The following is a 55,294-nucleotide window of genomic DNA, read 5'->3' as shown; positions in this document are numbered from 1 at the left end:
CATGAACCCAGACTCATTCCAACCGGGGATCCCATGGCTATCAAACTCATTGCAATCGATATGGACGGCACGCTGCTGCTGCCAGATCACACCATCTCTCCTGCCGTTAAAGACGCGATTGCCGCAGCCCGTGCGAAAGGCGTGAGCGTGGTGCTGTGCACCGGTCGCCCGTACGCAGGCGTTCACAGCTACCTGAAAGAGCTGCACATGAATGAACCGGGTGATTACTGCATTACCTACAATGGCGCGCTGGTGCAGAAAGCGGCCGATGGCAGCACGGTGGCGCAAACGGCGCTGAGCTATGACGATTACCGCTATCTGGAACAACTCTCCCGCGACGTGGGCTCGCACTTCCACGCCCTCGACCGCAACACGCTTTACACCGCCAACCGCGATATCAGCTACTACACGGTGCATGAATCCTTTGTTGCCACCATTCCGCTGGTATTCTGCGAAGCGGAGAAGATGGACCCGGCTACCCAGTTCCTGAAAGTGATGATGATTGATGAGCCTGCCATTCTGGATCAGGCCATTGCCCGCATCCCGGCAGAGGTGAAAGAGAAATACACCGTGCTGAAAAGTGCGCCGTACTTCCTCGAAATCCTCGATAAACGCGTCAATAAAGGTACCGGCGTGAAGTCGCTGGCCGACACGCTGGGGATCAAACCGGAAGAGATCATGACTCTGGGCGATCAGGAAAACGACATTGCGATGCTGGAATATGCTGGCTTAGGCGTGGCGATGGAGAATGCGATCCCGTCGGTGAAAGAGGTGGCGAATTTCGTGACCAAATCCAACCTCGAAGACGGCGTGGCGTACGCTATTGAGAAGTTTGTCCTGAATTAGAGCCCGGTAAAACCCACACTTCCTGACCCGCACCCTGTGCGGGTTTTTTTATCCCCGCAGGAACCTTTCTTTAACATTCCTTTCACTGATTGTTCTTTTTGTGATCCAGATTGTAGTACAACACAATGTGATTGTACTACATTACGACCACGGCAATGACGAATGGCATCACGTTTGTACTGCAAAATTGAGGCGAAATTCAGCGGTCGCGGTAAAGTAGTGATGGACATACAGAGCACAAGGACTCTCCATGACTCTTAATAAAACCGATCGCATCGTCATTACGTTGGGCACTCAGATTGTGGGTGGCAAGTACGTTCCCGGTTCGCCGCTCCCTGCAGAGGCGGAACTGTGTGAGGAGTTTGAAACCTCGCGCAACATCATCCGGGAAGTGTTCCGCTCGCTGATGGCGAAGCGGCTGATTGAAATGAAGCGTTATCGCGGCGCCTTTATCGCCCCGCGAAACCAGTGGAACTACCTCGATACCGACGTTCTGCAGTGGGTACTGGAAAACGACTACGACCCACGGCTGATCGGCGCGATGAGCGAGGTGCGAAATCTGGTAGAGCCAGCCATCGCCCGCTGGGCGGCGGAACGCGCAACCTCAGGCGACCTGGCGCAGATTGAGTCGGCCCTGAACGACATGATCGCCAACAACCAGGACCGGGATGCCTTTAACGAGGCGGATATCCGTTACCACGAGGCGGTGCTGCAGTCGGTGCATAACCCGGTGCTACAGCAGTTGAGCGTGGCGATCAGCTCGCTACAGCGAGCAGTATTTGAACGAACCTGGATGGGTGATGAGGCCAACATGCCGAAGACGCTCCAGGAACATAAAGCGCTGTTCGATGCGATACGGCATCAGGACAGCGATGCGGCAGAGCAGGCGGCGCTGACCATGATCGCCAGCTCAACACGAAGGTTGAAGGAAATCACATGACATCTCGCTACATCGCAATTGACTGGGGATCAACCAATCTGCGCGCCTGGCTGTATCAGGGCGAGCAGTGCCTGGAGAGCAGGCAATCAGAAGCAGGCGTCACGCGTCTGAACGGTAAATCCCCCGAGGCGGTGTTAGCAGAGGTGACACAAAACTGGCGAGACGGCGCCACGCCGGTGGTGATGGCGGGAATGGTCGGCAGCAACGTGGGCTGGAAGGTAGCCCCTTATCTGCCGGTTCCTGCTCATTTCTCTGCCATTGGCGAGCAGTTAACGTCCGTTGGCGACAATGTCTGGATTATTCCCGGCTTGTGCGTTTCTCGCGACGATAACCACAACGTGATGCGCGGTGAAGAGACCCAACTGCTCGGCGCCCGCACGATCTCTCCCTCTTCTGTCTACGTGATGCCTGGTACGCACTGCAAATGGGTGCAGGCCGATGCTCAGCAGATCCACGATTTTCGCACCGTGATGACCGGCGAACTGCACCATCTGCTGCTTAAGCATTCGCTGGTGGGTGCCGGTTTACCTGAGCAGGCCACCTCCCCAGAGGTGTTTGCCGCCGGGCTTGAGCGCGGGATCGCTTCCCCCGCCGTTTTGCCGCAGCTTTTTGAGGTTCGCGCCTCGCACGTGCTGGGAACGCTTCCCCGCGAGCAGGTCAGCGAATTTTTATCGGGCCTGCTGATTGGCGCAGAAGTCGCCACCCTGAGCGAACAGTTCGCCGGGCAGCAGTCCATCACCCTCGTCGCGGGTTCATCGCTGACTTCACGTTACCGCCAGGCGTTCCACGCCATCGGGCGCGACGTGGCGGCGGTAGAAGGCGACACGGCATTTCAGGCTGGAATAAGGAGCATCGCTCATGCAGTGGCAAACTAATCTTCCCCTTATCGCAATCCTGCGCGGCATCACCCCTGACGAGGCCTTAGCCCACGTTGGCGCGGTAATTGACGCCGGATTCGACGCGGTGGAAATCCCGCTCAACTCCCCGGAGTGGGAAAAAAGCATTCCGGCGGTGGTGGATGCCTTTGGCGACAGAGCGCTGATCGGCGCGGGAACAGTGCTGAAACCGGAGCAGGTGGATCAGCTGGCGAAGATGGGCTGCAAGCTTATCGTCACGCCCAATATCAACCCCGAGGTGATCCGCCGTGCGGTGGGCTACGGTATGACCGTCTGCCCGGGATGCGCCACGGCAACAGAAGCCTTTACTGCCCTCGATGCGGGCGCACAGTCGCTCAAAATTTTCCCGTCTTCGGCCTTCGGCCCGGATTACATCAAAGCGCTGAAGGCGGTCTTACCCGCCAGCGTGCCGGTCTTTGCGGTGGGCGGCGTCACACCAGAAAACCTTGCCCAGTGGATGAAAGCCGGTTGTGTCGGGGCGGGTCTTGGCAGCGATCTCTATCGCGCCGGGCAGTCCGTAGAACGTACCGCCCAGCAGGCGGCAGCATTTGTGAAAGCGTATCGAGAGGCAGTGAAATGAAAATTACCAAACTCACCACGTACCGTTTACCGCCGCGTTGGATGTTCCTGAAAATCGAAACCGACGAAGGGGTGGTTGGCTGGGGCGAACCGGTCATTGAAGGCCGCGCGCGCACCGTCGAAGCGGCGGTGCATGAGCTGGGCGAATACCTGATTGGCCAGGATCCGGCCCGCATTAACGACCTGTGGCAGGTGATGTACCGCGCGGGCTTCTACCGCGGCGGCCCGATCATGATGAGCGCCATCGCCGGTATCGACCAGGCGCTGTGGGATATCAAAGGCAAAGTGCTGAATGCCCCGGTCTGGCAGCTGATGGGTGGCCTGGTACGCGACAAAATTAAGGCCTACAGCTGGGTCGGCGGCGACCGTCCGGCAGAAGTGATCGACGGTATCAACAAGCTGCGCGGCATCGGGTTCGACACCTTTAAGCTCAACGGCTGCGAAGAGATGGGGATTATCGACAACTCGCGTGCGGTCGATCGCGCCGTGAATACCGTGGCGCAGATCCGCGAGGCCTTCGGCAACGAGATTGAGTTTGGTCTGGACTTCCACGGCCGCGTCAGCGCGCCGATGGCGAAAGTGCTGATCAAAGAGCTGGAGCAGTATCGTCCGCTGTTTATCGAGGAGCCGGTGCTGGCCGAGCAGGCGGAGTACTACCCGAAACTGGCGGAGCAGACCCATATTCCGATCGCAGCGGGCGAACGTATGTTCTCGCGCTTCGAGTTTAAGCGTGTGCTGGAGGCAGGCGGTATTGCGATCCTGCAGCCGGATCTCTCCCACGCGGGCGGCATCACCGAATGCTACAAAATCGCCGGGATGGCAGAAGCCTACGACGTGGCGCTGGCGCCGCACTGCCCACTGGGGCCGATTGCGCTGGCCGCCTGTCTGCATGTGGACTTCGTCTCACGCAATGCCGTGTTCCAGGAACAGAGCATGGGTATTCACTACAACAAGGGCGCGGAGCTGCTCGACTTTGTGAAGAACAAAGAGGACTTCAACATGGAAGGCGGTTTCTTCAAACCGTTAACGAAGCCGGGCCTTGGCGTGGAGATCGACGAAGCCAAAGTCATTGAGCTGAGTAAAAATGCGCCGGACTGGCGTAACCCGTTATGGCGTCATGAAGACGGCAGTGTAGCGGAGTGGTGATCACCACCCCGTAGGCCCGGTAAGCGTAGCGCCACCGGGCAAAATTCTCACAGATAAAAATATAACCCTCTGTAAATTACAGGGCATGGTGAGCGGCTTCGCTATGCCCAAAATCTGGAGACAGATTGCGATGGATATTCCAGTTACTGCTACAAAAACCGGGCGTCGCCGTTACCTGACGCTGATGATGATCTTTATTACCGTGGTCATCTGTTATGTCGACCGTGCCAACCTGGCCGTGGCTTCGGCCCATATCCAGGAAGAGTTTGGCATCACCAAAGCGGAGATGGGTTACGTCTTCTCGGCCTTTGCCTGGCTCTATACGCTGTGCCAGATCCCGGGCGGCTGGTTCCTCGACCGCGTCGGCTCGCGCCTGACCTACTTTATCGCCATTTTCGGCTGGTCCGTGGCGACGCTGTTCCAGGGTTTTGCCACCGGCTTAATGTCGCTGATTGGCCTGCGCGCTATCACCGGGATTTTCGAAGCCCCGGCATTCCCGACCAACAACCGTATGGTGACCAGTTGGTTCCCGGAGCAGGAGCGTGCCTCTGCGGTTGGGTTCTATACCTCCGGGCAGTTTGTCGGTCTGGCATTCCTGACTCCGCTGCTGATCTGGATCCAGGAGCTGCTGAGCTGGCACTGGGTGTTTATTGTCACCGGCGGGATCGGCATTATCTGGTCGTTTATCTGGATTAAGGTCTACCAGCCACCGCGCCTGACCAAAAGCATCACCAAAGCCGAGCTGGATTACATCCGTGACGGCGGTGGGCTGGTGGATGGCGATGCACCGGTGAAAAAAGAGGCCCGTCAGCCGCTGACCAAAGCTGACTGGAAGCTGGTGTTCCACCGTAAGCTGGTGGGCGTTTACCTGGGGCAGTTTGCGGTGACCTCGACGCTGTGGTTCTTCCTCACCTGGTTCCCGAACTACCTGACCCAGGAGAAAGGCATTACCGCGCTGAAGGCGGGCTTTATGACCACGGTGCCGTTCCTCGCAGCCTTCTTTGGCGTGCTGCTCTCCGGCTGGCTGGCGGATAAGCTGGTGAAAAAAGGCTACTCCCTGGGTATTGCGCGTAAAACGCCGATCATCTGCGGTCTGCTGATCTCCACCTGCATCATGGGCGCGAACTACACCAATGATCCGGTGTGGATTATGACCCTGATGGCGGTTGCCTTCTTTGGTAACGGCTTCGCCTCTATCACCTGGTCGCTGGTGTCGTCCCTGGCGCCGATGCGTCTGATCGGCCTGACCGGCGGGGTGTTTAACTTCGTTGGCGGTCTGGGCGGGATCACCGTACCGCTGGTGATCGGCTACCTGGCGCAAGACTACGGTTTCGGCCCGGCGCTGGTCTATATCTCAGCGGTGGCGCTGATCGGCGCGCTCTCCTACATCCTGCTGGTAGGCGACGTGAAACGGGTAGGCTAATCCCCGGCAATGCTATACCCTGATGCGACATCCGCGCATCAGGGTATCCTCATGAAACAAATCACTTTCGCTCCCCGCAACCATCAGCTCACCAACACCCGCACCTGGACCGCAGACAGCCAGTGGCTGGTCTTTGACGTTCGTCCTTCCGGGGCGTCCTTTACCGGCGAAACCATCGAGCGGGTTAATGTCGACACGGGTGAGGTGGAGGTGATTTATCGCGCCACAAACGGCGCGCATGTGGGGGTGGTGACCGTCCATCCTGCGGAAAATAAGTACCTCTTTATCCACGGCCCGCAACATCCTGATGCCCACTGGCAGTACGATTTTCACCACCGCCAGGGGGTGATTGCCGAACAGGGGCAGGTAAATAATCTCGATGCGATGGATATCACCGCGCCTTTCACGCCCGGCGCGCTGCGCGGCGGCAGCCATGTCCATGTGTATAGCCCGGACGGGCAGTACGTCAGCTTTACCTATAACGACCACGTGCTGCACGAGTACGATCCTAAGCTCGATTTACGTAACGTGGGCGTGGCTGCGCCCTTCGGCCCGGTCATCCCGCAGGGCGAGCACCCGCGCAACTATGCTGGCTCGTTCTGGAGCGTGCTGGTCAGCCGTACTACCCCAACGCCAAAACCTGGCAGCGACGAGATCAACCGCGCCTATGAAGAGGGTTGGGTCGGCAACAACCGGCTGGCCTTTATCGGCGACACCCTTGCCGCTGGCGGTGAAAAAGTACCGGAGCTGTTTATCGTTGATTTGCCGAAAGATGAGCAGGGCTGGAAACAGGCTGGCGATTTACCGCTTCAGGGCACGGCGGATCGTATGCCCGCGCCGCCTGCCGGGGTGGTGCAGCGCCGCTTAACCTTTACCCATAACCATCGCTATCCCGGGCTGGTGAACGTGCCGCGCCACTGGGTACGCAGCAACCCGCAGGCGACGCAAATCGCGTTCCTGATGCGTGACGATAAAGGCGTGGTGCAGCTGTGGCTGATCGCCCCGGAAGGGGGAGAGCCCCGCCAGCTCACCCATAACGACAGCGATATCCAGTCGGCATTTAACTGGCATCCGGCGGGCCATTCACTGGGGTTTGTGCTGGAAAATCGTATTGCCTGCTGTGATGCCGCTTCGGGTGCGGTGACGTTTTTGACGTCCGATCACGGCAATCCGCCGTCCGGGGATGCGGTAGTTTACTCGCCTGACGGGCGCTATCTGGCCTGGATGGAGGAGGTCAACGGCTTCCGTCAGCTATGGGTAACAGAAACCGGGTGCTAATCAGCGCGAGGGCATCTCGGCGGGCGGGATGACGGCGTTGGTCGCCAGCGTCTTCTCCTCGCTTTGCTCCACGCGGGAGCGAACGGATTTATCCGTGCGGAAGAGATCCCACGGCAGCAGTAGGGTATCGATAACAGCAGTAAACGGCATATCCAGCACCACCAGCGATTTAGTGCCCCAGTTGGTGTCGTCATCCGCCAGCATGTTCGCGCTGGCGCGCGTCCCGGGATACGTTCCTTCTTTACCGCCGGTGTGAGACATCACGCTCGAACACCCGCAAAGCAAAACTATCGCGCTGAACATTGTCAGCTTTATCAGAACATTTTTCATTATCAGTCAGTCATCATCAATGGCCCAGTACAGACCCGCAACCGGGTTTATAACGGTCCACTCTTAAAATGAATAGTTGAAAAGTACCGCTCTGTGGTACCTATCGCATTTTAACCTTCCGTGCTGTAGTCCCAGTCTATTCCAGTACCCGCAAAGTGCAAAAAATTCTCACCGGGTTGCTCTTGAAAAGAACGGAAGCAGACCCATTTTAAGAGAGTATCAATGAACAAACGTGCCTGAGGGGCGTTTGGGATACCCCAGCCTGTCCACCGTGGAAGGCGACAATTCTTGCTGATTTCAGGAGTATTAACTGTATGCGTAACTTTGATCTTTCTCCGCTTTATCGTTCAGCCATTGGCTTCGATCGTCTGTTCAATCATTTAGAAAACAACCAAAGCCAGAGCAATGGCTACCCTCCATACAATGTTGAACTGGTTGACGAAAACCACTATCGCATCGCGATTGCCGTGGCCGGTTTTGCTGAAAGCGAACTGGAGATCACCGCGCAGGACAACCTGCTGGTGGTGAAAGGCGCGCATGCGGGCGAGCAGAAAGAACGTACCTACCTCTATCAGGGCATCGCGGAACGTAACTTTGAACGTAAGTTCCAGTTAGCTGAGAACATCCACGTTCACGGCGCGAACCTGGTTAATGGCCTGCTGTATATCGATCTGGAACGTGTAATTCCGGAAGCGAATAAACCGCGCCGTATCGAAATTAATTAATTATTCGGGTCGCTGCGGCGGCCCATACCGGAATGCTTGCCGATATCGGGAGCATATGCGAATCGATAAAGATTTGCAGGAACAACTGCGCACAAAATTAAACTGTGCCGAACTCGCTTCTCAGAAGGAGATTTAGTATGCGTAACTACGATTTATCCCCGCTGCTGCGTCAGTGGATCGGTTTTGACAAACTGGCTACCGCGCTGCAAAGCACCACCGAAAGCCAGACCTTCCCGCCGTATAACATCGAAAAGAGCGACGATAACCACTATCGCATTACGCTCGCGGTGGCGGGATTCAGCCAGGATAACCTCGATATCCAGCTGGAAGGCACGCGCTTGACGGTGAAAGGCACGCCGGAAAAACCGGAGACCGAAACCAAATGGCTGCATCAGGGGCTGGTGACTCAGCCGTTCAGCCTGAGCTTTACCCTCGCTGAACATATGGAAGTGACGGGTGCTACCTTCACTAACGGGCTGCTGCATATCGATATCACCCGCAACGTGCCGGAGGCCATTGCCCCGCAGCGGATCGCCATCAGCGAACGCCCGGCCTTGAACAGTTAATGGTGTTGCGTGCCCGGCGGCGCTGCGCTTGCACGGGCCTACGGGTTTGATGCCCTCGCAAACACTAAAAACGGTCACCTTCGGGTGACCGTTTTGCTTTTACCTCCGTTTTTTTGTGCGCCATCGCCCATACAACCCGCCTGTGCTCTGCGAAAATCCCTTGTAATAATAATGTTATTCACAGGGATGCCGTTATGAGTGATATAGCGTTAACGGTCAGTATTCTGGCATTGGTTGCGGTGGTCGGGCTGTGGATAGGCAATGTCAAAATCCGCGGCGTTGGGTTCGGCATTGGCGGCGTGCTGTTTGGCGGGATATTTGTCGGCCACTTTGCCGATCAGCTGGGCATCACGCTTAGCGCGCAAATGCTGCATTTCATTCAGGAATTTGGCCTGATCCTCTTCGTCTACACCATCGGCATTCAGGTCGGGCCCGGCTTTTTCGCCTCGCTGCGCGTCTCGGGCCTGCGCCTCAACCTTTTTGCGATGGGGATTGTGGTGATGGGCGGGCTGGTCACCGCCCTGCTGCATAAACTCTTCGCCATCCCGCTGCCGGTGGTGCTGGGCATATTCTCCGGGGCGGTCACCAACACCCCGGCACTGGGGGCCGGACAGCAAATTCTGCGCGATCTGGGGATTGAACCCGGCATCGTGGATCAGATGGGCATGAGCTACGCCATGGCCTACCCGTTCGGCATCTGCGGCATTCTGCTCACCATGTGGCTGATGCGCGTTCTGTTTCGCATCATCGTCGAGCAGGAAGCCCGGGAGCACGAATCCACCCTTACCCAGGGGCAGGCGCTGATTAAAACCATCAACATCCGCGTCGATAACCCCAATCTCAACAACCTGGCGATCCAGGATGTGCCGATCCTCAACAGCGCCAACATTATCTGTTCCCGTCTGAAGCGCGAGCAGACCCTGATGGTGCCGCTGCCCGGAACGGTGCTCCAGACCGGCGACCTGCTGCATCTGGTCGGCCAACCGGTGGATCTGCACAACGCCCAACTGGTGATTGGTCAGGAGGTCGACACCTCGCTCTCCACCCGCGGCACCGATATGCGCGTCGAGCGGGTGGTGGTCACTAACGAACGGGTATTGGGCAAGAAAATCCGCGATTTGCAGGCAAAAGAGCGTTACGACGTGGTGATCTCGCGCCTGAACCGCGCCGGGGTTGAGCTGGTGGCCAGCCCGGAGGGCAGCCTGCAGTTTGGTGATATCCTCAACCTCGTCGGGCGTCCGGCCTCCATTGATGCCGTGGCCAATATCGTGGGCAACGCGCAGCAAAAACTGCAGCAGGTGCAGATGCTGCCGGTGTTTATCGGCATCGGTCTCGGGGTGCTGCTCGGTTCCATCCCGCTGTACGTGCCGGGATTCCCGGTGGCGCTCAAGCTGGGGCTGGCAGGCGGGCCGCTGATTATGGCCCTGATCCTCGGGCGTATCGGCTGCGTGGGTAAGCTCTACTGGTTTATGCCTCCGAGCGCCAACCTTGCCCTGCGCGAGCTGGGGATTGTCCTGTTTCTGGCGGTGGTGGGGCTAAAATCGGGTGGGGATTTCGTCGGGACGCTGACCCGAGGCGACGGGGTTAGCTGGATTGGCTATGGCATTCTTATTACCGCCGTCCCGCTGATTACGATGGGCATTCTGGCGCGGCTGTTGGCGAAGATGAACTACCTGACCCTGTGTGGCATGCTGGCCGGCTCGATGACCGATCCCCCGGCGCTGGCCTTTGCCAACAACCTGCATGCCACCAGCGGGGCGGCGGCGCTCTCCTACGCCACGGTCTACCCGCTGGTGATGTTTATGCGCATTATCACACCGCAGCTGTTGGCGGTGCTGTTCTGGGGGATGGGTTAACTCTCTAACCCTAATCGGGCGAACTGCTCTGCCGGGGCGTCGCTCTCCTGCAGGAGACGCACCAGCAGGGCGATCATCCGCGCTTCGATGGCTTGATCGTCAATCGGGCACTGCTGGTGTGGATCGGTATGTAAATCGAACAGCAGATTGCCGACGCGATTCACCCCCGGGTATTTTTCCTGCGCCGGAATACGCAGCGTTTTAACCCCTTTGGTAAAGCGGAAGGGCGGCGCCAGGGCAATCGACTCCAGCTCCTCCGGGGTAAAGCGGGTGTTCATCTTGATCGGCATCAGGGTGTAGTTGGCGATGTCATTTTCCCGCCCGGGCAGCGCGGCGCGCATGTAGACATAGCGCCCGTCCGTGACGTTGACATGGCCGCTGAAAACCCCGAACAGGGCCGCATCACGCACCGGGGTGTCATCCTCCAGGATGCGGGCTAATGGACGACCCTGAACATCGGGCGGGATCGGCTGGTTGAAGAACTCCAGCAGCGTGGGCGCCCAGTCAATCATCTGCACCAGCGCATCGCGCTGCACCCCCTGATGTCCGCTGCGCGGATCCCAGATAAACAGCGGGTTATTCGCCACCTCGTTGTAATAGGGCATCTGGTTTTTCGCCCACCAGCCATGCTCCCCGAGCAGAAAGCCGTGATCGGTCCCGACAATCAACATCGTATCGCGCCACAAATCGTGGCGGTCCATCAGGTCGAGAATACGGCCCAGGTTGCGATCGCACATGGAGACCAGGGCACGATAGCGGCAGCGAATATGCTCTACCGCCTCCGGGCTCTCCTCCACCTTGCCGCGCGGCCAGTCGTAATGCGGCCCGTCCCAGGGATCCTGATATAACGCGAGATACTCCTCGGTGGTGTAAAACGGCTCGTGCGGGTCGAAGGTCTCCACCTGCAACAGCCAGCTGTCCTGCTGATGGTTGTTGTCGATGAACTCGCATCCGGCGTTAAAGACCCGGGTTTGCGGGAAATCCGCTTCCTGCTGAATGTATTCGCGGTTAACCCAGTCATGTCGCCATAGCCCCGAGACTCCACCGCCGGTTTGCTTCTGCGGCACCCGCAGCACCTCCGGGATCGCCGGGTCGGCGACGCTGCCTTTCCAGTGATCCCCCTCCTGGCCACGGATGATTTCCCATGAACTGTAGCGGTTATGGTAGTTGCCGCCGCCGTCCTCCCAGTAATGCAGATGGTCGCTGATCAGGTGGGTATAGACGCCCGCTTTTTTCAGTAGCTCCGGCATGGAGTCGTCAAATGGCTCCAGCGGCCCCCACTCCCGGTGCAAGAAATTATACCGGCCGGTGTGCAGCTCCCGGCGGGCGGGCATGCAGGGCATACTGCCGACATAGCTGTTGTTGAAGGTGGCGCAGCGGGCCGCCAGGCGCTGGAAGTTGGGTGCCTGAGTGATCATATCCCCGTAAGGCGGCAGATAGTGTTTATTCAGGCTGTCGAAGAGCAGAATGATCGCTTTCATCGTCGCTCCTTAACGGGCCTGAATCAGGTGCGGGAAATGCTCTTCAATCACCGCGTAGATCTGCTTCCCGATGGTCTCGCCGTCCATAATATTTTCGATGGGGATCAGATACTGCCCGTGGCGCGGATCGAGGCTCACCACGTCGATGAGCTTTTTCGAAATGGCGTAAATATCGGCCCAGTCGGTAAACCCACCAACCTCGCCTGCGGCGGTATGCTCCATGTCGAAATTAATGTCATATTTCGCTAACGCTTTTTTCACCACCGTCTGCAACATCACGCTACTGCCGACACCGTAGCCGCAAACAAACAGAATATTAATTTTGTCTTTCATGACGATATCCTTTTCACAATGAGATGATTTAGCCCGCGTAAGGCCCGAGATGGAACGTTGAAGCAATAAACTTAAGCACTTCACAAATGGCAGGCCATAAGGTCGCCCAGTCGAAAATACCGGTCCAGCCCACCCCTTCGGCTGCCAGCCCGGTTAAGGGAATAGCCCATACGGTGCCGAAGGTCTGAATAATCCCCAGCAGGAAGGTGCAAATAATTACGGCGCGATAACCGCCCAGCCGGTTGGCTAATACCCCAATCGGGCCGCCCGAGAAAAATAACGGCACAAAACCCGGGAGTACCATAATAGGGCTGTTAGTAATAAGCAGAATACCCATCGAGAATATGGTGCCAAAGGTACAGAAGATAAATCCGAGGGTGGCGGCATTCGGGGAGAAGGGCAGTAATGCCGCGACATCGACAGCGGGAATCGCATCCGGAATTAAACGATCCTGCCAGCCTTTAAACGAGGCGTTAATTTCTCCGACCATCATGCGCACCCCCTGCAACAGGATCACCATATACATGGAGAACTGCAGGCCGAGGTTAATAATATAGATATACCAGGGCTTCCCTTTTGCCATCGCCTGAACGTTATCAATACCAGTGGTCAGCAAGAACCCGCCGACGAACAGCGTCATCACAATGGCGATGGAGGTGACGTTATGGTTAAAAATCGCCAGCCAGCCGGGCAGCTTCATGTTCTCGGCATCCTGCTTCTCGGCGTCGCCAAACAGGTGGGCGAATTTCGAGAAAAACCAGATCCCCAGCATCTGGTTATGGGCGATGGTAAAGCCCGCATTATTGGTGATTTTAGCGACCGGTTTGGCAATCAGGGTGGTGGCAAAGGCCCAGAACAAACCGGTTAATACCCCGGCGATAATAATCGACTGTACCCAGCCAAAGCCCAGCCAGAAGACGATCAGCCATAGCACCGCCTGGGAGTGAGACACCCCCGTATTACCGGTCAGGAAAATGCCTTTCACCTTTGTGTAGCGGCCAAACAGGACCAGCAGCAGGTTGGTAAAAAAGGCCAGTACAAACACATAACCGACAAAACCGAAATTATCCCCGAGCGCAATCTGGGTTGCCGCTTTCATGGCATACGAATCCATTAAATAACCATGGATACCGTAAGATTTGCTCACCGCATCGGCGACGGGCTTAAAGGTGGCTGAAAACTGAAACCCGCCAAAGAGCACCATCATTAATCCCACCATGGCGCTAACCATACCGGTAATAATTTTAATCGGCGATTTCTTATCGAGGGCATAACCCAGTCCCACCAGTAATCCAATTAAAATAGCGGGTTCGGTTAGAAAAGATTGTATTACTGAAATAAAGTCAGAAAACATAATGCAGTCAACCTCCGTGATATTCGCTTCCGGATGAATAAAATCCAGCTGAGTGTTGCTTCTTATTTAATAACGGAACGACTAATACTTTATTTGGTAAGGTATTTTGAAAGCGGAATCACTTTAATAATCAAATCTGGTCATTAGAAGATTGATTGTGATTTTTTGTGATTCTATTTGCAAAAATAGACAGCGTATAATTTGGGATTATTTAACCGGGAAATAAATTGAGAGTTTATATATATGTTTATTGCACAGGGTAGAGAGGTACTCTCCGGATACGTTACTATTGCCGCAGTTTTGTACACCGGACAGTCAGACAGGAGACGTCATGAAAATTTCCCGCCTCGGCGAAGCGCCGGACTATCGCTTCTCGCTGGCCAACGAGCGTACCTTTCTGGCATGGATCCGCACCGCGCTGGGTTTTCTGGCGGCCGGTGTTGGTCTCGACCAGCTGGCGCCCGATTTTGCCACGCCGGTGATCCGCCAACTGCTGGCGCTGCTGCTGTGCCTTTTTTCTGGTGGGCTGGCGATCTACGGCTACCTGCGCTGGTTGCGTAATGAAAAGGCGATGCGCCTGAAAGAAGATCTGCCTTACACCCACAGCCTGCTGCTTATCAGCCTGATCCTGATGATAGTGGCGGTGATTGTGATGGGGCTGGTGCTGTATGGCGGATAGCCGTAAAGCGCGTCGCCTGGCCGATCCGGGGCTACAGCCGGAGCGCACGTCGCTTGCCTGGTTGCGCACCCTGTTTGGTTACGGGGCGCTGATGGTGCTGGCGGTCAGGCACAACTGGCAGCAGGCGGGCCCGTTGTTCTGGGTCGCCCTGGGGGTGCTGGCGATGGTGGCGCTGATCCTCTGGCAGTACACCCGCAACCGCGCCCGGATGGACGTTTCGCTGTACGACTTTTCAGCATCCCGACCGGTGCGTATTAAATTTTTGATCTCCCTCGCAGTGTTCTCCCTCGCATTACTGTTTGCTGCTAGTCACGTTCACCATCTCATTATTTTTATCAGGGATTTTGCATGACAGGATGTCAGGTCATGGCCAAGCCGGCCAGTTCACGTTGCAATCTCAACTGCCACTACTGTTTTTACATCGATAAACCCCAGCAGCCGATCATGGATGACGCCACGCTGGAGACTTTCATCCAGCAGCATATCGCCGCCCAGCCGGGGCCGGAGGTGCAGTTTGCCTGGCAGGGTGGGGAGCCGACGCTCTGCGGGCTGGATTTTTTCCGCCGCGTCGCGGCGCTACAGCACCGCTATGGTGGGAGAAAGCGCATCACCAATGCCTTTCAGACCAACGGGATCCTGCTTAACGACGCCTGGTGTCGGTTCTTTCGTGAGGAGGGCTGGCTGGTGGGGATCTCCCTGGATGGCCCGGCGACGCTGCATGATGCGTACCGCGTCAGCCGCAGCGGCAATCCTACCCATCACAAGGTGCTGGCGGCGATTGAGAAGCTGCGCGCCCATCAGGTGTCGTTTAACCTGCTGACGGTCGTCAATCGGCAGAACAGCCGCCAGCCGGAGCGCCTGTACCGCTATCTACGCGCGCTGGGCACACCTTATCTGCAGTTTCTTCCCCTGCAGGAGCACGATAATCCGGAATCGGTGAGCGATGCGCAGTGGGGAGCGTTCCTGTCGACGGTGTTTGACGTCTGGGTGCGGGAGGATATTGGCCGCGTCTATGTCCAGCTCTTCGACTCAACGCTGGGAGTGTGGTGCGGCTATCCGTCGCAGATGTGCTCCCTTGCCGTCACCTGCGGCCACGCCTTTGCGCTGGAGGCCAATGGCGATCTCTTCCAGTGCGATCACTACGTCTGGCCCCAGTACCGGCTGGGCAATATCCATCAGACGCCGCTGGCAGAGCTGAATCAGAGTGAGGCGGCCATCGCTTTTGGTCTGCGTAAGCAAACAGATTTATCTGCCGAATGCCAGGCCTGCCCGATGCGTCACCTGTGCAACGGCGACTGCCCTAAACATCGGGTGGATGGCAAAAGCGTGCTCTGTGCAGGGTATCAGGCGTTCTTCCGCCACTCCGCTCCGCATATGCGGGTGATGCGCGATTTAATCCGCCATCACCGCTCGCCTGTCGAGCTGATGGCCCTGCTCCAGCAGAGCCACCGGGCACGTTAACGCCCTTTCGCCAGGTACTTCGCCATCTCCTCGTCCGGCACCATCCCGCCGCCAGTGGCCCACACCAGGTGGGTCGCATTTTCCAGCGAATAGCGGCCGGAAGCGGCGAGGCGCACCGGCCCGGCCATGCCCGCCAGCGCCGACGGCTCAAGGCGAATGTTCTCCTCCTGCGCCAGCCAGCCCAGCATGTCGTACATGCTCTGATCGGAGAGGGTATAAAACCCGTCGAGCAGGCGCTCCATGGCGCGACCAACAAAGCCTGAGGCGCGACCCACGGCCAGGCCATCCGCCGCGGTGAGGTTATCAATCCCCAGATCCTGCACCGCAATCTCATCGTGCAGCCCGGTATAGACCCCCAGCAGCATGCACGGCGAGTGGGTTGGTTCGGCAAAGATACAGTGAACATGGTCGCCAAAGGCCAACTTCAGCCCAAACGCCACCCCGCCAGGGCCGCCGCCCACGCCGCACGGCAGGTAGACAAACAGCGGATGCTCCGCATCCACCACCCGGCCCTGTTGGGCAAACTGCGCTTTCAGGCGCTCGCCGGCCACGGCATAGCCCAGAAACAGGGTGCGGGAGTTTTCATCGTCGATAAAGAAGCAGTTCGGATCGTTTTCCGCCGCTTTGCGCCCTTGCTCTACCGCCACGCCGTAATCCTGCTCATACTCCACCACCATCACGCCGTGGCTGCGCAGTTTAGCCTTCTTCCACTCGCGGGCGTCGGCGGACATGTGTACCGTCACCTTAAAGCCGATGCGGGCGCTCATGATGCCAATGGACATCCCGAGGTTACCGGTTGACCCCACGGCGATGCTGTACTGGCTGAAGAAGTCTTTGAAGCGCGATTCCAGCAGGATGCTGTAATCGTCATTGACGCTCAGCAGCCCGGCGGCGAGAGCCAGTTTTTCGGCGTGGGTCAGCACTTCATAGATCCCGCCGCGGGCTTTAATCGAGCCGGAGATCGGCAGGTGGCTGTCTTTTTTTAGCAGCAGGGTGCCGGGAATGGTCGCGCCAGACTCTTTCTCCAGCCGTTTTTGCATCAATGGGATGGCTACCAGCTCAGATTCGATAATCCCATTAGTGGCCGCCGTTTCCGGGAACGCTTTAGCGAGGTAAGGCGCAAAGCGGTTCAGGCGCGCCCGGGCATCCTCCACGTCGGCGTCGGTCAGCCCGACATACGGCAGGCCAGCGGCCAGGGTGGTGGCTTTCGGGTTAAGCCAGGTTGTTTCTTTCAGGGCGATCAGATCCTCCACCAGAGGATACTGTGCGATTAAGGTGGTGATGTTTGCGTTTTCCATAGGAGATCTCGTCGTGCCAGATGATGAAAGAAAGCAGGAAGGTGTCACTGAGTGCAAGAAATAATTTGCTAAAGCAATACGAGGAAACGCGCTGAAATGATGGTGTGAGATAGAGAGTCAGGAAGCGTGAAAACCTTCTGCAACATCAGCAAAGTAACTAAGTAGACGGTTGTCGCCTGAAGGCATACGTTGATGAGCCGGTGTTATCAGGCCCATCAACATGAATCTGCCTGACTCCCACATATGTTCGGTGTAAATCAGGTAATGATCGCTGGTACGGTGATAGTTCTCTTGACGTTCTCGCCAGATCTTTTCGTAATGCAGATTAACGTGAATATGATGAACGTTAGCGTCAACGGCGAAGGGCGGGAAGTCAAAGGGTGCGTCCCGACCTAACAAATCGGAAGGCACGCCTGTCGATTTGTAAGTGATAAATTCGGACTTTAGCTGAGGTTCAAGGCCAGGGTGAATACTAAAAGTGGGAAGGAAAAACTCATCCCATGTAACAGGGCTATATTCAGCTGTTACAGCCATCTGGACGTGGCCTTGTTGCCGGTTTCAAGCAAGTGCTGCATCGCAACGAAGTCTGCTCCTGAGTCCCGGGGCGTTGTCTTACGCGTAAGCTGATCGATAAGGCTCAGGTAATTTTTTGTAGCCAAACTGAGCATCTTGATGGCTTTCACAAACGCAAATTCTACAGAAGTTTTATCATACGCCAGGATAATGTCCTTTTCGGGCAGCATCAGGACAAAGGATTCAGCGATGCCTGCGACATGGATAGTTTGGCTCGAAATCTTCATCGCAAGCTTAGCTGCGGCGTCGAAGTCGCTATCAGCATATCGCGCAAGTTCAACGCGGCTTAACCGTAGATCTTCAGCAATGTCATTAAGCGCCGCCGTAAGATCACTAATATCAGTCTTGTTGATTTTTGCGCCCATCTCGTAAACCCGTTCGACAATCGTAGGCTGACACGCAACCGCTTTGGGTTGCGGCTGGAGACTGGCAATAACCAGTGCTACTGCTGCCTGCAAATGCTGAATTTTGAATTTCACGATAGACTCCATAATCGTCTTTTCCCGACGAGGCATAGCATTCTACTACTCAATTTAACTATAAGCTAAAGAAGTTCATTCGAGAAAGCCCGACGAAAAGCCGGGCCATTAGATGCTTACACCGCCTGCTCGTGATGCGAGGCGCGGGAGGCCAGCGGTAGCCAGCAGAGCACAATCAGCAGGCCCATAAGCGTCATCAGCAGCCCGAGGCTCGCCTGCCCATTTTGCGGCATCATCGCCGAGAGCCAGGCCAGCGCGCCGGAGCCGATATTCTGCAGACCCCCTACCAGCGCCCCGGCGGTGCCCGCGAGGAACGGGAAGGGCTCCATCGCGCCGCTGGTGGCCAGCGGGAACTGCATCCCCGCGCCAAAGAAGAACAGCGCGGCCGGGATCAGCAGGGTCCAGACGTTCATCACCCCGAACAGCCCCGGGATCCACATCATCAGCCCCGCCAGCAGGCAGCTCACCACCGACTGCCACATCAGGGTGGTAAAGCGTTTATTGGCCCGCCCGGCAAACCAGGCGCCGAAAAACGCCGCCGGGATCGGCAGGATAAACAGAATACTCACCACCATACTGCTGAGACCCAGCCCGGCACCTAACAGTACGCCAGAGCTGGCTTCGAACACCGCGATACCCGCCAGGCCGCCCACCAGCATCAGCACGTAGCAGTTAAAGGCTCCGTTGCCGAAGAGGATTTTGTAGCTGGTGAGCAGTTTGGTGCGCGGTGCTTCCGCGGGTCGGGTTTCCGGCATCCAGCGCGCCATGCTGAAGGTGACGATGATGCACAGCACCAGCAGGAAGCCGTAGCAGGCGCGCCAGGACCACATGGTATCCAGCAGGCCGCCAATCAGCGGGGCCAGCAGCGGACTGACCAGAATGCCCATATTGAGCAGGCTGTTGGCATGTCGCAGCTGGGTGCCCTGATACATATCGCGCGGCAGGGTACGCGCCATCACCCCGCCAACGCCGGTGCCGACGCCCTGCAACGCGCTGGCGGCAATCAGCACGCTCAGGCTGTGGGTGGTCATGGCAATCACCGTGGCGATCATAAATATCGTCATCCCCACAAGGATCACTGGACGACGGCCAACGCGATCCGAGAGCGGGCCGTAGAACAGTTGCGAGACGCCGTAGGTTAACAGGTAGGCTGCCATCACGCTCTGGACGGCACCCTCGCGTACCTGGAGTTCCTTCGCCATGTCGGCAATAGCCGGGATATAGATGGTTTGCGCCATCTGACCGACGGCGACCAGCAATACCAACATCAGGAGTAAATTAACGTTCCGCTGTCTTTTCATGTCGCTGAATAATTTTGCCAAAAGTGATAAATAAAGAGTAAGTGACTGCGCATTCCCATAAATGCGCGAGGAATCTACCACAGGAAAATGACAAATTAAGCATTGCTGTGATGAATGGAGACGCGGAAAAAGGCAGGATTTGTAAACAAGATCGGCAACTAATATTGCCAGTGATTCAGGCCAGGCGCAGGAGAATGGCGCCACCTGCAATACCCAGCGCCGCAGCAATACGCAGACCCGAAACCTTCTCTTTTAAAAGAACAAATGCGATCAGCGCACCAAAGAGAATGGAGGTTTCACGCAGCGCTGCGACCACCGCCAATGGCGCCTGCGTCATTGCCCATAGCGCCAGGCCATAAGAGCCCATAGTGCCAATGCCGCCGAGTAACCCCTTTTTCCAGTGCAGACGCAGGTAGCTGGACGCGTCGCGCCGACGTGCCACCATCGCCCAGCTCAGCAGACAGAAGCCGTTCATAAAGAAGGTCCACAGCGTATAACCTAGCGCGGTGTCCGATAGCCGTACGCCGGTGCCGTCCACCAGCGTATAACCCGCGATAAAACAGGCATTCAGCAGCGCCAGCCAGATCCCTTTTCGTGACTGCATGCGTCCGTTCATTGCCATGGCCAGTATTGAGAGGCAGATCACTCCGATGCCGGACCAGGCAAACCATGAGAGGTTATCACCCAGCGCCAGCACGCTGATAAGCGCTACCAGCAGCGGCGCGGTACCGCGCATTAGCGAATAGGTCTGACTCATATCGGAGACCTGATAGGTCTTCGCGACCAGAACGGTATACACCACCTGTAGGGCGCAGGAGACAATCAAAAACGGCCAGCTGGCCGCAGATGGTTGGGGAGAGAAGGGAAGCAACACCAGGGCAATCAGCGTGGCGGAGCCGCTGACGCCGATCGCCGAATAGAGCTTATCCGTTCCGGCTTTGACAATGGCATTCCAGCTGGCATGCAGCAGTGCGGCAAAGAGTAAGATGCAGAAAACGGAGAGCGTCATGGCGTATCGGGTGGTGAATTGTCACTCAACTGTAACATTCACAATCCGATGCTGCCAGCCGCTCAGATCGCGCAAAAAAGCCGGTGCGTGACGCGCGGTTCATCCGCGACCAGCGTAAAGCCAGCGCGCTGGTAGAAGGCCCAGGCAGTGTGCGGCGCATGAGTATTAAGAAAATCGAACCAGACGCTGGCATCGGCCATCACCACGGCGAGCAGCTGCCTGCCGATACCCAGCCCACGACAGCTTTCGCTGATATACAGGTGGCGAATACGACCGGCCCGCGGCTGCTGGCTGAACGGATCGCGATTTAGCCCGCAAATCCCCACCAGTTTGCCGTTCAAAAACGCACCCAGCAGCTTTTCACCCGGGGCGTTGAAGCGATTTTCACCCCGCTCCCAGTTCTCTTCCAGCCTGCGCAACATATTGAAATTGAGCGCGGTGCTCTCAGTTTTTAGCGCGATATACCCCGGTTCGTCCGGCGTGACAGGCTCAATTAATAAACGCAACATAGCATTCCCTCGTTATTAAAGAGGGGCGGTTTCCCGCCCCTCTTTGGTGCGGCTTGAACCTGAGTTACTTAACGTATTTCAGGACAGCATCAAGCAGTTGCAGTGCTGCAACAATGAGTTTGAGGATAAGTACAACCATATCCACTACGCTCATACGCGTCTCCTCTGGTTAAGGAGCACGATGCTGGCGTACCTTTCCGCCGCCTGTGGCCAGCACCTTTGTTGACGTAACACAGTGTGCTCAGGTGGGGAGTGGAGGCGCTGACGGCACCACCCGTTTCAGCCAGGACTTCGTTGCGCCGGTGTACTACGAGCGGCTCCCCTCACACCCTGTGAACACACCCAGTATAGATAAATACTGTATATATGAACAGTAATTTATGGACAAAACGTGAAGGGCGATCCATACTCAAAGGCGTCAAAATCCGTGCCGTAAATTGCGCGTTCCCGCGCGATCGCGTATACTTCGGGCGTTGACGTAACACAGTGTGCTCTGCGGTCACCAGCCGCAAACACTGCAAAAAAAACCTCGCTCCGGCGGGGTTTTTTGTTTTCATCACCCGACAAGCGAAACGTGATCTCTGACGCATTTTCAGGCAGATGAAAATAATTCCGTTGTCACGCCTGAAAACCTGTGCTTGTATAAATCCACTCAATGATTCCAGATACAGGTTCCTAATGAACGCTTCCCTGCTGACTTCGACCCTACTAAAAACTGCGCACCCAGCCGCAGTGGTCGTCGTGCGTGTGGTGGTCGTCGTCGGCAATGCGCCGTAGGGACTGAATCAACACACGATTCCAAACCCCGCCGGCGCAAACCGGCGGGGTTTTTCGTTAAAAGCCCCCCGGAAAGTCGGCCCATAAGAAGGACTGGAGCATGGCAAGTTCGGGCACAACATCACACAAGACGCGTTTTACAGGCGCGCAGTTAATCGTTCATTTGCTGGAACGTCAGGGCATTACCACGGTAGCGGGTATTCCTGGCGGGACGGTACTCCCGCTGTATGACGCCTTAAGCCAGAGCACGCAGATCCGCCACGTGCTGGCGCGTCACGAGCAGGGCGCAGGCTTTATCGCGCAGGGCATGGCCCGTACCCAGGGCAAACCGGCGGTCTGTATGGCCTGTAGCGGGCCGGGGGCCACCAACCTGGTGACCGCCATCGCCGATGCGCGTCTCGACTCTATCCCGTTAGTCTGCATTACTGGCCAGGTGCTGGCCTCGATGATCGGCACCGATGCGTTCCAGGAAGTGGACACCTACGGCATCTCTATCCCCATCACCAAGCACAACTATTTAGTGCGCGATATCAGCGAATTACCGCAGGTTATCAGCGATGCGTTCCGTATCGCCCAGTCCGGCCGTCCGGGCCCGGTGTGGATAGACATTCCTAAGGATGTGCAGACTGCTGAAATTGAGATCGAGGTGCTGCCGGAGCCGGGCACCCGCGCGCCATCCCCGGAATTCAGCGTTGAGAGCGTGCGCGAGGCCGCGGCGATGATTAATGCCGCACAACGTCCGGTGCTCTATCTGGGCGGCGGGGTGATCGATGCCCCTGACGCGGTGCGCACCCTGGCGGAAAAAGCCAGCCTGCCAACCACCATGACCCTGATGGCGCTGGGCATGCTGCCAAAAGCGCACCCGCTGTCGCTGGGGATGCTGGGTATGCACGGGGCGCGCAGCACCAACTTTATTCTGCAAGAAGCTGATTTATTGATTGTTCTCGGGGCACGTTTTGATGACCGGGCGATTGGCAAAACCGAGCAGTTCTGCCCGAATGCCAAAATTATTCATGTGGATATCGACCGCGCCGAGCTGGGCAAAATCAAGCAGCCGCATGTGGCGATCCAGGGCGACGTCAACGAGGTGCTGGCCCAACTGCTGCCGCATATTGACGCTACCCCGCGCAGCGCGTGGCATCAGCAGGTGACCGGCCTGCAGCAGGAGTTCCCGGGCGCCATCCCGACCGAAGGCGATCCGCTCAGCCACTACGGGCTGATTAACGCCGTGGCCGCCTGCGTGGACGACAGCGCCATTATCACTACCGACGTCGGTCAGCATCAGATGTGGACCGCCCAGGCCTATCCGCTGAACCGTCCACGCCAGTGGCTGACCTCCGGCGGGCTGGGAACCATGGGCTTTGGTCTGCCTGCGGCCGTGGGCGCGGCACTGGCCAACCCGGACCGCAAGGTGATCTGCTTCTCCGGCGACGGCAGCCTGATGATGAACATTCAGGAGATGGCCACCGCGGCGGAAAACCAGCTGGATGTGAAAATCATCCTGATGAACAACGAAGCGCTGGGCCTGGTGCATCAGCAGCAGAGCCTGTTCTACAAGCAGGGCGTCTTTGCCGCCACCTATCCGGGGATGATTAACTTTATGCAGATTGCTGCCGGGTTTGGCCTGCACACCTGCGATCTGAATGCCGAAGAGGATGCGCAGGCCTCGCTGCAGGCGGCGATCTCACGCCCTGGCCCGGCGCTGATCCACGTCCGTATCGATCCACAGCAAAAAGTCTATCCGATGGTCCCGCCGGGTGCGGCCAATACTGAAATGGTGGGGGAATAAGCCATGCAAAAACAAAACGATAACGTCATCCTTGAGCTTACCGTCCGCAACCATCCCGGGGTCATGACCCACGTCTGCGGGCTGTTTGCCCGCCGGGCGTTCAACGTGGAGGGCATTCTCTGTCTGCCGATTCAGGGGAGCGAGCACAGCCGCATCTGGCTGCTGGTGAATGACGATCAGCGCCTGGAGCAGATGATGGCCCAGATCGATAAGCTGGAGGACGTGGTGAAAGTGGTGCGTAACCAGTCCGATCCGACCATGTTTAACAAAATTGCGGTGTTCTTCGAGTAAATCACTCCCCGGCGGCGTCCGGGGTAATGATCTTCACAAAGCCGTTCCGGCAGTGGGCCGGATAGTCTGCCGGAAGCGGGCGGTCGCTGATCAGCACATCAAAGGCCGACAACGGCCCGATGCTGGCGGGGGCCACTTCATCAAACAGGGCGTAGCGGGCCAGCAGAATTTTGCGGATGCCGTGCTGCATCGCTTTGCGCTTGGTGGCCAGGTCGTCGAGGTTAAACCAGGTCACGCCGTAGTGCTCATGCACGCCGCTGGCGGAGATAAACACCTTGCGTGGGTTCAGAGAGTCCAGCACCGACGGATTGCTGGTGTCGTAAAATGCATCGCTTTTAGCCCGATAGGTGCCCCCACACAGAATGGCGGTGGCGTTGGGCTTCTCATTGAGCGCCATAAACACGCGATGTGAATAGCAGATGCCGGTGAAGGTAATGTCGTCGGGGATCATGCTAATCACCAGCGGCATTTCCGGGCCGTTATCGAAAAAGACCAGATCGTTTTCCGCCACCATGCCGGCCGCCAGAATGGCGATGGGCAGGTCGTCGGGATGGTGAGTCTGACTGCGCACCACCGGTGTTGCAGGCGCGGTGGCCGGTTTATTGACCATCACGATATAGCCGCCCAGCAGGGTCAGGGGAAGCACGGTGTCATGGTTATCCGGGCTGAGATCGCGACGGATGGTCATGACGGAGACTTCAAGCATCCTGGCAGCATCTTTCAGGTGAATGCGATCGGTTTTCTTTAATAGCTCAACCAGACGCCGGATTCGTTCTTTTTGCTTCGTCTCCATTCACCCTCTCCGTACCGTGTGATGTTCCTTAAACCACATTTATGATGCGTCGGGAACATTCTTGTTGCGCCATACTATACTGCCGCCCGGCAGGAAAGAAAAGTCACTTCTCAAACTGCGATAACTATCCAAACCACTGTAATTAATAGCTATATTTTAAAATATCGCTGTTACATCACACTTTTGCCGCTGCGTAATGCTCAAACAGTAAACAGCGTGGCGGATCCGCTAATCGCGATCGCAGTCACAAATGATACGAAAATAACATGATAATGTTACGATAATATCATTGTTGTGTGATTGTTTCAGAGAGGTAGTAAACATGGATATCGCGGTTATCGGCTCCAACATGGTGGATCTCATCACCTACATTAATCAGATGCCGAAAGAGGGCGAAACCCTCGAAGCCCCGGCGTTTAAAATCGGCTGTGGCGGCAAAGGCGCGAATCAGGCGGTGGCGGCGGCCAAGCTCAATTCGAAGGTGATGATGCTGACCAAAGTCGGTGACGATATTTTTGCCGATAACACCATCCGCAATCTGGAGTCCTGGGGCATCAACACCACCTATGTGGAAAAAGTGCCGTGCACCAGCAGTGGCGTGGCGCCGATCTTTGTGAACGCCAACTCCAGCAACAGCATTCTGATTGTGAAGGGTGCCAATAAATTCCTCTCGCCGGAAGATATCGATCGCGCGGCAGACGATCTGAAAAAATGTCAGCTTATTGTTCTGCAGCTCGAAGTGCAGCTCGAAACGGTTTATCACGCTATTGAGTTTGGTAAAAAGCACGGTATTCAGGTGTTATTAAACCCGGCTCCGGCACTGCGTGAATTAGATATGTCTTATGCCTGCAAATGTGATTTCTTTGTGCCGAATGAAACCGAGCTGGAAATTCTGACCGGCATGCCGGTAAATACCTACGAGAATATCTGTCTCGCGGCGCGATCGCTGGTGGATAAAGGGCTGAATAATATTATTGTCACCATGGGCGAAAAAGGTGCCCTGTGGATGACGCGCGACCGGGAAGTCACGGTTCCGGCAATTAAAGTGAATGCCATCGATACCAGCGGGGCCGGTGATGCCTTTATCGGCTGCTTCGCCCATTACTACGTCCAGAGCGGCGATGTTGAAGCCGCCATGAAAAAAGCCGCCCTGTTTGCCGCCTTCAGCGTCACCGGGAAAGGCACCCAGTCGTCTTACCCCAGCATTGAACAATTCAATGAGTATCTGGCATTGAACGAATAATAAAACCCTGCGAAATAAAAGGTAGCACTATGAACGATAAAAACATCATTCAGATGCCTGACGGCTATCTGAATAAAACCCCTCTGTTCCAGTTTATTTTGTTATCCTGCTTATTCCCGTTATGGGGATGCGCTGCTGCTTTAAATGATATTTTAATTACGCAGTTTAAAAGCGTCTTTGCACTCAGTAATTTTGCCTCAGCGCTGGTGCAAAGTGCGTTTTATGGCGGTTATTTCCTTATTGCTATTCCGGCCTCGCTGGTGATTAAAAAAACCAGTTATAAAGTGGCGATCTTAATCGGATTAACGCTCTATATCGTGGGCTGTACGCTCTTTTTCCCGGCGTCGCACATGGCAACCTACACCATGTTCCTGGCGGCGATTTTTGCCATCGCCATTGGTCTGAGCTTCCTCGAAACGGCGGCCAATACCTACAGCTCGATGATTGGCCCGAAAGCCTACGCCACCCTGCGTCTGAACGTCAGCCAGACCTTCTATCCGATCGGCGCGGTGGCCGGGATTTTGCTGGGTAAATATCTGGTCTTCTCCGAAGGCGACAGTCTTGAGAAGCAGATGGCCGGGATGAATGCCGAGCAGATCCATAACTTCAAAATCCTGATGCTGGATAACACCCTCGAACCCTACAAGTACATGATTATGGTGCTGGTTGTGGTGATGGTGCTGTTCCTGCTGACCCGCTTCCCGACCTGTAAAGTGGCGGCAACGCCGCAGCATAAACGCCCGTCGGCGATGGATACCCTGCGCTACCTGGCCGGCAACGCCCGCTTCCGTCGCGGTATTGTGGCCCAGTTCCTTTATGTTGGGATGCAGGTGGCGGTGTGGTCATTCACTATCCGACTGGCGCTGGAGCTGGGAGACATCAACGAGCGTGATGCCTCTAACTTTATGGTCTACAGCTTTATCTGCTTCTTCATCGGCAAGTTTGTCGCCAACATCCTGATGACCCGCTTCAACCCGGAAAAAGTGCTGATCCTCTATTCGGTGATTGGGGCGCTGCTGCTGGTCTACGTAGCACTGGCCCCGAGCTTCAGTGCGGTGTATGCGGCGGTGCTGGTGAGCATTCTGTTCGGACCTTGCTGGGCCACCATCTATGCCGGCACCCTGGACACCGTGGACAACGAGCATACCGAGATGGCAGGGGCGGTGATCGTGATGGCGATTGTCGGGGCGGCAGTGGTGCCTGCGGTGCAGGGCTATGTTGCTGACCTGTTCCATTCGTTACAGGCCTCGTTCCTGGTCTCAATGCTGTGCTTTGTCTACGTGGGCGTCTACTTCTGGCGTGAGAGCAAAGTGCGCCGCAACCTGACCGAAGCCACCGCTTCCTGAGGATGATCACCATGACGAAACTTCCCCTGTGGCGGGCGCTCTTTACCGAACAGCCGCGTGCTTTACTGGAAAATGACGACTTCACGGTGACGGCGTTTCGCTACGCCAGCGGCGTGGAGGGGCTGCGGGTGCAAAACAGCCGCGGTCACCTGGTGATCCTGCCCTGGCTGGGGCAGATGATCTGGGATGCGGAGTTCGATGGTCGTGACCTGACGATGCGCAACATGTTTAGCCAGCCAAAAGCGGCAAAAGAGGTGGTCGAGACCTATGGCTGCTTCGCCTTCCACTCCGGGCTGCTGGCTAACGGCTGCCCGTCGCCGGAAGATACCCATCCCCTGCACGGCGAAATGCCCTGCGCGTCGATGGACGACGCCTGGCTGGAGCTGGATGGCGACAGTCTGCGGGTGGCCGGACGCTACGAATATGTGATGGGATTCGGTCATCATTATCAGGCCCAGCCGACGGTGACACTGCATAAAGAGAGCGCCCTGTTCGATATCACCATGTCGGTGACCAATCTGGCGACGGTGCCGATGCCGCTCCAGTACATGTGCCACATGAACTATGCCTACGTGGAAGGCGCGACCTTCAGCCATAACGTACCGGATGAGGCCATTCAGCTGCGCGAGTCGATACCGGCCCACGTGAAGCCGACCGAACAGTGGCTGGCGTTCAACCGACGTCTGCAGCAGGGCGAAGCGACGCTGACCACCCTCGCGGAACCGCAATTCTACGATCCGGAAATTGTCTTTTTCGCCGACCAGCTCGATCGCTACACCGACAGCCCGGAATTCTGCATGATTGCGCCCGATGGCGTCACGTTCATTACCCGTTTCGCCAGTGCCGAGCTGAACTACGCCACCCGCTGGATCCTCTACAACGGCGATCAGCAGGTGGCCGCCTTCGTGCTCCCGGCCACCTGCCGTCCGGAAGGGTTCCTGGCGGCAGAGCGCAGCGGCAGCCTGATTTCGCTGGCCCCGGCGCAAACGCGCAGTTTTACGGTGACCACCGGCATCCTCTGACGGTGTAAATCGTTCATAGCTTGAACAGCAACGCGCTTGCCGCTAAGGTAAGCGCGTTTTTTTAATCCCGCCAGGATCTCACCATGACCACCATCGCCCTTATCGACGATCACCTTATCGTCCGCTCCGGATTTGCCCAGCTGCTGAGCCTGGAGCCCGATTTTCAGGTGGTGGCCGAGTTCGGCTCCGGTCGCGAAGCGCTGGCCGGTCTGCCGGGGCGCGGGGTGCAGGTCTGTATCTGCGATATCTCGATGCCGGATCTCTCCGGCCTGGAGCTGCTGAGCCAGCTGCCGAAGGGGATGGCGACCATTATGCTTTCGGTCCACGACAGCCCGGCGCTGGTGGAGCAGGCGCTGAACGCGGGCGCACGCGGATTCCTCTCCAAACGCTGTAGCCCGGACGAACTGATTGCCGCCGTGCGCACCGTCGCCACTGGCGGTTGCTACCTGACGCCGGATATCGCCATCAAGCTGGCGGCCGGACGCCAGGATCCGCTCACCCGACGTGAACGCCAGGTGGCGGAAAAGCTGGCCCAGGGGATGGCGGTGAAGGAGATCGCCGTTGAGCTTGGCCTGTCGCCAAAAACCGTCCACGTTCATCGCGCCAACCTGATGGAAAAACTCGGCGTCAGCAACGACGTTGAGCTGGCTCGCCGCATGTTTGACGGCTGGTAATGCAGACGCTTTTCTCCCGGCTGGTGGCGGTGGTCGCCAGCTTCTTTATCTTCTCCGCCGCGTGGTTCTGCTTGTGGAGCATCAGCCTGCACCTGGTGGAGCGCCCGGAGCTGGCGGTGCTGCTGTTCCCCTTTGGCCTGCGGCTGGGGCTGATGCTGCAGTGCCCGCGCGGCTACTGGCCGGTGCTGCTCGGGGCCGAATGGCTAATGCTGGTCTGGCTGGCGCAGGAAGTGGCGCTGGCCCATCTGCCCTTATTGATGACCGGAAGCGTGCTGACGCTGATCTCCGTGGCGCTGATCTCCCGCTATCGTCACCAGCGCGACTGGCGCACCCTCCTGCGCCAGGGGGCGGCGCTGATTGCCGCCGCGCTGCTGCAATCCCTGCCGTGGGTGGGCGAGAAGGAGATGCTTAACGCCCTGCTGCTGACCCTGACCGGCGGCCTGACGCTGGCACCCACATGCCTGGTGATCTGGCATTACCTCACCAGCACCGTCTGGCAACCGCTGGGCCCGGCGCTGGTCTCCCAGCCGGTGAACTGGCGCGCCCGACATCTCATCTGGTATCTGCTGCTGTTTGTGGTGAGCTTGTGGCTGCAGCTTGGCCTCCCCGCCGAGCTGTCGCGCTTTACCCCGTTCTGTCTGGCGCTGCCGATTATCGCCCTGGCCTGGCACTACGGCTGGCAGGGGGCGCTGATCGCGACCCTGATGAACGCTATCGCGCTGATCGCCAGCCAGACCTGGCACGACCACCCGGTGGATCTGCTCCTCTCCCTGCTGGCCCAGAGCCTGACCGGGCTGCTGCTCGGGGCGGGCATCCAGCGCCTGCGCGAGCTAAACCAGTCCCTGCAAACCGAGCTGGCGCGCAATCGCCGTCTCGCCGAGCGGCTGCTGGAGACCGAAGAGCATGTCCGCCGCGAGGTGGCCCGCGAGCTGCACGACGATATCGGCCAGACCATCACCGCTATCCGCACCCAGGCGGGCATTGTCCAGCGCCTGGCCCCCGACAACGCGGGCGTGAAGCAGGGCGGGGCGCATATCGAACAGCTCTCGCTGGGGGTATACGATTCGGTGCGCCGTCTGCTCGGCAGACTGCGTCCGCGCCAGCTGGACGATCTGACCCTGGTGCAGGCGGTACGCTCCCTGATGCGCGAGATGGAGCTGGAGAGCCGCGGCATCGTCAGCCATCTCGACTGGCATATCGATGAGACGGCGCTGAGCGAAGGCCAGCGCGTTACCCTGTTCCGCGTCTGTCAGGAGGGGCTGAATAATGTCGTGAAGCACGCCAGCGCCAGCGCGGTGACGCTGCAGGGCTGGCAGCAGGATGAACGCCTGATGCTGGTGATTGAAGACGACGGCTGCGGCCTGCCGCCCGGCTCCGGTCAGCAGGGCTTTGGCCTGGCGGGGATGCGCGAGCGCGTCACGGCCCTTGGCGGCACGCTGGCCATCTCCTGCACCCACGGCACCCGCGTCAGCGTCAGTTTGCCGCTAAGGACACATCATGTTTAAAACGCCCGCCAACGCCGCCCCGATCGGTGACAAAGCCGAGATCGACGCTCGCTATCGCTACTGGCGTCGCCATATCCTGATCACCATCTGGCTCGGCTACGCGCTGTTCTATTTCACCCGCAAAAGCTTTAACGCCGCCGCACCGGAGATCCTCGCCAGCGGAGTGATGACCCGCACCGATATCGGCCTGCTGGCAACGCTGTTTTACATCACCTACGGCCTGTCGAAGTTTTTCTCCGGCATCGTCAGCGACCGCTCCAACGCCCGCTATTTTATGGGCATCGGGCTGATCGCCACCGGGGTAGTGAACATCCTGTTCGGCTTTTCGACCTCGCTGTGGGCCTTTGCCCTGCTGTGGGCGCTGAACGCCTTTTTCCAGGGCTGGGGCGCGCCGGTTTGCGCCCGCCTGCTCACGGCCTGGTACTCGCGCAACGAGCGCGGCGGCTGGTGGGCGATATGGAATACGGCACATAACGTCGGCGGGGCGTTGATCCCCATCGTGGTGGGCGCGGCGGCGCTGCACTACGGCTGGCGTGCGGGGATGATGATTGCCGGGAGTCTGGCCATCGTTGCCGGGCTGTTTTTATGCTGGCGGCTGCGCGATCGGCCGCAAACCGTGGGGCTGCCGGCGGTGGGCGACTGGCGGCATGACGCGCTGGAGATCGCCCAGCAGCAGGAGGGTGCGGGGCTGACCCGCAAAGAGATCCTCACCAGATACGTGCTGCAAAACCCCTGGATCTGGCTGCTGTCACTCTGCTACGTGCTGGTCTACGTGGTGCGGGCGGCGATCAACGACTGGGGCAACCTGTATATGTCCGAGACGCTCGGCGTGGATCTGGTGACCGCCAACTCGGCGGTATCGATGTTTGAGCTGGGCGGGTTTATCGGCGCGCTGGTGGCGGGCTGGGGGTCGGATAAGCTGTTCAACGGCAACCGCGGGCCGATGAACCTGATCTTCGCCGCCGGGATTTTGCTTTCGGTCGGCTCCCTGTGGCTGATGCCCTTTGCCAGCTATGTGATGCAGGCGGCCTGCTTCTTCACCACCGGCTTCTTTGTCTTTGGCCCGCAGATGCTGATCGGCATGGCGGCAGCAGAGTGCTCGCACAAGGACGCGGCAGGCGCGGCGACGGGCTTCGTCGGGCTGTTTGCCTACCTCGGGGCATCGCTCTCCGGCTGGCCGCTGGCGCGGGTGATCGACACCTGGCACTGGAGCGGGTTCTTTGCGGTGATCGCCATCGCGGCGGGGATTTCGGCCCTGCTGCTGCTGCCGTTCCTCAACGCCCAGGCACCGCGTGAGGTGAGCGAAGCGTGATGCGCCTCACCTTTTCGCCGCGAGTGGGGCAAAACTAAGATATTTTCCCGGTTTCACCTGGACGCTGTCTCAGGCGTTGCTCCCGACTGATTTTTACAATGCCTGCCATTCGCAGGTATAAAAAATCAGCTCAGGAGCAAACCATGCTGGCCTTCCTCAACCAGGTGCGCAAGCCGACCCTGGATCTGCCGCTCGATGTGCGGCGCAAAATGTGGTTCAAACCCTTCATGCAGTCCTATCTGGTGGTCTTTATCGGCTACCTGACCATGTATTTGATCCGCAAGAACTTTAACATCGCCCAGAACGACATGATCTCCACCTACGGGCTGAGCATGACCCAGCTGGGGATGATTGGCCTCGGTTTCTCTATCACCTACGGGGTGGGTAAAACCCTGGTTTCCTATTATGCCGACGGCAAAAATACCAAGCAGTTCCTGCCGTTTATGCTGATCCTCTCCGCCATCTGTATGCTCGGCTTCAGCGCCAGCATGGGCGCGGGCTCGGTCAGCCTGTTTATGATGATCGCCTTCTATGCCCTGAGCGGTTTCTTCCAGAGTACCGGCGGGTCGTGCAGCTACTCCACCATCACCAAATGGACCCCGCGCCGTAAGCGTGGATCGTATCTCGGGATGTGGAATATCTCCCACAACCTCGGTGGGGCGGGTGCGGCAGGGGTGGCGCTGTTCGGGGCCAACGTGTTGTTCGACGGCCATGTGATCGGCATGTTCATCTTCCCGTCGATTATCGCCCTGATCGTCGGCTTTATCGGCCTGCGCTACGGCAGTGACTCCCCGGAATCCTACGGTCTGGGTAAAGCCGAAGAGCTGTTTGACGAGGAGCTCAGCGAGGAGGACAAAGAGACCGAAGAGAACGAGATGACCAAATGGCAGATCTTCGTTGAGTACGTCCTGAAAAACAAAGTCATCTGGCTGCTCTGCTTCTCCAACATCTTCCTGTACGTGGTGCGGATCGGTATCGACCAGTGGTCTACCGTCTATGCCTTCCAGGAGCTGAAACTTTCCAAAGAGGTGGCGATTCAGGGCTTCACCCTGTTTGAAGTGGGAGCCCTGGTCGGCACTCTGCTGTGGGGCTGGCTCTCCGATCTCGCCAATGGCCGGCGGGCACTGGTGGCCTGCGTGGCGCTGGCGCTGATTATCGCCACGCTGGGCGTTTACCAGCATGCCAGCAACCAGTATGTCTATCTCGCTTCCCTGTTCGCCCTCGGCTTCCTGGTGTTTGGTCCCCAGCTGCTGATAGGCGTGGCCGCGGTGGGCTTTGTACCGAAAAAAGCGATCGGCGCTGCCGATGGGATCAAGGGCACCTTCGCCTACCTGATCGGCGACAGCTTCGCCAAGCTCGGTCTGGGAATGATCGCCGACGGCACGCCGATCTTCGGCTTGACCGGCTGGGCAGGCACCTTTGCGGCGCTGGATGCGGCAGCTATCGGCTGTATCGTCCTGATGGCGATGGTCGCGGTGCTGGAGGAGCGCAAAATTCGCCGCGAAAAACGCGTGCAACGATTGAAAGCAGCCTGAGTGTGCAGGTGACGTTTTGCCCGGCGTGATGCCGGGCTTTTTTACATTTGTACCCCGATTACCTTACCCCGCTTTACACACCCGCTCCGTGCCATGCTCTACAGTGTTATTTCGCTGCCGCCTTTCGCGCAGCCTTAGCCCCTTTTGCTAACGGAGAGCTTGCATGTTGACCCGACGATTGTCCTGCCTTGCGCTGCTGGTGGCGCTGGCCTCACCCGCGATAGCTGCTGATACCCCCACCTACGGCGAGAAGCTGGAAGGCTTTGACTACCCCTGGCCGGTGAAACACTTCACCTTTACCTCGCAAAATCAGTCGCTGGATATGGCTTATCTGGACGTGAAGCCGGAAAAAGCCAACGGCCGCACCGTGGTGCTGATGCACGGTAAAAACTTCTGCGCCGGAACCTGGGAAGGTACCATCCGGGCCCTCGCCGACAGCGGTTATCGCGTGGTGGCTCCGGATCAGATTGGTTTTTGCAAATCCACCAAGCCTGAACAGTATCAGTACAGCTTCCAGCAGCTGGCGGACAATACCCACGCGTTGCTGAAAACGTTGGGCGTCGATCGGGTCACGGTTATCGGGCACTCCACCGGCGGCATGCTGGCAACCCGCTACGCCCTGATGTGGCCGCAGCAGGTGGAACAGCTGGTGATGGTGAACCCGATTGGTCTGGAGGACTGGAAAGCGCGCGGCGTGCCGCATATCACCGTTGACCAGTGGTATCAGCGTGAGCTGAAAGTCAGCGCCGACGGGATCCGCGAGTACGAGAAAAACACCTACTACGCCGGAGAGTGGAAGCCGGAGTACGAGCGCTGGGTCACTATGCTCGCCGGGCTGAATAACGGGCCGGGCAAAGAGCGTGTGGCGTGGAACTCGGCGCTGCTCTACGACATGATCTACACCCAGCCGGTTTTCTATGAATTCAGCGAGCTGAAGATGCCGGTATTATTGATGATCGGCACGAAGGACAACACCGCCATCGGGAAAGATCTCGCCCCGCCGGAGGTGCGTAAAACGCTCGGCAACTACGCGGTGCTGGGCCAGGAGACGGCTAAGCGTATTCCGCACGCCACGCTGGTGGAGTTTAACGATATGGGCCACGCGCCGCAGATGCAGGACCCGCAGCGTTTCCACGAGGCGCTATTGAAAGGGCTTCAGGCTCGCTGACTGGTTTCCAGCATTAGCCCGCGCAGCCACGTCTGCGCGGGATTGCGGTGTAGCTACTATCGGCTGTATTGTCCTGATGACAGTGATCGCGGTGCCTGAAAAGCGTACGTAGAAATTGAAAGCAGCCTGATCACACGGATATTTCCCCTAAGGAGAAAATTAATAATATAAATAAGTTATCTATAAGATTTTATATACAAACCAAGTTGATGATATAGCTTTAAACAAGAAAAAAGTATTTGTAACGCGAATGCCAAAAAGAGATTTTATTCTACAAAATAATAAGTATTTTAAAGGGGGAGATATCCAAACCAAGCTCTAAAAAGAAAATTCATCAAGAATTTGGCGGAGAGAGCAGGATTCGAACCTACGACACGATAAATCGTGTGGACTAGGGAAAATTTTCATTTACCTCAATCTGGCTTAAACCACTCGCCCACCTCTCCGCATTTGATTCGCAATAATGAAACCACACAATAAACGTGGCTAAAAGGTTTTGAATTATTCTTTGGGATACACATCACAATTTATGGATCTGTTTTTACTCAGTTCCTACTATTTGACGTAAGTAGCAAAAATGCAAATAAGGTTGATGTAGGTTTCACATTGTCTAATATTTTTTAGGGAGGAAAAACATCATGGCTGATATTGAAATATTGACCTTAAGGGATGAGAGCTTCTATAAGACAGCTGAAAGTGTTATTTTTAAGGATTATAAGTGCAACTGTACAAAGGGATGGAAAGATGCGGACAGATTCATTGTTTACAAAGCAGATGAGTCTGGAGTAACGGAAGTATTTTCTGATGAAGTTGGTGACCGTAATTTAGATGTTCTAATAGAACTTTCTAGGGGGTATCTCAGTGAACATATTGTAATATCAGGCGGACATACGGTCGTGAATTTGGACGATCGATTTTCAGTAAGTCCTGAAGTTGAAAAATCAGCCAAATTTTGTATCGATTATATTGTGAAATCAAAAGAGCAGCTAAATATTCAACCTGATTTTCTCATGGAAATAAATGATTTTTATATGGAGAAAAATGATGGTTATGAAATTGATGGTGCTAATCAGTACAGAAAAATGGCAACATCTCCTTATATTATCCCTGAAAGTATTAATGTATATATCAAACAAATCATCAAGCGCCACAGTATAAATATCCGGTCATTTTATGTTAGTGAAAAAACTATGGCCGATCGATTTAAAAGACATATAAAAACCGCTGTTGATAAGAGTACTTTATTTAATCGGCAAGGATGCAATTTGTTAATGAATATTGATGAGCATACCTTCGCTATCATAAAAGATAACAAACCTACCTGTGCTGCTGGCAATGCCGCCACATTCAGGGCTATCAGATATAAAGTTTCCTCCAATAAAATATTTGATAATTATACTTCTCATATTGGCGTATTTCCTCTATGTTCGCGAATGAATGTGCTTAACGGATACAGGGCTGCATCATCTTTCTATGATAAGTTTTCTTTACCTTCATTATTGGTTTTTTTTGGGAAGTCTTGTTTTGAATAATAGCTATGAGTGACTAAAGAGCTTTACCTCTGACATAATAATTATAGATGAAACATACCATGAAAATTTCGGATCTATATTGGCCTGTAACTTTCTTTTCAACTGCTTTTGGCGCTGGTATATTTTTTTTACCTCAAGCAGTAGGCCCGACTGTACTTGGGATCATTCCTTTTCTAGTTTTTATTACCGGCGCTATGCTGGTTTCACTGATGGCTCACTATCTCTTTTTTAATTTTATTAGCTTTCATCCAGAAAAAGATTTTTTAGCAGCCTCTTCTGATTTTTTGGGCCGAAGAAAGGCATCGGTAATTTGTTTGTTATTTATTATATCAATGATAATCATTGTCATGATAAATTTTATAGCAATGGTCAATGTTGTCACTTCTTTTTATAATGATGGCCTGATTTTCAGGTTTTTTGTATCACTATTATTAAGCTTGACGCTCTCTATAGCTTGGTTCTGTTTCAATACAGAAGTTGAAAGACTGATCTCGAGAATTGCGCTCCTTTCAATTGTTTCTGTTGTGGCTATGATAATATTTTTTTTATTTCAACCTGTAAAATATCTATCGCTATACTCACCAGATTCTCTTTCTTTTAAAAATTTAACATTACTCCCTGTTTTTCTTTTTACATTTAATTTTACACCATGCATTCAACGTTTTATAAAAAGTTCGGAATTTCCGGAAAGACAAAAACTAGTTATTGGAAAAATAATTATATTTACTTTTATTATTTTATTTGTTATTGCCGTTAGTCGATTGCTAACACCGGAAGACATACATTCCATTAACTATCAAAATATTGATGCACTTTCTTACGCTGCGACTGTTATCGGTGAGAGGTTCGTGTGGTTCGGGGCAGCATTGCTTATTGGTCTGCTCACTGCTGGCGCCTATATAGGAACCCTGACTGGCGTTATCGACGGACTCAGTTCTTTCGTTGAATTTAAAAAGAAGGCTATTCTGAGTTGTAATGTTATCGTATGTACAATAATAGGAACTGCAAATCCAAGTATAGTGAAAATTATCGCTCATGGTTCAATGCCAGTCATAGTTACAACGGTGTTCTTTATCCCTGCAATATATTTTATAATGAAAGGGAAATTTTTTATTAAAATAATCAGCTCCCTGGTACTGTTTAGTGGGATGGCAGTAATAGCAACCTTATTTATTTAGTTCCTAACCCAGAACATAAACATCGCCTGTTGCCGGGGTAACTGAATTCGGCAACCACAAGCTCCCCCATTTACCGGTACAATGGCAGCCCATTATTTTATCGGGGTTAAGGTCGTGCAAAAACTGTCTGATAGCCCAGAGCTTCCGAGGGGACGCGCTACGCAGGTGAAAACCACCGAACAGGGCGTGAATATGATTTATGCCGGTTATTCTCTGACAGTGATGCACAATATCAATGAGTCCCCGATGTCCACAGCCGATAAAAATGACCAGGCCACGATCAGATTTATAGATCAACACCCCTTCATCTTTTACATAGTCCACTGTCGCATTTTTATCGCCAATAACACCATACGCGCTCGGATGAGCTACCGGGATCTCTCCTGACCAAATAAAACGCTCCCCAAGATGAAGTGGGGTACTGCTGTACTCCATGCGATAACGTGAATAATCATTATTCAGCGACAATTTTTTTATTCTGGCGGTAAAGCCTGAAAACCTTACTGCCGAGTAGCGTTTTTTGGCCACCAGGGGGTGACATACGATCCGGCAATTCTCGGCTAACCACGGAACACCGCCACAATGGTCATAGTGACCGTGTGAAAGTACGACTGCGGTCAGGTGGGTCAAGTCGATCCCCATCAGGGCTGCGTTATGCAGGAAACTGTCATCAGGTCCGGTATCAAACAGAATTGAATCATTTTTATCCTGTATCAACAGACTGAGCCCAGCTTTAGCACGTAGCGAATTTTGAGCGTTGGCGTTAAGTCGGTTTTCCAGCAAGACGCTGATTGTTATGGGCATATTCTCTCTTTCCCTGAGGTGAGTATTCGTTACTGGCGGTCCGGTTGTTCATCATAATACACCATTGATATCCCGCCTTTTCAGGTGTGCTGACGGGGTCAGGGATAAACGCGATGCCGCCCGGCTGACGCTGCGCTCATCCAGCAGGGCATCCAGAGTTTTCAAAAGATTTAGATCCAGCGTGCGGATATCCGTTTTCATTATTCTCTACCATCTGTTTTCAGTGCATTAATACGACGTTGTCCGCTGTCGACGCGCTGCATTTCCCGATATCATGCTCGACTAACCGTAAGGAGAGTTCATGGTCTGGATAATGCTGGCTACGCTGGCGGTGGTATTTGTGGTGGGCTTTCGCGTCATGACGTCGGGACCCCGGCGCGCGATTCGTCGTCTCAGCGAGCGTCTGGGCATCACTCCGGTTCCCGTAGAATCGATGATCGACCAGTTTGGCAAAAGCGCCGGGAATGAGTTTATCCGCTACCTGGAGCGCCCGGACGAAGCGCACCTGCAGAATGCCGCCCAGGTGCTGCTGATCTGGCAGGTGTGCATTGTCGACAGCAGTGAAAACAACCTGCTGAGCTGGTATCGCCTGCTGCGCAAGGCGCGTCTCGCCGCGCCGATCACCGATGCCCAGATCCGCATGGCGCTCGGCTTTATGCGCGATATGGAGCCCGATCCGTACGAGTTTAACGCTTTCCAGCTGCGCTATAACCAGCTCTTCCTGCCGGAAGAGGGGGTCTTCTTCCTGCATTGATATTCCCCGGTGGCGCTTCGCTTACCGGGGCTACAAAACCCGTAGGCCGGTGCAAGCGCCGCGCCGCCCGGCAAAAAGTGCCAAAAGTTGTCTAAACGTTAAATAGATCACACTTTAACTGTTAAACTGCACGGCTTTCCCGCTCGTTTTCTCCTCAGGTGATGCCATGACAGAACAGATCCAATCCGCCCCTTCGCCCCATGCTAAAGCGGTCTCCCGCCCAAACTGGTCGGCGGTTTTTTCCGTGGCGTTTTGCGTCGCCTGCCTGATTACCGTGGAGTTTTTGCCGGTCAGCCTGCTGACGCCGATGGCGCAGGATCTGGGCATTTCTGAAGGGCTGGCGGGCCAGTCGGTCACCGTTACCGCCTTTGTTGCTATGTTTGCCAGCCTGTTTATCACCCAGGCGATTGGTACCACCGATCGCCGCAAGGTGGTGATCCTCTTTTCTGTCCTGCTGACGCTCTCCTGCCTGCTGGTCTCCTTTGCCGATAACTTTATGTTGCTGCTGTTGGGGCGCGCCTGCCTCGGGCTGGGGCTGGGCGGATTCTGGGCGATGTCGGCCTCGCTGACCATGCGGCTGGTGCCGGCGCGTACCGTGCCGAAAGCGCTCTCCGTCATCTTCGGCGCGGTCTCCATCGCGCTGGTGATCGCCGCGCCGCTGGGCAGTTTCCTCGGGGGGATCATCGGCTGGCGTAACGTCTTTAACGGTGCCGCCGTGATGGGGCTGCTGTGTATTCTGTGGGTCTGGAAAGCGCTGCCGTCGCTGCCGGGCGAAGCTGCACACCACAAACAGAACATGTTCAGCCTGCTGAAACGCCCCGGCGTGATGGCGGGGATGATCGCCATCTTTATGTCGTTTGCCGGGCAGTTTGCCTTCTTTACCTACATCCGCCCGGTGTTTATGACCATGGCCGGGTTTGACGTCGATGGCCTGACGCTGGTACTGCTGAGCTTCGGTATCGCCAGCTTTGTCGGCACCTCGCTGTCGGCGCAGTTCCTGAAACGCTCTCTGAAATTCGCTCTCGCAGGCGCGCCGCTGGTGTTGGCAGTCAGCGCCGCCGTGCTGATCCTGTGGGGCAGCGACAAGTGGGTGGCCTCGGCGATTGCGATTATCTGGGGCTTTGCCTTTGCGCTGATCCCGGTGGGCTGGTCGACGTGGATCACCCGCTCGCTGGCCGATCAGGCGGAAAAAGCTGGGTCGATTCAGGTAGCGGTGATCCAACTGGCGAACACCTGCGGTGCAGCGGTGGGCGGCATTGCGCTCGACCATCTGGGACTGACGTCGCCGCTGGTCATTTCCGGCACATTAATGCTGATTACCGCGCTGCTGGTGGCGGGTAAGGTTAAAGCGCAGTAATGCTTGTCTCCCTCTCCCGTGGGAGAGGGCCGGGGTGAGGGCATCAGGCTACGCGGATGTCTGCACCCTTCTTCTCGAATCCATCGAAATCAGCACTACCGACGACACAATCAACAGCGTGCCCAGCCAGTCCGGCAGGGTGAACGCCACCCCCAGTAACATCACCGACAGCAGGGCGCTGCTCAGCGGCTCGGCGCAGCTCAGAATGCTCGCCTTCGGTCCGCCAATCATCTGCGCGCCTTTCAGATACAGGCTGAAGGTCACCGCCGTGCCGATCACCACCAGGTAGAAGAACGCCAGCAGCAGGCTGCCGTCGACCACGAAGGTGGTGCCGCGTCCGGCAAAGAACGGGGTCAGCATTAACCCGGCCAGCAGCATGCTCCAGCCGACGATCGGCAGGGTGCCGTAGCGGGCAATCAGCGTGGAGGGGTAGGTGGTATAAAACGCCGCGGCGAAGGCGGAGGCGATGCCCCAGCAGAGCGCGGCCGGAGAGATAGTCAGCGAGGTCGGATCGCCGTGGGTGACCAGTAAAAAGGTGCCGATCAGCGAGGTCATGATCGCCGCCAGCACGAAAATACCCGGCCGCTTTTTACGCGCCAGCGCAAACCACGCCACGATAATGGTGGGGGAGAGGAACTGCAGCACGGTGGCGGTAGCGGCGTTAGACTTTTCAATCGTCACCAGGAAGGTGAGCTGGACGATCAGCGCCCCGAACAGAGAGAAGATCAGCAGGCTGATGGCGTCTTTGCGATTTTTGATGACCGAGAAAATCTTGTCGCCGTGGACGAAGGAGAGCGTCAGCAGGATCACCCCGGCAAACAGCAGACGCACCATGGTGAGATAAGGCGAGGAAATATGACTTTTCTCCATGATGTACTGCGCGCACACCCCCGAGCTACCCCATAAAATGGCGGCGATCAGGACGTTCAGCATTCCTTTACGTGTGGAACCCATGTTCTCCCCTGTTATGTCGATTTTTTTCTAGCATAACATGGGAGCCTTGCCCGGCGGCGCTGCGCTTGCGCGGGCCTACAAAATTAGTAGGCCGGGTAAGCGCAGCGCCACCCGGCGCTGCAAGATGCGGTGCGGTCTGATGCCCTCACCCCGACCCTCTCCCACGGGGAGAGGGCGCACACACTAAAAACGGTAACGTTGCGTTGCCGTTTTGCTTTTACCTAGAACCACGCCTCCCACATCGCGCCGACGTTGAAGTCGTCCAGCGTTTCGTCCCGGGTGTTGTTCACGCGCGCGGTGCGCTCGTTATCCACCTTGCCGCCGGTGGCGTAGAAGCGCAGCATCGGACGGAATTCCGGGCCCATGGCGATAGAGATGTTCTGCGACAGGGTCAGCTTCCAGCCCTTGTTATCCCCGCCATTGTCGTAATCCACATGCTGCCAGCCCGCTTCCAGCCAGGTGGAGTGCACGTCGTTCCACCAGTGCATCGGACGCACGATGGCGTTGTAGTTCTTGCGGTTGTCGGTGCTGTCCCGGCTGTTGTCGTAGTCGTGGAAGGCCAGAATGTACTCCACCTGGGTCGCCTGAGTGAACTTGTGCAGCCCTTCGAAGCTGGCGTACACCGTGGTCAGATCCTCGGTTTTGTTGAACACGCTGTTGTCCGAGTTATCGGAGTAACGGGCGATCACCTTGTTGACGCCGCTGTCATTGGTGTGGCTCAGGACCACGCCGCCCTGCCAGGCGTTCATCCGCTCGTCGGTGTCGATGGCTTTCGAGTCAAAGCCGTAGTTGGCGTACAGCTCCAGGTCGACCGGGCCGAGCTTCATGCCGTGAATTTTGGAGGTGGCCGCGTAGTTGCCTTTGTCGCCGGTGCCGGAGCCGCCGGTACAGGTGATGCGCGACGGGTTGGCTTCGTCATCCATCACTTCCGGGCTACAGGATTCCACGGCCGCCACGGTGGCCACGTCAAACTGCACGCCGCCGATGTCGAAGTTTTTCACCCCGGCGCCCTGGCCGTCGTGGTTCATCCAGAAGTAGTCGTTGATGCCCTGCTGCGGACGCTGGTGGAAGTCACGACCTGCCCAGAGATAGGCGTTCGGGTTGGATTCCAGAATGTTGGTCACCCCGGCGTAGGCCTTTTTCAGGTTAACCTCGTCGCCCCAGTGGTCGATCATCACGTTGACGTCCCAGATGGCCCCGTTCTCGCCTTTAAAGGCTTTGGAGAGCTGGAATTCGCCGCCGTTGCTTTCGTTACCCAGACGGCCGATCGCCGAGGCGCCGTTGTAGGAGCCGTCCACCGCGACGTATTTCTGGTCGGCGGCCTGGAAGTGCGCGCCGTAGCGGGCATAGCCGGTAAATTTAATCCCGAACGGGATCGCCATATCCGGGGACTGGGCGGCGCTCTGGGGTTCGGTGATGACGTCGGCTTTTTTCGCCACCGCGGCATCCATTTTTGCCTGGCGATCCGCCAGGGCTTTATCCACCGCTTTGGCCACAATGGCGTCGATTTGCTCCTGCGTAAATTCCTGCGCGAGAACAGAAATTGGGCAAAGCGCGGCGAGAACCGCCATTGTTAATGGAAGTTTTTTAATCATATTCATGGTTATCTCAATATATTTAAATTTTATTCAGACAATAACCACCCCGTTCCGGATTGACAGAATATGTCGCTATCATCAGAACAAGTTGATTTTTATTTTTTAGGGTACAGAGGCTTTACACTATTCTCGTAACACTCTCTCCATTGCCAGTATTTATTATTACCGCTGATAGAGGTGAATAATTTCTTCGGATAATTCACGGGCCAGCAGCGAGTTCATTAAGTGATCCTGGGCGTGCACCATAATTAACGTCATCGGCTGACGGGCTTCGCCCGCATCCTGCTCGATAAGTTTGGTCTGCATATGGTGCGCCTGGCGCGCGTAGCCATCGGCTTCGCGCAGCAGGCTTTTCGCTTCGTCAAAGTTGCCCTGCCGCGCAGCATGCAGTGCTTCAAAGCACAGGCTGCGCGACTGACCAGCATTGACGATGATTTCCATTACGGCTTCTTCTAAGGCAATCATCATCGGTTTCTCTAAATATCGAAACTATTATTCATAGAGGTGGCGGCAAACCACTCTCCGCTCCTTTTAATGGTGCGCTGCTGCGTGGTTAAATCCAGCTGGATAAAACCGTAGCGGTTTTTATATGCATTACACCATGACCAGTTATCAATAAATGTCCACATATGATAGCCAAGACAATTACAGCCTTCGCTAATACCTTTATGCAGCCATTTAAGGTGTTCGGAAATAAACTCGATACGGTATTGATCGTTAATCTGACCATTCTCAATAAAACGCTGCTCGTTTTCGACGCCCATACCATTTTCAGAAATAAAACAGCGTGGGTTGCCGTAATTATCGCGCAGGTTAATGAGAATATCGTAAATACCTGGCTCGTAGATTTCCCAGCCGCGATACGGGTTCATTTTACGGCCCGGCATCTCGTAGCTATCGAAGAACCACTCCGGCATAAACGGTGCCTGCGGGTTGATGGCCGAATCACGACACTTCACCCGACGCGGCTGATAGTAGTTCACGCCCAGCAGGTCGATTTTGCCGTCGGCAATCAGAGCGCTGTCTTCCGGCAGACAGGCAGGCAGCTGATCGTGTGCTTTCAGCATCGCCACCAGATCCGCCGGGTATTCACCGCACAGCACCGGGTCGAGGAAGCTGCGGTTAAACAGCAGGTCGCAATGGTGCGCGGCTTTCACGTCCGCCGGATTCTGCGAGCGCGGATAGGACGGCGTCAGGTTCAGTACGATGCCAATCTCACCAGGGTAATGGCCAGCGCGGAAGGCGCGAACCGCCTGCGCATGGGCCAGCACGGTGTGATAGGCCACGGTGGCTGCACGACGGAAATCGACCACGTTCGGGTAGTGGAAGTCATACAGATACCCGCCCTCTACCGGCACAATCGGCTCGTTAAAGGTAAACCAGTGCATCACCCGATCACCAAAAAGCTCAAAGCAGGTTTCTGCGTAGCGGGCATAGGCCGCCACCACATCACGGTTTTCCCACCCGCCAATCTCCTGCATCGCCATCGGCATGTCGAAGTGGAACAGGGTGATAAACGGCTTGATGCCCTGGGCAATCAGTTCGTCGATCACCTGATTGTAGAAAGCAACCGCTTCCTGGTTCACTTCACCGGTGCCTTCCGGGATGAGACGCGCCCAGCTTATCGAGGTGCGAAAGCTATTGTGGTTCAACTGCTTTAACAGCTGAATGTCGGCTTTCCAGTGCTGATAAAACGTGGAGGTATTCTGCGGCCCTACCCCATTGTGAAAGCGATTCGGCTCGGTCGCGAACCAGTGATCCCAGGTGGTTAATCCCTTGCCACTGCCCTGGCTTTCCCCTTCGGTTTGCAGTGCAGAACAGGCGCTACCCCACCAGAAGTTTTCGGGAAATGCATATTTCATAAAACGTCCTCTTTGACTTAATTCCCGACGGTCTCTGCTGCACCTACGGTTGCCTGCGCTTTTTGTTCTTCGGTTTTCATTAAAGAACGCTCATAAGCACGCAGGAACGGTAAATACATCACCGCCGACATGACCATACAAATGACGCACATCACCACCGGACTGAGAGCCCAGTTTGCCGCCCAGGAGGCACCAATTGGCGCTGGAGTCGTCCACGGCGTCAGCGAGACGACCTGGGCCAGCCAGCCGAGTTTGGTGGCGGTATACGCCAGACAGGCGTTGATCATCGGCACGAACACGAACGGAATAAACAGCATCGGGTTCATGATGATCGGCGCCCCGAACAGAATAGGTTCGTTGATATTAAAGAAACTTGGCACAACGCCCATTTTGCCGATGGTACGCAGATGAGTCACGCGACTGCGCAGCAGCAGGAAGGCCAGCGGCAGGGTTGAGCCCACGCCACCAATCAGCAGGTAGTGATCCCAGAAGCCCTGCAGGTAGACGTGCGGCAGCGCAGCACCGGCAGCCAGTGCGGCCTGGTTGGCAGAGAGGTTAGCCATCCAGAACGGGTTCATGATGCCGGTGACAATCAGCGCGCCGTGGATGCCGGCGAACCAGAAGATCTGGCACAGCAAAACGGAGAGCAGAATGGCTGGCAGGGAGTCAGAGGCGGAAACCAGCGGCTCCAGCAGGTGCATAATCGCCTGCGGGATGATCATCCCGGTTTGCGCTTCGATAAACAGGTTCAGCGGGTGCAGCGTACCGATGATCACCACCACCGGGATCAGGATTTCAAACGAGCGCGCCACGCCGGTCGGCACTTCTTTCGGCAGGCGGATGGTGACTTTATGATCCTTCAGCCAGGCGTAAACGCGGGTGGCATAGATGGAGGTGATCAGCGCGGTGAAGATCCCCTGGCCGGACAGATACTGGGTAGAGATTTTGCCGTCGGCATAGGGGGCGGCTACCAGCAGGAACGCCATAAAGGCCAGCAGGCCCGACATCACCGGGTCGAGATTAAACTGACGGCCAAGGCTGGCGCCAATCCCAACGGAGATAAAGAAGGTCATCACTCCCATGCTGAGGTTAAACGGCAGCATCAGCTGTTCGCGGTAGGTCTCGGAGAAATCGAGCCAGCCGCGGGCAAAACTGTTGGTGGTGTCCGCAGAGAACGGCGGGAAGATAAATACCAGCATAAACGAGCCGATGATCATAAACGGCAGCGCGGCGGTAAAGCCATCGCGGATAGCAATCACATACTTCTGCTGGCCCAGTTTGCCTGCCAGTGGCGCAATGGACTGCTCAATGACGGCAACCATAGATTGATATAACGAACTCATGAGAACACCTTCTTAGTGTGCCGCTTCGATGAGCGACAGAGCATAGTCCAGCACTTTATCGCCACGTTGCATTCCGTAATCCATGGTATCGATGGACTGTACGGGTATGCCCTGGGTGGCAGCCTTGTCTGAGAGCGTTTTTAACATGTATTTGACCTGGGGTCCGAGAAGCACGACCTGGTATTGCGGAAACTGTGTATCAAATTCTGAAACACCGTACGCATCGATTTTGACCGGTAAACCGCGTTCGTTCGCGGCTTCGACCATTTTCCGTACCAGCAGGCTGGTGGACATCCCGGCAGAACAGCACAGCATTATCTTGAACATCGACAACCATCCTCAAAATGTAAATAGTTATTGCGGAGGTGATTGGATAACATATGGAAACCGGTTTCCATTGATATAAGACAGAAGTGTGACAGCCATCAAGATCCCTTACTTATGGGGCCTGATTATCAGATTCAGGTCACGAATTTTGGCTGCTTTTGCATCATATGGAGTGGAAACGGAAAATCGGTTTCCATAGAAAACGGAAACAGATATACTCCTGAGTGGCTAGAATATGAGCCGAAGTGGAATCAGGAATTACAGGGGCCTGGAGCGACCTGTCAGGGGATAAAGATGTCTACAATCAACGATGTATCACGTCTGGCCGGGGTGTCCAAAGCCACGGTATCACGGGTGTTGAGCGGGTCGCGCGGCGTGAAGGAAGCCAGCCGCCAGGCCGTACTGAAAGCAGTGGAAGAGCTGAACTACCGGCCAAATGTGATTGCCCAGTCGCTGCTCAGCCAGTCTACCGGCTGTATCGGCGTCATTTGCGCCCAGGACAACATTAACCAGACCACCGGTTACCTGTACGCGCTGGAAAAACACCTCAGCCAGCACCAGAAGCACCTGCTGCTTCGCTTCGCCAACACCAAAGCCGAAGTCATGAGCGCGCTGGATGAACTCTCCTGCGGGCTATGCGATGACATTCTGATTATTGGCGCCCGTTTCCCGCTGCAGATCGATCAGGAGAATGTCATCCTGGTGGATTGCATGGAAACCAACAACGTCAACAGCATCCAGTATGACCATGCGTTTGCCGCGGAAACCGCCTGTAACTTCCTTGCCAGCCAGGGGCGACGCCAGATTGCCCTGATCCACCCGCACGGCAGCGGTTTTGCCGATCAGGTGCTGCTGGGCTACAAGCATGGGCTGGAAAAGAACTTCCTGCCGTTTAATCGCAACCTGGTCTTTATGGACGCCACGTCATCCTCCGTGGCCCTGCAGGAGCTGCTCAATAACGCCAGCACCGTTAATTTCAACGCCTTACTGGTGGCCGACGAACAGGAAGCACAGCGGGTGATCCCCCAGCTGCAGGCGTTCAACAGGTCAGTCCCGGGGGATATCATGGTCTTCAGTCTGGCGGGATCGCTGCATCTGCCGGGCATTCCGACCATTCCGGCGATTGAATACTCGATGGATGCCATGGCGGCACGTATCGTCACCTGGCTGAACGAGAAGACCCAGATGCTGGGTTCGTATGTGCTGCGCGGGGATTTAATTATTCCGGATGTGCGACGCTAAAAAATTAAGGGGGCTGCAGAGCCCCTTAATGCCAAATCAGTAATCCTCCATGCAGTCCACCTGGCTCACGGCATCCCAGTAACCTTCCTGGTTGTTCCGCTCCATCGCCACAACCGCATTTTTGACCAGCATCTGATTGGCCTCAGAGGCCATGATCATCGTCTGCCACTCTTTATCACTTTGCTTGCGTTGCGGGGCACAGGCTTTCTTCACATCTTTCAAAACCGACTGTTTCATCTGTTCTAATTTTACCGGGTCGTTCAGTTCCTGAGCATGAACGAAGGCGGCAAAAAGCAGGCAGACGACCAGGCAAAACAGGTGCGCTGACTTCATGGAAACCTCCGGGAAAACCACACACGTTTATGAAATATATCGTTACATCCGCATTTTTGACCCAAGCCGAAAGTATTAATTTTGCCAATAGTTGCGCTGAGGTATGAATAAGCGTAGCCGCAGAATTTGCCGGACAGGCAAGTCCTAAATAAAAATCTGTGATGACAGGCGACAACCACGCGATAAAGGGTGATGCTGTTCGCAAAGGCAATTTAGCGTTGATTGCACTTACAATTTTTAGCGCGTGTTACGCCAGATTTTGATGTTTTTATCGGCGGCAGAATGTGGGATAGTCGACGTGCAACGTAACGGGAGAATGATATGCAACTGAGTATTACCGACACTATTACTGGACAAGATCAGGAAGAGTTAGAGCAGCAGTTGCGGGTCTATAACAGCCAGTTTATTGATTTTTCCCGCGTGGGGAATGATATCGCCGTGTATGCCCGCGATGAGGGCGGCAAAATGCACGGCGGGCTTATCGGCAACCGTCAGGGTGAGTGGCTGAACATTAAATATCTGTGGGTTAGCGACGAAAAGCGCGGCAGCGGGCTTGGCCGCCAGCTGATGCAGGCCGCCGAAGGCGAAGCCAAACGCCAGGGGTGCCGCCACGCGCTGGTGGATACCTTCAGTTTCCAGGCGCGTCCGTTTTATGAGAAGCAGGGCTATCAGCTGGAGATGACGCTGAACGATTTCCCGTATGCGGGGATCCAGCGTCACTACCTGTCGAAGGCGCTTTAAGCGCCAATACCGCTACCGATCACCGTCAGCGCATGGCGCACGACGCTGTCAGGCGAGAGGGTATGTAACCTCTCGTCATTCCGCATTCGCGAAAAGGGCACCAGCACCAGGCTTAACAGGGTGGTGAAGAGCAGCTCGGGTGCCAGATCGCGGTTCAGTTTTCCCTCCTGCTGCCAGCGTGCGATGGTCTCCAGCATCGCCTGATATTTTTCATCGCCAAACCGGGCCTGCAGATGTGCCCGCAGCACCGGCATTTCCCCTATCACCTCCTGCATCCACAGCGGCGCGAACCAGCGATGCTCGACGGCCAGATCCGCCAGCTTTTTCACCATCAACGTCAGGGCAGTGACCGGATCGTCCGGATGGGCGCTGAAAAGCGTCGCGATGGCGCTGCGAAGCGGCAGAAAACGCTCCTCGATCATCGCATCCAGCAGCTGTTCCCGGGAGTTGAAGTAGTAATGCAGCATCGCCGGCGTTACGCCCGCCTCTTTGGCAATGGCGTTGAGGGAGGTGCGGGCAATCCCCTGACGCGCAAAGAGATCCAGGGCGATATCCAGCAGCTGTTCCCGGCTGGTGGCGGTGGGTTTGCTTCCGCGCGGACGTCCCGGGCGGCGGGCCGGTGGCGTGGGCTCAGAATTATCTTTATGTGCTGACATGCGCGGAGGATCCCTTGACCTGATTCATAACTTCATTAAATATTAATTACCCAATTAATTAATTTCAAGCGGTGTTTTATGGCGTCCGATTCGACAACGCAAACCAAAAACGCGCCCTCCATACGGCTGCTGTTCAGCGCGCTCCTGCTGGTGATGCTGCTTTCGGCCCTCGATCAGACCATTGTCTCCACGGCGCTGCCGACCATTGTGGGTGAGCTGGGCGGGCTGGATAAGCTCTCCTGGGTGGTGACGGCCTACATCCTGAGTTCCACTATCGTGGTGCCGCTGTACGGCAAGTTTGGCGATCTCTTTGGTCGCAAAATCGTACTGCAAATCGCGATTGTGCTGTTTCTGGTGGGCTCGGCCCTGTGCGGGCTGGCGCAGAACATGACCCAGCTGGTGCTGATGCGCGCCCTGCAGGGGCTTGGCGGCGGCGGGCTGATGGTGATCAGCATGGCAGCCGTGGCCGATGTTATTCCGCCAGCGGATCGCGGCCGCTATCAGGGGCTGTTCGGCGGGGTCTTCGGTCTCGCGACAGTCATTGGCCCGCTGGTCGGCGGTTTTCTGGTGCAGCACGCCTCCTGGCGCTGGATTTTCTATATCAACCTGCCGCTGGGGGTGTTTGCCCTGCTGGTGATCGGCGCGGTCTTCCAGGGCAGCGCGAAGCGCAATAAGCATGAGATCGACTATCTGGGGGCGATTTACCTCAGCATGGCGCTGCTGTGCATCATTCTGTTTACCAGTGAAGGGGGCACGGTGCGCGAGTGGAGCGACCCGCAGCTGTGGTGCATTCTGGCCTTTGGCCTGACGGGTATCGCCGGGTTTATCTACGAAGAGCGTCTGGCGTGGGAGCCGATTATTCCGCTGTCGCTGTTCCGGGACCGTAGCTTCCTGCTGTGCAGCCTGATTGGTTTTATTATCGGTATGTCGCTGTTTGGCTCGGTGACCTTCCTGCCGCTCTATCTGCAGATTGTTAAAGAGGCCACTCCGACCGAGGCCGGTTTACAGCTGATCCCGCTGATGGGCGGCCTGCTGCTGACCTCGATTATCAGCGGCCGTATTATCAGCCGCACCGGGAAGTACCGCCTGTTCCCAATCATCGGCACCCTGTTGGGCGTGATCGGGATGACGTTGCTCACCCGGATCACCATTGATTCGCCGGTCTGGGAGCTGTACCTGTTTACCGGCGTGCTGGGGGCCGGGCTGGGTCTGGTGATGCAGGTCCTGGTGCTGGCGGTGCAGAACAGCGTGTCTGCGGATCAGTATGGGGTAGCGACCTCCGGCGTAACGCTGTTCCGCTCCATTGGCGGGGCGATTGGCGTGGCGCTGTTTGGCGCGGTCTTCACCCACGTGTTGCAGTCGGGCCTGATGGCGCGGATACCCGAGGGCACCGAACTGCCGCGGGAGCTGAACCCTGTTGCGATTCACCATCTGCCTGACGCCCTGCGTCTCGACTATCTGGACGCCTTTGGCTCCGCCATTCATGCGGTATTCCTGATGGCCGCAGGGATTATGGTGCTGGCCTTTGTGCTGTCGTGGTTTTTACGCGAGACGCCGCTGCGCAAGCGGGAGGCGTAAGGTTAGCGATTCCGCTAATTGTTGCGAGTCGCTTTCCGAATCTGAACGGCCAGGCTTGTCTTCCTTAACGCTGCTGGCGCATGCTTTGAGCTGGTCAATAAACCAGCAGAGGTTGCAATGGAACGCAAAGCAAAACTGTTCAAAAAGGGACGAAATCAGGCAGTTATCCTGCCTGAAGAGTTCGCGTTTGATACAGAGAGCGTCTGGATCCGGCGAGATGAGGAGGGGAATGTCGTTTTGACGGCAAAACCTACTCAGAAAAAAACCTGGGATGAATTTTTCAGGATGCTGGAAAACACGACCGTACCTGATTCATTTCTAAGTCCGGAAGAAAGAAATCAGAGTATGTCAAAGAGGGATCCTCTGGATGGAGTTCAGGCATGAGGCCTGAACCTCAACGCCCGGTGGCGCTACGCTTACCGGGCCTACAGTAGTTTTCCCTGTAATTACGTAGGCCGGGTAAGCGTAGCGCCACCCGGCAATACCCGCATATAACTTATCCTTCTTATTGATGCCATTTCGTTTTTTAGCCTGCCGCTGCGTTGCCGATATAGTCGATAAAACAGTTATCAAAAGGATATGACGGGTGAAACTTCGATTGGGTGCGCTTCTCCTCGCTGGCCTGCTGCTGGCGGGCTGTGATCAAAACGGCAGCGATGCCAAACATATCAAAGTCGGCGTGATTAACGGCGCCGAGCAGGACGTGGCAGAAGTCGCTAAAAAAGTGGCGAAAGAGAAGTTCGGCCTTGATGTCGAGCTGGTGGGCTTTAGCGGCTCGCTGCTGCCAAACGATGCGACAAGCCACGGCGAACTGGACGCTAACGTCTTCCAGCATCGTCCGTTCCTGGCAGAAGACAACAAGGCACATGGCTACAAGCTGGTGGCCGTCGGTAATACCTTTGTGTTCCCGATGGCGGGTTATTCCCGCAAGATCAAATCGGTGACGGAGCTGAAGGACGGCGCAACTATCGCCATCCCGAACGACCCGACCAACCTGGGCCGCGCGCTGTTGCTGCTGCAAAACGAAAAGCTGATCGCCCTGAAACCGAACGTCGGTTTGCTGCCAACGGCGCTGGATATCACCGCCAATCCGAAAAAGCTGAACATTATGGAGCTGGAAGGGGCGCAGCTGCCGCGCGTGCTGGACGATCCGAAAGTGGATGTGGCGATTATCAGCACTACCTATCTCCAGCAAACCGGGCTCTCGCCGGTGCATGACAGTGTCTTTATCGAAGATAAAAACTCGCCGTACGTGAATATCGTCGTGACGCGGGAAGACAACAAAGATGCGGAAAACGTGAAGGAGTTTATTCAGTCGTATCAGTCGCCAGAAGTGGCGAAGGCAGCAGAGACGATCTTTAACGGCGGGGCAGTGCCGGGCTGGGAATAGAATAAATGCGGGGCGCTAGCGATCTTCCCGGCAATGCCAGAGGTCGAGAATATAGAGCGTAGTGCCCCGTATTTCATAGTGCATTTCATATTCATCAAAAAACATTTTTCTGACTTCTCGCGGTGCGTAACGGGGCAGAAATACGCCCATTGCAGGGCAATCACCGAGGCTTGTTGTCCCCTCGATAAGCCTGTCGAGCACGTTATTGGCATGTTGACGGCTATATTGCAGTGCAAACTGGTAAATCCTTTCAAGATCGTCCTGAGCTTTCCGTGTCCAGAATATTTCCATGAATTACTCTTTTTTCAGGCGTGCCGCAAAATCCAGGATCTCTGAGTGACTTACTACCCGTCCGGCATCAACGTCAGCCAGCCCTCTCAGGATATCGTTATGACGACGTTCACGTTCTGCCAGCATGAACGTTAACGCCTCTTTGATGATCCAACTTTTTGAGCGATCCAGTTCCTGGGCCAGTTTTTCAATAGCCAGTGCCAGTTCTACAGGAATTTGTGCACTGATGGTCTGTTTAGCATGCGATGGCATGGTTGACCTCACTTAATAACAGTTAATAACTTTTATTAATTTAGCACAGGACTGCAGAAATCCGCATTACGAAAAGCACTCCTTATAATTGGCCCGATCCCATCGCTGAATGCCCTTTTGCCCACATCCTGTCGCCTGCCCTCCGGCTATGCTTTTCGCATACTAACCGGAGAACAGCCCATGAACATTACCCACATTCGCAACGCGACGCAGCTCATTACCTACGCCGGAAAACGCTTTCTGATTGACCCGCTGCTGGCACCCAAAGACGCTTACCCTGGTTTCCCCGGCACCGCCCGGGCGGAGATCCGCAACCCGACGGTGGAGCTACCCTGCGCGGTGGAAAGCCTGCTGGATGTCGATGCGGTAATCGTCACCCATACCCATGCCGATCACTGGGATCAACACGCCATCGAGCGGATCGCCAAAGAGATGCCGATCTTTGTCCAGCACGACGATGACGCGCAGCTGCTGCGCAGCCAGGGCTTCCGCAATCTGACCGTTTTGACGGACAACACGCCATTTGGCGCGATCCAGTTGAGCAAAACCCACGGCGGTCAGCACGGCACCGACCGCGCTTACGCGGTGCCTGAGCTGGCGGAGATGCTCGGTGAGGCGTGCGGCGTGGTGTTTCGCCATCCCGAAGAAAAAACGCTGCTGATTGCAGGCGACACCATTTTGCGCCCGCAGGTCGCCGACGAACTGCAAAAGCTGCAGCCGGATGTGGTGGTGCTCAACGCCGGGTACGCGCATGTGATTGGCTTCGGGCCCATCATTATGGGCGCGGAAGATGTGCTGAATGTGCACTTCCTGCTGCCGCAGGCAAAACTTGTCGCCGTCCATATGGAAGCGATCAACCACTGCCTGCTGACGCGCAGTGCACTGCGGGAATATGTGGACGCCAACCAGATGGGTGAGGCGGTGATCATTCCCCAGGACGGGGAAAGCGTTATAGTCTGAACAGCATCAGGGCAAAGGAGAATAATGTGAAGCTAACAACAGTGGCGATTGTCGCCGTCGACGGGTTCAGCCCCTTTCACTACTCCGTGCCCTGCATTTTGTTTGGCGATAGCGTATCGGGTAAAAAGCGCTTTAACGTGACGATCTGCGCCGAAAACCCAGGGTTATTGACCTCCCGGGAGGGTTTCGCCCTCAATGCCACGCACGATTATTCCGCCATCAGGCAGGCCGACATCGTGGTGGTGCCTTACTGGGCTCATGTGCTTGAGCGCCCGCCGCAGACGTTACTCGACAGCCTGGTGCAGGCCAGAGACAACGGGGCGGAAATCGTCGGCCTGTGCCTGGGATCGTTTGTTCTCGGATACGCCGGCATTCTGAACGGCAAACGGGCAGCGACCCACTGGGAGTTTGAGCGCCAGTTCCAGTCGCTGTTCCCGGCGGTGCAGCTGGATATCAACGCCCTGTACGTCGATGACGACAACATTATCACCTCTGCTGGCACTGCCGCCGCGCTGGACTGCTGCCTGTATATCATCCGTCAGCGCTTTGGCAGCGTGGTCGCCAATCAGATTGCCAGGCGGATGATTGTGCCGCCGCACCGCGAGGGCGGGCAGGCGCAGTTTATCGCCCAGCCGGTGCCGGAAACGACCCGCGATGCGCGGATTAACAACCTGATCGATTATCTTCAGCATAATATCAGCCAGCCGCTGAACCTGGATGCGCTGGCAGAGAGCGTGGCGATGAGTCGCCGCACGCTGGCCCGCCATTTTATGAAAGCCACCGGAATGAGCGTCGTCTCGTGGATCACCGCCGAACGCCTGCGGCGTAGCCAGCTGCTGCTGGAGAGCAGCAATCTGCCCGTTGAGGCGGTGGCGGAGCAGGTGGGGTATCTTTCCGCCGTGACCCTGCGCCAGCAGTTTAAGGCCCGCTTTGGTGTCAGCCCGGCGGAGTGGCGTAAAACTTTCCGCACGCAGAGTCAGGCCGGGTAGCGCAACATTTACCCCAGCTTCTCCATCCTCGTCTCCCCCTCCACCATCGACAGCTGATACAGCGAAAACGATCGGTGCTTTTCAATCAGCGTCGCCAGTTCCGGCGAGTGGCTGGTGAGCCAGATCTGCGAGTAACGGCTGGCCTCGGCAATCAGGCTCGCCAGCGCGGGCAGCATCTGCGGATGCAGGCTGTTTTCCGGTTCGTTGAGGGCGATAAACGCGGGCGGACGCGGGCTTAACAGCGCCACCGCCAGACAGAGAAAACGCAGCGTGCCGTCGGAGAACTCCGCGGGCTCCAGCGGTCGGCTTAAGCCTTCGCGCTGCATCATCATGCGAAAACGCCCCCCGGTATTGTCGCTGTAAAACACGCAGCCGGGGAACGCCTGGTCGAGGATGCGCATCAGCAGCAGCTCGTCGCCAATCTCGACGATGGTCTGAAAGGCCGCGGCCAGATTGGCACCGTCGCTGGCCAGCACCGGGGAACGGAACCCCACCTGCGGGGCACGGATCGCCGAGCCGGATGAGACGGAAAACTCATGATAAAAGCGCCAGTTACGCAGGGACTCGCGCATCTGCGACACCTCCGGATAGAGGTGCGGCTCCCCCAGCTGCCCGAACACCGATTCGTTCTCATAC

General features: G+C 56.1%; 59 protein-coding genes, 1 tRNA gene and 1 pseudogene (1 of these 61 running past the window's edge). 35 read left to right on the top strand and 26 right to left on the bottom strand.

The features are described 5' to 3' along the window. Window positions 1–33: 33 nt before the first annotated feature. From yidA to LG383_RS18790, 7 genes are all read left to right on the top strand, one after another. Window positions 34–846 carry a sugar-phosphatase gene (gene yidA, locus LG383_RS18820; protein WP_106995565.1) on the top strand — a complete coding sequence of 271 codons (813 nt, stop codon included), beginning with the start codon at window positions 34–36 and terminating at the stop codon, window positions 844–846. Window positions 847–1,096: 250 nt separating this feature from the next. Next, window positions 1,097–1,786, top strand: a complete 690-nt coding sequence (gene dgoR, locus LG383_RS18815) for a D-galactonate utilization transcriptional regulator DgoR (RefSeq protein ID WP_106995566.1) — start codon at window positions 1,097–1,099, stop codon at window positions 1,784–1,786. Continuing rightward, window positions 1,783–2,661, top strand: a complete 879-nt coding sequence (locus tag LG383_RS18810) for a 2-dehydro-3-deoxygalactonokinase (RefSeq protein ID WP_225759911.1) — start codon at window positions 1,783–1,785, stop codon at window positions 2,659–2,661. The genes dgoR and LG383_RS18810 overlap by 4 nt, the downstream gene beginning before the upstream one ends. Next, window positions 2,645–3,262 carry a 2-dehydro-3-deoxy-6-phosphogalactonate aldolase gene (locus LG383_RS18805; RefSeq protein WP_225759910.1) on the top strand — a complete coding sequence of 206 codons (618 nt, stop codon included), beginning with the start codon at window positions 2,645–2,647 and terminating at the stop codon, window positions 3,260–3,262. The genes LG383_RS18810 and LG383_RS18805 overlap by 17 nt, the downstream gene beginning before the upstream one ends. After that, window positions 3,259–4,407 (top strand): galactonate dehydratase, encoded by a 1,149-nt coding sequence (dgoD, locus tag LG383_RS18800; RefSeq protein WP_103793431.1) that lies wholly within the window; start codon window positions 3,259–3,261, stop codon window positions 4,405–4,407. Before LG383_RS18805 ends, dgoD begins: the two co-directional genes overlap by 4 nt. 85 nt (window positions 4,408–4,492) lie before the next feature. Further along, window positions 4,493–5,830 carry an MFS transporter gene (locus LG383_RS18795; protein WP_181247324.1) on the top strand — a complete coding sequence of 446 codons (1,338 nt, stop codon included), beginning with the start codon at window positions 4,493–4,495 and terminating at the stop codon, window positions 5,828–5,830. 51 nt (window positions 5,831–5,881) lie between these two features. After that, complete coding sequence (locus LG383_RS18790) at window positions 5,882–7,108, top strand: DUF3748 domain-containing protein (RefSeq protein WP_225759909.1); 1,227 nt, start codon at window positions 5,882–5,884, stop codon at window positions 7,106–7,108. Here LG383_RS18790 and LG383_RS18785 read toward each other — a convergent pair whose 3' ends face one another. After that, entirely contained in the window at window positions 7,109–7,441 is a 333-nt protein-coding gene (locus LG383_RS18785; protein ID WP_166185041.1) for a YceK/YidQ family lipoprotein, read from the bottom strand. Between the two features lie 311 nt (window positions 7,442–7,752). Between LG383_RS18785 and ibpA the strand changes: the two genes are divergently transcribed. The 3 genes from ibpA (at window position 7,753) to LG383_RS18770 (ending at window position 10,585) form a co-directional block, all read left to right on the top strand. After that, window positions 7,753–8,163, top strand: a complete 411-nt coding sequence (ibpA, locus tag LG383_RS18780) for a small heat shock chaperone IbpA (protein WP_106995571.1) — start codon at window positions 7,753–7,755, stop codon at window positions 8,161–8,163. Window positions 8,164–8,300: 137 nt separating this feature from the next. Then, the gene (gene ibpB / locus LG383_RS18775) at window positions 8,301–8,729 is read left to right on the top strand and encodes a small heat shock chaperone IbpB (protein ID WP_166181007.1); all 429 of its coding nucleotides are present in this window, start codon (window positions 8,301–8,303) and stop codon (window positions 8,727–8,729) included. Between the two features lie 194 nt (window positions 8,730–8,923). After that, a complete protein-coding gene (locus tag LG383_RS18770) occupies window positions 8,924–10,585 on the top strand; it encodes a putative transporter (RefSeq protein ID WP_225759908.1) in 1,662 nt (553 codons plus the stop codon). Here LG383_RS18770 and LG383_RS18765 read toward each other — a convergent pair. Genes LG383_RS18765 through LG383_RS18755 form a run of 3 tightly spaced genes read right to left on the bottom strand, consistent with a single transcriptional unit; the run spans window position 10,582 to window position 13,753 of the window. Further along, window positions 10,582–12,066 carry a sulfatase gene (locus LG383_RS18765; RefSeq protein ID WP_225759907.1) on the bottom strand — a complete coding sequence of 495 codons (1,485 nt, stop codon included), beginning with the start codon at window positions 12,064–12,066 and terminating at the stop codon, window positions 10,582–10,584. The two genes, LG383_RS18770 and LG383_RS18765, sit on opposite strands and share 4 nt — an antisense overlap. A 9-nt stretch (window positions 12,067–12,075) precedes the next feature. Further along, window positions 12,076–12,399: a PTS sugar transporter subunit IIB gene (locus LG383_RS18760; RefSeq protein ID WP_106995575.1), complete on the bottom strand. Its 324-nt coding sequence runs from the start codon at window positions 12,397–12,399 to the stop codon at window positions 12,076–12,078. Window positions 12,400–12,427: 28 nt separating this feature from the next. After that, window positions 12,428–13,753, bottom strand: coding sequence for a PTS sugar transporter subunit IIC (locus tag LG383_RS18755; protein ID WP_106995576.1), 1,326 nt, complete (start codon window positions 13,751–13,753; stop codon window positions 12,428–12,430). 331 nt (window positions 13,754–14,084) lie between these two features. Between LG383_RS18755 and LG383_RS18750 the strand changes: the two genes are divergently transcribed. From LG383_RS18750 to LG383_RS18740, 3 genes are read left to right on the top strand one after another with little or no spacing between them, the layout of a single operon-like run. Next, window positions 14,085–14,432: a YidH family protein gene (locus tag LG383_RS18750; RefSeq protein ID WP_106995577.1), complete on the top strand. Its 348-nt coding sequence runs from the start codon at window positions 14,085–14,087 to the stop codon at window positions 14,430–14,432. Next, window positions 14,422–14,784, top strand: a complete 363-nt coding sequence (locus tag LG383_RS18745; RefSeq protein WP_225759906.1) for a DUF202 domain-containing protein — start codon at window positions 14,422–14,424, stop codon at window positions 14,782–14,784. Before LG383_RS18750 ends, LG383_RS18745 begins: the two co-directional genes overlap by 11 nt. Beyond that, complete coding sequence (locus LG383_RS18740; protein WP_225759905.1) at window positions 14,781–15,893, top strand: anaerobic sulfatase maturase; 1,113 nt, start codon at window positions 14,781–14,783, stop codon at window positions 15,891–15,893. Before LG383_RS18745 ends, LG383_RS18740 begins: the two co-directional genes overlap by 4 nt. On the opposite strand, the gene dsdA is transcribed toward LG383_RS18740, so the two are convergent. The 7 genes from dsdA to tisB form a co-directional block, all read right to left on the bottom strand. Then, complete coding sequence (dsdA, locus tag LG383_RS18735; protein WP_225759904.1) at window positions 15,890–17,191, bottom strand: D-serine ammonia-lyase; 1,302 nt, start codon at window positions 17,189–17,191, stop codon at window positions 15,890–15,892. The two genes, LG383_RS18740 and dsdA, sit on opposite strands and share 4 nt — an antisense overlap. Before the next feature lie 117 nt (window positions 17,192–17,308). Beyond that, window positions 17,309–17,725, bottom strand: a complete 417-nt coding sequence (locus LG383_RS18730; protein WP_225759903.1) for a type II toxin-antitoxin system YafO family toxin — start codon at window positions 17,723–17,725, stop codon at window positions 17,309–17,311. Beyond that, a complete protein-coding gene (locus LG383_RS18725; protein WP_225759902.1) occupies window positions 17,716–18,243 on the bottom strand; it encodes a hypothetical protein in 528 nt (175 codons plus the stop codon). The genes LG383_RS18730 and LG383_RS18725 overlap by 10 nt, the downstream gene beginning before the upstream one ends. Window positions 18,244–18,359: 116 nt before the next feature. Beyond that, on the bottom strand, window positions 18,360–19,544 hold the full coding sequence (emrD, locus tag LG383_RS18720; RefSeq protein ID WP_225759901.1) for a multidrug efflux MFS transporter EmrD: 1,185 nt from the start codon (window positions 19,542–19,544) through the stop codon (window positions 18,360–18,362). A 175-nt stretch (window positions 19,545–19,719) separates the two neighbouring features. After that, window positions 19,720–20,553 carry a DMT family transporter gene (locus tag LG383_RS18715; RefSeq protein WP_225759900.1) on the bottom strand — a complete coding sequence of 278 codons (834 nt, stop codon included), beginning with the start codon at window positions 20,551–20,553 and terminating at the stop codon, window positions 19,720–19,722. 62 nt (window positions 20,554–20,615) lie between these two features. Next, a complete protein-coding gene (locus LG383_RS18710) occupies window positions 20,616–21,062 on the bottom strand; it encodes a GNAT family N-acetyltransferase (RefSeq protein ID WP_225759899.1) in 447 nt (148 codons plus the stop codon). Between the two features lie 64 nt (window positions 21,063–21,126). Next, window positions 21,127–21,216, bottom strand: a complete 90-nt coding sequence (gene tisB / locus LG383_RS18705) for a type I toxin-antitoxin system toxin TisB (protein ID WP_039032257.1) — start codon at window positions 21,214–21,216, stop codon at window positions 21,127–21,129. Between the two features lie 524 nt (window positions 21,217–21,740). Here tisB and ivbL point away from each other — a divergent pair. The 3 genes from ivbL to ilvN all read left to right on the top strand — a co-directional run bounded on the left by ivbL (window position 21,741) and on the right by ilvN (window position 23,919). After that, on the top strand, window positions 21,741–21,839 hold the full coding sequence (ivbL, locus tag LG383_RS18700; RefSeq protein WP_106995583.1) for an ilvB operon leader peptide IvbL: 99 nt from the start codon (window positions 21,741–21,743) through the stop codon (window positions 21,837–21,839). Between the two features lie 100 nt (window positions 21,840–21,939). After that, a complete protein-coding gene (gene ilvB, locus LG383_RS18695; RefSeq protein ID WP_225759898.1) occupies window positions 21,940–23,628 on the top strand; it encodes an acetolactate synthase large subunit in 1,689 nt (562 codons plus the stop codon). Between the two features lie 3 nt (window positions 23,629–23,631). Next, window positions 23,632–23,919, top strand: coding sequence for an acetolactate synthase small subunit (gene ilvN, locus LG383_RS18690; protein ID WP_039032259.1), 288 nt, complete (start codon window positions 23,632–23,634; stop codon window positions 23,917–23,919). 1 nt (window position 23,920) lies between these two features. Here the strand turns inward: ilvN and LG383_RS18685 are convergent, their stop codons facing one another. Next, window positions 23,921–24,712 carry a DeoR family transcriptional regulator gene (locus LG383_RS18685; protein ID WP_106995585.1) on the bottom strand — a complete coding sequence of 264 codons (792 nt, stop codon included), beginning with the start codon at window positions 24,710–24,712 and terminating at the stop codon, window positions 23,921–23,923. Window positions 24,713–25,034: 322 nt separating this feature from the next. Between LG383_RS18685 and rbsK the strand changes: the two genes are divergently transcribed. The 8 genes from rbsK to LG383_RS18645 all read left to right on the top strand — a co-directional run bounded on the left by rbsK (window position 25,035) and on the right by LG383_RS18645 (window position 34,517). Next, window positions 25,035–25,955 carry a ribokinase gene (gene rbsK / locus LG383_RS18680; RefSeq protein WP_106995586.1) on the top strand — a complete coding sequence of 307 codons (921 nt, stop codon included), beginning with the start codon at window positions 25,035–25,037 and terminating at the stop codon, window positions 25,953–25,955. A gap of 29 nt (window positions 25,956–25,984) precedes the next feature. Further along, window positions 25,985–27,301, top strand: a complete 1,317-nt coding sequence (gene fucP / locus LG383_RS18675; RefSeq protein ID WP_106995587.1) for an L-fucose:H+ symporter permease — start codon at window positions 25,985–25,987, stop codon at window positions 27,299–27,301. Window positions 27,302–27,312: 11 nt separating this feature from the next. Next, on the top strand, window positions 27,313–28,323 hold the full coding sequence (locus tag LG383_RS18670; protein ID WP_225759897.1) for an aldose 1-epimerase family protein: 1,011 nt from the start codon (window positions 27,313–27,315) through the stop codon (window positions 28,321–28,323). Between the two features lie 83 nt (window positions 28,324–28,406). After that, entirely contained in the window at window positions 28,407–28,997 is a 591-nt protein-coding gene (gene uhpA, locus LG383_RS18665) for a transcriptional regulator UhpA (RefSeq protein WP_106995589.1), read from the top strand. Then, the gene (uhpB, locus tag LG383_RS18660; protein ID WP_106995590.1) at window positions 28,997–30,502 is read left to right on the top strand and encodes a signal transduction histidine-protein kinase/phosphatase UhpB; all 1,506 of its coding nucleotides are present in this window, start codon (window positions 28,997–28,999) and stop codon (window positions 30,500–30,502) included. The genes uhpA and uhpB overlap by 1 nt, the downstream gene beginning before the upstream one ends. After that, entirely contained in the window at window positions 30,495–31,814 is a 1,320-nt protein-coding gene (locus LG383_RS18655; protein WP_166181035.1) for an MFS transporter, read from the top strand. The genes uhpB and LG383_RS18655 overlap by 8 nt, the downstream gene beginning before the upstream one ends. 143 nt (window positions 31,815–31,957) lie before the next feature. Continuing rightward, on the top strand, window positions 31,958–33,349 hold the full coding sequence (uhpT, locus tag LG383_RS18650; protein ID WP_225759896.1) for a hexose-6-phosphate:phosphate antiporter: 1,392 nt from the start codon (window positions 31,958–31,960) through the stop codon (window positions 33,347–33,349). Window positions 33,350–33,512: 163 nt separating this feature from the next. Next, a complete protein-coding gene (locus tag LG383_RS18645; protein ID WP_225759895.1) occupies window positions 33,513–34,517 on the top strand; it encodes an alpha/beta fold hydrolase in 1,005 nt (334 codons plus the stop codon). A gap of 343 nt (window positions 34,518–34,860) precedes the next feature. On the opposite strand, the gene LG383_RS18640 is transcribed toward LG383_RS18645, so the two are convergent. Next, a tRNA-OTHER gene (locus LG383_RS18640) sits at window positions 34,861–34,963 on the bottom strand. 192 nt (window positions 34,964–35,155) lie between these two features. Between LG383_RS18640 and LG383_RS18635 the strand changes: the two genes are divergently transcribed. Beyond that, entirely contained in the window at window positions 35,156–36,049 is an 894-nt protein-coding gene (locus LG383_RS18635) for a hypothetical protein (protein WP_225759894.1), read from the top strand. A 59-nt stretch (window positions 36,050–36,108) separates the two neighbouring features. After that, the gene (locus tag LG383_RS18630; RefSeq protein WP_225759893.1) at window positions 36,109–37,227 is read left to right on the top strand and encodes a threonine/serine transporter; all 1,119 of its coding nucleotides are present in this window, start codon (window positions 36,109–36,111) and stop codon (window positions 37,225–37,227) included. A gap of 3 nt (window positions 37,228–37,230) precedes the next feature. On the opposite strand, the gene LG383_RS18625 is transcribed toward LG383_RS18630, so the two are convergent. Together LG383_RS18625 and LG383_RS18620 are read right to left on the bottom strand one after the other, a co-directional pair. Next, window positions 37,231–38,031, bottom strand: a complete 801-nt coding sequence (locus tag LG383_RS18625; RefSeq protein WP_225759892.1) for an MBL fold metallo-hydrolase — start codon at window positions 38,029–38,031, stop codon at window positions 37,231–37,233. Between the two features lie 87 nt (window positions 38,032–38,118). Continuing rightward, window positions 38,119–38,232, bottom strand: a pseudogene (locus LG383_RS18620) (LysR family transcriptional regulator); the annotation flags it as partial. A 100-nt stretch (window positions 38,233–38,332) separates the two neighbouring features. Between LG383_RS18620 and LG383_RS18615 the strand changes: the two are divergent. Both LG383_RS18615 and nepI read left to right on the top strand, forming a co-directional pair. Continuing rightward, window positions 38,333–38,785 (top strand): DUF1198 domain-containing protein, encoded by a 453-nt coding sequence (locus LG383_RS18615; RefSeq protein WP_106995594.1) that lies wholly within the window; start codon window positions 38,333–38,335, stop codon window positions 38,783–38,785. Window positions 38,786–38,951: 166 nt separating this feature from the next. Beyond that, on the top strand, window positions 38,952–40,142 hold the full coding sequence (gene nepI / locus LG383_RS18610; RefSeq protein ID WP_106995595.1) for a purine ribonucleoside efflux pump NepI: 1,191 nt from the start codon (window positions 38,952–38,954) through the stop codon (window positions 40,140–40,142). Between the two features lie 48 nt (window positions 40,143–40,190). Here the strand turns inward: nepI and LG383_RS18605 are convergent, their stop codons facing one another. The 6 genes from LG383_RS18605 to LG383_RS18580 all read right to left on the bottom strand — a co-directional run bounded on the left by LG383_RS18605 (window position 40,191) and on the right by LG383_RS18580 (window position 46,226). Continuing rightward, window positions 40,191–41,096, bottom strand: a complete 906-nt coding sequence (locus LG383_RS18605) for a DMT family transporter (RefSeq protein WP_225759891.1) — start codon at window positions 41,094–41,096, stop codon at window positions 40,191–40,193. A gap of 221 nt (window positions 41,097–41,317) precedes the next feature. Further along, on the bottom strand, window positions 41,318–42,697 hold the full coding sequence (locus LG383_RS18600) for a carbohydrate porin (RefSeq protein ID WP_225759890.1): 1,380 nt from the start codon (window positions 42,695–42,697) through the stop codon (window positions 41,318–41,320). A 159-nt stretch (window positions 42,698–42,856) separates the two neighbouring features. Further along, window positions 42,857–43,159, bottom strand: a complete 303-nt coding sequence (locus tag LG383_RS18595; protein WP_072250852.1) for a PTS lactose/cellobiose transporter subunit IIA — start codon at window positions 43,157–43,159, stop codon at window positions 42,857–42,859. Window positions 43,160–43,170: 11 nt separating this feature from the next. Next, complete coding sequence (locus LG383_RS18590; RefSeq protein WP_225759889.1) at window positions 43,171–44,556, bottom strand: glycoside hydrolase family 1 protein; 1,386 nt, start codon at window positions 44,554–44,556, stop codon at window positions 43,171–43,173. Window positions 44,557–44,573: 17 nt separating this feature from the next. Beyond that, window positions 44,574–45,899: a PTS sugar transporter subunit IIC gene (locus LG383_RS18585; RefSeq protein ID WP_106995599.1), complete on the bottom strand. Its 1,326-nt coding sequence runs from the start codon at window positions 45,897–45,899 to the stop codon at window positions 44,574–44,576. Between the two features lie 12 nt (window positions 45,900–45,911). After that, on the bottom strand, window positions 45,912–46,226 hold the full coding sequence (locus LG383_RS18580; protein WP_032615638.1) for a PTS sugar transporter subunit IIB: 315 nt from the start codon (window positions 46,224–46,226) through the stop codon (window positions 45,912–45,914). A 294-nt stretch (window positions 46,227–46,520) separates the two neighbouring features. Here LG383_RS18580 and LG383_RS18575 point away from each other — a divergent pair, with 294 nt between their 5' ends. Further along, window positions 46,521–47,468 (top strand): LacI family DNA-binding transcriptional regulator, encoded by a 948-nt coding sequence (locus LG383_RS18575; RefSeq protein ID WP_166181050.1) that lies wholly within the window; start codon window positions 46,521–46,523, stop codon window positions 47,466–47,468. 36 nt (window positions 47,469–47,504) lie between these two features. On the opposite strand, the gene LG383_RS18570 is transcribed toward LG383_RS18575, so the two are convergent. Continuing rightward, entirely contained in the window at window positions 47,505–47,801 is a 297-nt protein-coding gene (locus LG383_RS18570; protein ID WP_225759888.1) for a YicS family protein, read from the bottom strand. A gap of 321 nt (window positions 47,802–48,122) precedes the next feature. On the opposite strand from LG383_RS18570, the gene LG383_RS18565 reads away from it, so the two are divergent. After that, a complete protein-coding gene (locus tag LG383_RS18565; RefSeq protein WP_106995602.1) occupies window positions 48,123–48,542 on the top strand; it encodes a GNAT family N-acetyltransferase in 420 nt (139 codons plus the stop codon). On the opposite strand, the gene LG383_RS18560 is transcribed toward LG383_RS18565, so the two are convergent. Beyond that, window positions 48,539–49,198 carry a TetR/AcrR family transcriptional regulator gene (locus LG383_RS18560; protein ID WP_225759887.1) on the bottom strand — a complete coding sequence of 220 codons (660 nt, stop codon included), beginning with the start codon at window positions 49,196–49,198 and terminating at the stop codon, window positions 48,539–48,541. The genes LG383_RS18565 and LG383_RS18560 overlap by 4 nt on opposite strands. A 78-nt stretch (window positions 49,199–49,276) precedes the next feature. Between LG383_RS18560 and LG383_RS18555 the strand changes: the two genes are divergently transcribed. The 3 genes from LG383_RS18555 to nlpA all read left to right on the top strand — a co-directional run bounded on the left by LG383_RS18555 (window position 49,277) and on the right by nlpA (window position 52,166). Next, window positions 49,277–50,776: an MDR family MFS transporter gene (locus LG383_RS18555; protein WP_106995604.1), complete on the top strand. Its 1,500-nt coding sequence runs from the start codon at window positions 49,277–49,279 to the stop codon at window positions 50,774–50,776. A 117-nt stretch (window positions 50,777–50,893) separates the two neighbouring features. After that, window positions 50,894–51,160: an antitoxin gene (locus tag LG383_RS18550; protein ID WP_225759886.1), complete on the top strand. Its 267-nt coding sequence runs from the start codon at window positions 50,894–50,896 to the stop codon at window positions 51,158–51,160. Window positions 51,161–51,362: 202 nt separating this feature from the next. Then, a complete protein-coding gene (gene nlpA, locus LG383_RS18545; RefSeq protein ID WP_225759885.1) occupies window positions 51,363–52,166 on the top strand; it encodes a lipoprotein NlpA in 804 nt (267 codons plus the stop codon). A 15-nt stretch (window positions 52,167–52,181) separates the two neighbouring features. Here nlpA and LG383_RS18540 read toward each other — a convergent pair whose 3' ends face one another. Both LG383_RS18540 and LG383_RS18535 read right to left on the bottom strand, forming a co-directional pair. After that, a complete protein-coding gene (locus LG383_RS18540; RefSeq protein WP_106995608.1) occupies window positions 52,182–52,457 on the bottom strand; it encodes a type II toxin-antitoxin system RelE/ParE family toxin in 276 nt (91 codons plus the stop codon). A 3-nt stretch (window positions 52,458–52,460) separates the two neighbouring features. Next, window positions 52,461–52,709 carry a CopG family ribbon-helix-helix protein gene (locus LG383_RS18535; protein WP_106995609.1) on the bottom strand — a complete coding sequence of 83 codons (249 nt, stop codon included), beginning with the start codon at window positions 52,707–52,709 and terminating at the stop codon, window positions 52,461–52,463. Window positions 52,710–52,889: 180 nt separating this feature from the next. Here LG383_RS18535 and LG383_RS18530 point away from each other — a divergent pair, with 180 nt between their 5' ends. Both LG383_RS18530 and LG383_RS18525 read left to right on the top strand, forming a co-directional pair. Further along, entirely contained in the window at window positions 52,890–53,669 is a 780-nt protein-coding gene (locus LG383_RS18530) for an MBL fold metallo-hydrolase (protein WP_106995610.1), read from the top strand. Between the two features lie 26 nt (window positions 53,670–53,695). After that, the gene (locus tag LG383_RS18525; protein ID WP_225759884.1) at window positions 53,696–54,658 is read left to right on the top strand and encodes a GlxA family transcriptional regulator; all 963 of its coding nucleotides are present in this window, start codon (window positions 53,696–53,698) and stop codon (window positions 54,656–54,658) included. Window positions 54,659–54,666: 8 nt separating this feature from the next. On the opposite strand, the gene LG383_RS18520 is transcribed toward LG383_RS18525, so the two are convergent. Continuing rightward, a protein-coding gene (locus tag LG383_RS18520) for an AAA family ATPase (RefSeq protein ID WP_106995612.1) crosses the window boundary here: on the bottom strand, window positions 54,667–55,294 show its 3' portion. Its footprint extends 461 nt past the window's final position; only the last 628 of its 1,089 coding nucleotides appear in the window; the start codon falls outside the window, past its right edge; it ends in the stop codon at window positions 54,667–54,669.

Origin of the sequence: Leclercia sp. Marseille-Q4284 (assembly GCF_916618945.1) — a bacterium.
Lineage (GTDB): Bacteria > Pseudomonadota > Gammaproteobacteria > Enterobacterales > Enterobacteriaceae > Enterobacter > Enterobacter tamurae.
Note: the sequence above shows the minus strand (reverse complement) of the source record. Positions and strands in the feature narration are given on the sequence as shown.

What these genes read in the sequence shown, in the direction of transcription:
- yidA (WP_106995565.1), top strand. Translation starts at nt 34, where the DNA reads ATGGCTATCAAACTCATTGCAATCGATATGGACGGCACGCTGCTGCTG.
- dgoR (WP_106995566.1), top strand. Translation starts at nt 1,097, where the DNA reads ATGACTCTTAATAAAACCGATCGCATCGTCATTACGTTGGGCACTCAG.
- LG383_RS18810 (WP_225759911.1), top strand. Translation starts at nt 1,783, where the DNA reads ATGACATCTCGCTACATCGCAATTGACTGGGGATCAACCAATCTGCGC.
- LG383_RS18805 (WP_225759910.1), top strand. Translation starts at nt 2,645, where the DNA reads ATGCAGTGGCAAACTAATCTTCCCCTTATCGCAATCCTGCGCGGCATC.
- dgoD (WP_103793431.1), top strand. Translation starts at nt 3,259, where the DNA reads ATGAAAATTACCAAACTCACCACGTACCGTTTACCGCCGCGTTGGATG.
- LG383_RS18795 (WP_181247324.1), top strand. Translation starts at nt 4,493, where the DNA reads ATGGTGAGCGGCTTCGCTATGCCCAAAATCTGGAGACAGATTGCGATG.
- LG383_RS18790 (WP_225759909.1), top strand. Translation starts at nt 5,882, where the DNA reads ATGAAACAAATCACTTTCGCTCCCCGCAACCATCAGCTCACCAACACC.
- ibpA (WP_106995571.1), top strand. Translation starts at nt 7,753, where the DNA reads ATGCGTAACTTTGATCTTTCTCCGCTTTATCGTTCAGCCATTGGCTTC.
- ibpB (WP_166181007.1), top strand. Translation starts at nt 8,301, where the DNA reads ATGCGTAACTACGATTTATCCCCGCTGCTGCGTCAGTGGATCGGTTTT.
- LG383_RS18770 (WP_225759908.1), top strand. Translation starts at nt 8,924, where the DNA reads ATGAGTGATATAGCGTTAACGGTCAGTATTCTGGCATTGGTTGCGGTG.
- LG383_RS18765 (WP_225759907.1), bottom strand. Translation starts at nt 12,066, where the DNA reads ATGAAAGCGATCATTCTGCTCTTCGACAGCCTGAATAAACACTATCTG.
- LG383_RS18760 (WP_106995575.1), bottom strand. Translation starts at nt 12,399, where the DNA reads ATGAAAGACAAAATTAATATTCTGTTTGTTTGCGGCTACGGTGTCGGC.
- LG383_RS18755 (WP_106995576.1), bottom strand. Translation starts at nt 13,753, where the DNA reads ATGTTTTCTGACTTTATTTCAGTAATACAATCTTTTCTAACCGAACCC.
- LG383_RS18750 (WP_106995577.1), top strand. Translation starts at nt 14,085, where the DNA reads ATGAAAATTTCCCGCCTCGGCGAAGCGCCGGACTATCGCTTCTCGCTG.
- LG383_RS18745 (WP_225759906.1), top strand. Translation starts at nt 14,422, where the DNA reads ATGGCGGATAGCCGTAAAGCGCGTCGCCTGGCCGATCCGGGGCTACAG.
- LG383_RS18740 (WP_225759905.1), top strand. Translation starts at nt 14,781, where the DNA reads ATGACAGGATGTCAGGTCATGGCCAAGCCGGCCAGTTCACGTTGCAAT.
- dsdA (WP_225759904.1), bottom strand. Translation starts at nt 17,191, where the DNA reads ATGGAAAACGCAAACATCACCACCTTAATCGCACAGTATCCTCTGGTG.
- LG383_RS18730 (WP_225759903.1), bottom strand. Translation starts at nt 17,725, where the DNA reads ATGGCTGTAACAGCTGAATATAGCCCTGTTACATGGGATGAGTTTTTC.
- emrD (WP_225759901.1), bottom strand. Translation starts at nt 19,544, where the DNA reads ATGAAAAGACAGCGGAACGTTAATTTACTCCTGATGTTGGTATTGCTG.
- LG383_RS18715 (WP_225759900.1), bottom strand. Translation starts at nt 20,553, where the DNA reads ATGACGCTCTCCGTTTTCTGCATCTTACTCTTTGCCGCACTGCTGCAT.
- LG383_RS18710 (WP_225759899.1), bottom strand. Translation starts at nt 21,062, where the DNA reads ATGTTGCGTTTATTAATTGAGCCTGTCACGCCGGACGAACCGGGGTAT.
- tisB (WP_039032257.1), bottom strand. Translation starts at nt 21,216, where the DNA reads ATGAGCGTAGTGGATATGGTTGTACTTATCCTCAAACTCATTGTTGCA.
- ivbL (WP_106995583.1), top strand. Translation starts at nt 21,741, where the DNA reads ATGAACGCTTCCCTGCTGACTTCGACCCTACTAAAAACTGCGCACCCA.
- ilvB (WP_225759898.1), top strand. Translation starts at nt 21,940, where the DNA reads ATGGCAAGTTCGGGCACAACATCACACAAGACGCGTTTTACAGGCGCG.
- ilvN (WP_039032259.1), top strand. Translation starts at nt 23,632, where the DNA reads ATGCAAAAACAAAACGATAACGTCATCCTTGAGCTTACCGTCCGCAAC.
- LG383_RS18685 (WP_106995585.1), bottom strand. Translation starts at nt 24,712, where the DNA reads ATGGAGACGAAGCAAAAAGAACGAATCCGGCGTCTGGTTGAGCTATTA.
- rbsK (WP_106995586.1), top strand. Translation starts at nt 25,035, where the DNA reads ATGGATATCGCGGTTATCGGCTCCAACATGGTGGATCTCATCACCTAC.
- fucP (WP_106995587.1), top strand. Translation starts at nt 25,985, where the DNA reads ATGAACGATAAAAACATCATTCAGATGCCTGACGGCTATCTGAATAAA.
- LG383_RS18670 (WP_225759897.1), top strand. Translation starts at nt 27,313, where the DNA reads ATGACGAAACTTCCCCTGTGGCGGGCGCTCTTTACCGAACAGCCGCGT.
- uhpA (WP_106995589.1), top strand. Translation starts at nt 28,407, where the DNA reads ATGACCACCATCGCCCTTATCGACGATCACCTTATCGTCCGCTCCGGA.
- uhpB (WP_106995590.1), top strand. Translation starts at nt 28,997, where the DNA reads ATGCAGACGCTTTTCTCCCGGCTGGTGGCGGTGGTCGCCAGCTTCTTT.
- LG383_RS18655 (WP_166181035.1), top strand. Translation starts at nt 30,495, where the DNA reads ATGTTTAAAACGCCCGCCAACGCCGCCCCGATCGGTGACAAAGCCGAG.
- uhpT (WP_225759896.1), top strand. Translation starts at nt 31,958, where the DNA reads ATGCTGGCCTTCCTCAACCAGGTGCGCAAGCCGACCCTGGATCTGCCG.
- LG383_RS18645 (WP_225759895.1), top strand. Translation starts at nt 33,513, where the DNA reads ATGTTGACCCGACGATTGTCCTGCCTTGCGCTGCTGGTGGCGCTGGCC.
- LG383_RS18635 (WP_225759894.1), top strand. Translation starts at nt 35,156, where the DNA reads ATGGCTGATATTGAAATATTGACCTTAAGGGATGAGAGCTTCTATAAG.
- LG383_RS18630 (WP_225759893.1), top strand. Translation starts at nt 36,109, where the DNA reads ATGAAAATTTCGGATCTATATTGGCCTGTAACTTTCTTTTCAACTGCT.
- LG383_RS18625 (WP_225759892.1), bottom strand. Translation starts at nt 38,031, where the DNA reads ATGCCCATAACAATCAGCGTCTTGCTGGAAAACCGACTTAACGCCAAC.
- LG383_RS18615 (WP_106995594.1), top strand. Translation starts at nt 38,333, where the DNA reads ATGGTCTGGATAATGCTGGCTACGCTGGCGGTGGTATTTGTGGTGGGC.
- nepI (WP_106995595.1), top strand. Translation starts at nt 38,952, where the DNA reads ATGACAGAACAGATCCAATCCGCCCCTTCGCCCCATGCTAAAGCGGTC.
- LG383_RS18605 (WP_225759891.1), bottom strand. Translation starts at nt 41,096, where the DNA reads ATGGGTTCCACACGTAAAGGAATGCTGAACGTCCTGATCGCCGCCATT.
- LG383_RS18600 (WP_225759890.1), bottom strand. Translation starts at nt 42,697, where the DNA reads ATGAATATGATTAAAAAACTTCCATTAACAATGGCGGTTCTCGCCGCG.
- LG383_RS18595 (WP_072250852.1), bottom strand. Translation starts at nt 43,159, where the DNA reads ATGATTGCCTTAGAAGAAGCCGTAATGGAAATCATCGTCAATGCTGGT.
- LG383_RS18590 (WP_225759889.1), bottom strand. Translation starts at nt 44,556, where the DNA reads ATGAAATATGCATTTCCCGAAAACTTCTGGTGGGGTAGCGCCTGTTCT.
- LG383_RS18585 (WP_106995599.1), bottom strand. Translation starts at nt 45,899, where the DNA reads ATGAGTTCGTTATATCAATCTATGGTTGCCGTCATTGAGCAGTCCATT.
- LG383_RS18580 (WP_032615638.1), bottom strand. Translation starts at nt 46,226, where the DNA reads ATGTTCAAGATAATGCTGTGCTGTTCTGCCGGGATGTCCACCAGCCTG.
- LG383_RS18575 (WP_166181050.1), top strand. Translation starts at nt 46,521, where the DNA reads ATGTCTACAATCAACGATGTATCACGTCTGGCCGGGGTGTCCAAAGCC.
- LG383_RS18570 (WP_225759888.1), bottom strand. Translation starts at nt 47,801, where the DNA reads ATGAAGTCAGCGCACCTGTTTTGCCTGGTCGTCTGCCTGCTTTTTGCC.
- LG383_RS18565 (WP_106995602.1), top strand. Translation starts at nt 48,123, where the DNA reads ATGCAACTGAGTATTACCGACACTATTACTGGACAAGATCAGGAAGAG.
- LG383_RS18560 (WP_225759887.1), bottom strand. Translation starts at nt 49,198, where the DNA reads ATGTCAGCACATAAAGATAATTCTGAGCCCACGCCACCGGCCCGCCGC.
- LG383_RS18555 (WP_106995604.1), top strand. Translation starts at nt 49,277, where the DNA reads ATGGCGTCCGATTCGACAACGCAAACCAAAAACGCGCCCTCCATACGG.
- LG383_RS18550 (WP_225759886.1), top strand. Translation starts at nt 50,894, where the DNA reads ATGGAACGCAAAGCAAAACTGTTCAAAAAGGGACGAAATCAGGCAGTT.
- LG383_RS18540 (WP_106995608.1), bottom strand. Translation starts at nt 52,457, where the DNA reads ATGGAAATATTCTGGACACGGAAAGCTCAGGACGATCTTGAAAGGATT.
- LG383_RS18535 (WP_106995609.1), bottom strand. Translation starts at nt 52,709, where the DNA reads ATGCCATCGCATGCTAAACAGACCATCAGTGCACAAATTCCTGTAGAA.
- LG383_RS18530 (WP_106995610.1), top strand. Translation starts at nt 52,890, where the DNA reads ATGAACATTACCCACATTCGCAACGCGACGCAGCTCATTACCTACGCC.